Below are 41,942 nucleotides of genomic sequence, written 5' to 3'. Positions count from 1 at the left end.
AGCCGGCCGAGCCGATCGACAAGGACCTCTACGAGCTGGCCCCCGAGGAGCACGCGGGCGTCGCCCAGGTCCCGACCTCGCTCCCGGCCGTCCTGGACCGCCTGGAGGCGGACCACGAGTTCCTGCTCGCCGGCGACGTCTTCACGTCCGACCTGATCGAGACGTGGATCGACTACAAGCGCAACAACGAGATCGCCCCCCTCCAGCTCCGCCCGCACCCGCACGAGTTCGAGCTGTACTTCGACGTGTGATATTGCCCCAGGTCAGAGTGGGTTTCCGCTCCCCTGGGCCGTGTGCCGTCGGCCGTGTTCTTCCCACTCCGGGAGGGGCACGGCCGGCGGCCTTTTGCGCTCAGGATCTGGGAGACACGCCCTTACCGAACACCGAGTCGATGGCCCGGCGCGCCCGGTCCCTGCTGTTCGGCATCAGGTGTGTGTACGTCCGCAGCGTGAACCCCGGGTCGGAGTGACCGAGGTACTCGGCCAAAGCCTTGATGTTCTCTCCCGAGTCCAGCAGGACCGACGCGTAGTAGTGCCGCAAGGCGTGCATGCCGTGCTCACGCGACGGTTTGAACCGCTCCCCCGGCGCCCGTTCCGGGATGACACCGCCAGCAATCAGGGCGGGCTTCCACAGGTACATGTTGAAGTAGTTCCTGTTCAGCGCCTTACGCTCCCGCGAGTAGAACAGCAATTTCGCTGTGACCGGCGGGCCATCCGGGGTCTTCCACGGCAGAGTGACGTCGATAGGGGGCCGACGGGTGACGTGCGCAGCGAGCGCATCCGACACCACGTCGGGCAGCGGCACGTCTCGCAGCTTGCCGCCCTTGGGCGGGGCGAACACCATCTGCGGACCGACCAGCTTGACCTGCCGTGCGATGTGCAGCACTCCCCCATCGAAGTCGACCTCATCAACGGCCAGCCCGAAGATCTCACCTTGTCGCAAACCGCACCCCGCGCCGAGGTCCACAGTCGTGGCGTACGGCTCCGGGAGTCCGGCGCGAACAGCCACCACTCGATCACGCGTCCACGGCTTGATCTTCCGAGGATCAAGCTTGGGCGCTCGAACGGAACCCGCACGGCAGGGATTGCGGGAGATGATGCCGTCGTCCACGGCCGCGCCGAACACGGCAGAGACGTCTGCAAACACGGTCCGCTGATATGACGCTGCGATTCCGGAGTCCATGAGGGCCCGCGCCCACGTGCGGATACGGGTCGGCTGGAATGCGGTCATGGAGCGCGAACCGATGTACGGAAAAGCGTGCAGCCGAGACCGCAACTCCATGTTCACGATGGTGGAAGGGTCTGTGGTCTGAGACGCCAGCCACGCCGTGGCGAAGTCTTTGAACGTCACCTTGCCGGCCGACGGGTCGACGTACTGCCCGCGCGTCATGTCCGTCTCGATGGCGCTCAGCCACTTCTCGGCGAGTATCTTCTTACCGTCCGAGAAGCTCTTGGACTTCTCGGTGCCGTCGGGGCCTATGTACCCCTTTGCCGTTGCGGACGTGCGCGGGAAGAGCCCACTGCGGTGCGGCCTGCTGCTTGCTGCCGACGGCCCACAGCGCCAGCAGGGCGAGGAACGGTCCCGGGGACACGAGCGGTTCCCACACCACAGACACGATGGTGATGAGCAGGCCGATGGCCTTGATGACGGCCATGAGCGGGGTGATGACGTCGGTGACGTCTCCTCGTTGGCGATGGCCAGCACGACCCCGAGCGCGACCAGACCGCTTATGCCCATACCGGTGCCGACCAGCGCGCCCTTGGCCGCGTCCACCGGGGAATGGAGCAGGTCCATGCGACGGCGGTGGCGGCCGTCGCGGTAGCACTGCGCCCGCTCCTCCCACTCCATGGCCGCGTCCAATGTTCCCCGCGGCTTCCGCAGCGCGCATGAACCGCTCGTAGCGGGCGGCGGTCTTGCCGTCCCACGTGCGGCGAGCCATGATCCGCGCCCCGCCCACCACGTACAGGCTGTGGCGGGCGACGGCGTGGGCGGCAGTGCGGGTGTTCTCGTGCGTGACGGCGGTCTTCACCGCGCGCCCGGAGCGGACCCACAGCGGGACCGGGGCGGGCGGGGCGGGGTCGGGGACCACGGTCAGCGTGGTCACGGCGGACGGTTCGGCGGGGGTGGTGTCTTTGTGCAGGTGGACGACGGTGTCACCCATGACGGGGAGCACTCCTGACTGCCCCATGCGGGGCGGGGAGATGAGGGGCGCCCCGCCCAGCAATCGAGAGCGGGCGGAGCGGGGTGGTTCAGGCGCCGTGACGGGCGCGGTTCTCCGCGTGGCTGAACGGGGACGGCTCGGTGCGCGGGGCGTCCTCGTACCAGCAGAAAGGGCGGATGCCGTCGGCGGCCCTGAACACGCGGATGGCGGTACCGGGGGCCGCGTGTGGGAGGCCGTAGACGCGTCCACCGTCGAGGGAGGCGAGCATGCGGGCGCCGTGGTGCTCGCAGCCGTCCGCGCCCGCGTTCGCGCGGTCCAGCACGGTCACCACGACGTCACCGCCGCACGGGGTGGGGTCGTCCGGGTGTGCGGCCGGGGAACGGCCTATCACGCGCGGCGTGTTCACCACCACCGGGACGCGCCCTTCTTGGCGGCCTTGGCGGCGGCGTACTCGCGCACGACGCGCTGACGCTCGATGTGCAGCGCGGTGATCTCGGCCGTCAGCCGGGTGACCGCCTGCTCCGAGACGGACTCCAGCCGGGTTTCCTGGCGGGTGGTGCTCTTACCGCGCAGGACCCAGTACGAGCCCCCGGTGAACGCACCGAGGACGGCGCGGCGCTCGCTGCTGTTCAGGGGCCACATCTCGCCCCGGCGGACCGCTTCGAGCTTGCGGTTCGTCTTGCTGATCTCGCGGTCGATGCTGCGGGTGTCGGGCTTGCCCATGGGTGAGGACTCCTCAGACAGTCACGGTGCGGAGCGGGAGGGGTAGGCCACGACGCGCGTCCAGGCGGCGCGCAGGCGCATTTCAGATGCGGAGTGGCCGGCCGTGCGGAAGCGGATGGCCATCTCGCGGTAGGACAGGGCGGGCGTCTCGCTGTGCCGGATCTCTTCGACCAGCGCGTCGAGGGCGGCGTCCGAGAGGGTGTTGCCGTCCCCCGGCGGGAGCGCGGCAACCGGCTCCGAGGGGCCCCACACGGGCAGTTCCCACGCGGGTGTGACGTCGGGCGTGACGCTGGTCAGCGCCCTGCCGGTGTCCTCGACCCGCCGCGCTGTCTCCAGCGTCGGCGAGAGCGGCGGCGGTCTTGGCCTGGACGCGTGCGCCAGCCTGCGTCACTCCCCGATGTCAGCTCGCTCGTGCACGGGTCGCTCAGTGCCAACCTGCCACCCTGACCGCAGGGTGGGCCGAACCTTGCACGGCCGCAGGCCATCATGCTCCGACCGTTGGGGGATGTGGCCCGATGACCGGCGAAGTGGCCTATCTTGTAGCCATGGCCGATGGTGATGTGAAAGCGCAGTTCGACGCGCACGAGGATGTTCTAACACTCGAAGAGCAAGAAGATCTGGCGGCTGCTGAGCACGAAGCCGAGCCAGTTACTTATACCGGCACCGACTTTGACGTCGAAGGTCTTGTTCGTCGATTGAAGCGAGGTGACATTGTAATTCCTACCTTTGGGCACGGCGATGACTCGCTAGAAGTCGCTGGATTCCAGAGGGGCTTCGTGTGGCGTAGGCCTCAAATGGACAGGTTCATTGAGTCTCTGTTGATGGGCTACCCGATTCCCGGGATTATGCTTGTGCAACAAGTTGATCGCAGATATCTGGTCCTTGATGGGCAGCAGAGGTTGCGCACGCTTGGTGCATTTTATGAAGGCATTCATGCTGGTCGCGAATTTTCACTAGATAATGTTGCCGACGTATTCAAGGGCCTTACGTACCGGACGCTCGGACCTGAGCAGCGGCGCCAACTCGATAACACGTTCATTCAGGCAACGATTGTCAAGACCGATGGCAGCGACCAGTCTCTTGAAGCGATCTACCAAGTATTCGAGCGCCTCAACTCTGGCGGAACTCAACTCACGCCCCATGAGATCCGGATTGCTCTCTACCCCGGCGCCCTTGTCGATTTCCTGGAGAATCTAAACAAGAGTTCCGAGTGGCGACAACTCTATGGTGCACGGTCTCTACGCCTTCGGGATCAAGAATTGATCCTTCGCATTTTGGCGCTCTATCAGAATTCGGGGCGATATTTCCGGCCGCAAAAGAAGTTCCTCAATGAGTTCTTGGGGCAGCATCGGAATCTCGAAGGGCTCGATAACCAGAAACTTGCAAAGCTTTTCGTTGAAGCGTCCAAGCTTTTGCTGTCTGGCCCTGGTCGAAGTGCTTTGAGATTCCAAAGTTCGCAGGTAAATGCGGCACTCGCGGAGGCGCTATATGTTGGGCTAATGCGTCGAGTCGATGGCGGATCACTACCTGCCCCGGACGAGGTCACAAGTGCTGTGCGGGCGTTCACGTCCAACAGCGAGACAGCGTCAACCATTTCTGGTTCAACGGCGACAGAAGAGTATGTTAGGAAGCGTCTTGATTTGGCTACCAGGGAATTCTCTCGCATCTAGGGGGCCGCATGTCATCGTGGCCGCCTCGCGAGGTAGTGCGCCTGCGCCAGGATATCGAGCCGTTGGCCGAGTGGGTTAAGAATCCTCCGGGGGAGCGGACAGATGATGAAAAAATCTGGCTCGTAAGGTTTTTTGTAGTGCGGATCTGTGGGTACCTCGAACAGGTAACATTTGAGTGCGCCAGGGCCTACATTGATGGCAAGTCGGGAGGCCCTGTCAGGGTGTTCTCTCAATCATGGATAACCCGCACGAAAAATCCTTCCCCCGACAATATTATTTCTTTGGCAGGGCGGTTTGGTGGGGACTTCGAGGCGCGCCTCAGGGACCTGCTCGACGCAGATGACCAAAGACTTAGCCGTGAACTATCATTTCTGGTTAACCGGAGACATCAGATCGCGCACGGTCAGAGTGAAGGACTCAACCGCAGTAAAGCTGTGGTGCTTTATGAGTGTGCACTTGAGATTGCGGATTGGTTTCTGGACAACCTAAATCCAAATCGACCTTAGTTGTCTAGTTTTGAGCGCATACTGTTTGTCTTCAACGTGGGCGCGTGCTCATCTGCCGGTGAACCGGTGCATGGGCCGTCCTGGCCAACCTGTGGCCAACCAGACGGGTGTCATCCACGTTTTGTCGAAGAACTAGCAGGTCAGGGCGTGTTCCGCCTCGACCGGATGGCCGGTCTTGGAAGCCGTTCCCCTTCTCCTGACATCTTCGGAGGTAGACCATCAGAGCGGATCGTTAGGATCCCAGCGCGCCAGCTGACTCCGCGGCGCCAAGAGTGTGAGCCCTTCCCTCTGAGCCGATTGAGGGGGTCAGGAAGTCGTGCTCTCACACTGGCCGGCTGAACTTGGTGTCGGCTCTGCCTGGAAGCCGAGCACCGCGTCTCCGTCCGCATGCTCCCTGGCTACCTGCTGCAGGAGGCGGCCGAACTTCGAAAGCGGCTCGCTCTCCCTCGGCTGAAGTGCTTCGCTCGTACGGAACCAGACCTGCCCGTGAGAATCCACGAAGTCGACCGCGTCGGCTCTAACTTGGTACGGGCCCTCTGCCGCGGGAAATGTGTAGGATTTCTTTACCCCCGTCTGCCGGTAGCGCACGTTGTTGAGCTCCACGGGGAGGATGGAGCATGGCCGCAGGCTGGGCACGGGAAGATAGAACGCCTTGTATTCTTTATCGTCGTTTTTCGCTTTCCGGATCCCCACGCTGATGACGACGCTGGTGACGGGGTCGGGAGACCGGTTCATGACGCGAACGACCGGTTCGCCGAGGCTGTTGTATTCCACCCACAGCGCGATGCGCTCAGCCTGGCTCTTGGCCTTATCTGCGGCATCTTCCTTCGATTGGGCAAGCTGGTCAGCGGAGACCTCAGCCTGATAGTAGGTCGCGATTCCTGTAAAGGCGAGGGTACCGATTCCCAGGGCGACGCCGGCGATTGCCGCTACTCGATTCCAGTCGAAACGGCGATACCACCGACTCTCGGGCGGAGCCGGACGCGGTCGGACGCGGTCGGGCCGCGGCAGCCGTCGCGCCATGCCAATGCGTCTACTGCGTGGCGAATCACTCACGAGCAAGGGCCCCCTTGGTTCAAGATCGTGCATCAGGAGACGCGCGCCGTCCTTATTTGGATCCCGGCAGGCCTCAAGGGGCCGCTTCGGCTGACAGCGGGGGCAAGCCTGTCGGCGAGCTCTCAGATGAGAGCGACCATCGCATCACGGAGGGCGGGACTAAGGGGGCCGCCGCCGGGTGCGGCGGGGCCGTCTATGGGCCGTCCCACGGTGACCAACGACAACCGATAACGACCAGCAATAACAGCTTCCTCGCAGGTCAGCGCAACGACGGCTTCGAGCCACCGAGGTCATCGAGTCAGGACGTCACTTCTTCGACGTGTGATCGGCCCGTACGGTGCCCCCGTCCCGGTTTTCCGGGGTGGGGGCACCGTCGTATCGTGACAGGTACGGATGTTCGAGTCGCGGTAACGGGGAGCGGGGCACGGCGATGGCTCAACGGGATGACGAGGAGCGGGAGTTCGACCTCCGCTGGGCGGACGGGGCCGAGCACAAGGAGCCGTCCGCGCGGGCCCGCATGCTGGCCGCCCGCTGGAAGGAGAACCCGCCGCAGCCGGTGCCGTTCCGCGGTGACCCCGGGCCGTCCGCGCCCCGCAGATCGTCCTGGCTGTCGACGACGATCGTGCTCGGTGTGGTGGCGGCGGTGATCCTGCTGCTGGGTTATGTGCGGTTCCGGGCGCCGTACTAGGCCGTACTAATACGTCGCTCATGCCTGGCCTCGCCTCTACGATCACGGCATGGACATCGGGGGCGGGGAAGCCGCGGCGGTACGGCTGGCCAGGGGGAATCTGCTGCGGGACGTGGTGGACGGTGACGATCCGGAGGCATGGATCGCGCTGGACGCCGGAGTGCGGCAGGGCAGTTGGGGGGGGCGGCCTGGGAGCTGACCGTCGACGGGCCGGACGTGGCAGAGCTGGTGCGTGGCGGTCGGCCGCTCACCGAGGAGCAGCTCGCGCTCGCCCTGTGCCACCGGGACGGCCGGATCCGGGGCGCCGCGCTCGCGCGGGTCGGCGCGTTTCCCGAACTGCTGCCGCTGGTCGTCGTGCGCTGCACGGACTGGGTGCCCCAGGTGCGCGAGGAAGCCCGGCGTCTGCTGGCGGAGACGCTCGACGCCCGGACCGTCGTAGGGCTGATGCCGCTGATCCTGCGGGTCGGGCGGCGGGAGCGGGGTGACTTCGTCACCGGGCTGGCCCGGGCGCTGCTGCGGGCCGCCCCGGACGGGACCCTCGCGCCGCTGTACACGCACCCCCACCGCGCCGTGCGGCGTTTCGCCCACCGGCTCGCCGTCGAGGAGGGGCTCCTCTCCGCCGCCGAGCTGGCCCGTGCCGCCGCCCGGGACGCCGACGCGGTTGTGCAGTCCCTGTGCGCGGACGCCGCCCTGGCCGCGACGGCCGACGGCGTCGGCGACGACGTACTCGAACCGCTGCTCGGCGCGCGGGGGCCCCGCGCCCGGTCGGCCGGTGTCACCGAGCTGCGGCGGGCCGGGCGCGCCGAGCGGGCGGCGGGGTTCCTGCCCGACCGGTCGGGCATGGTGCGGGCCTGCGCCCGGTACGTCGTACGGCAGCTCGGCGGGGATCCGCGGGCCTGGTACCGGGAGCGGTGCGCGGACCCGGCCGATCCCTCGCTGCCGCCGGGGGCCGTGCTCGGGCTGGCCGAGTGCGGGGAGCGGGCGGACGCCGTGACGTTGTGGCCGCTGCTCGGGCACCCGGCGGCCGGGGTCCGGGCGCGGGCGGTGGCCGGGCTGCGTGTCCTGGACACGGTCGACGTGACACGGCTGTGGCCGCTGCTCGACGACCCGTCGCCCTCGGTGGTGCGCGAGGTCACCGCCGCGCTGCTGCCGTCGGCGGAACGGCTGCCCGCGGACCGGCTGCTCGCCCGGCTCGGCGCCGGGCGGCCCCCGGCGGTGCGGACGGCCGCGCTGCGGCTGCTGGACGCGTACGGCGGGGTGCCGGGGCTGCGGGCCGCCGTCACGCTGCTGGACGATCCGGACGTACGGCTGGCCGAGCGGGCCGAGCGTTCCGTGCGTGGCTGGCGTCCGACGGTGACCGTGCCCGGCGGCGATCCGGAGGTGACCGCGCTGCTGACACGGGCGGCGGACCACCTCGGCGAGGCCGCGCTGCGCCCGCTGCTGTGGGAGGCGGGGGCGCGGGGCTGAGCGGGCCCCCGGGACGGTCTTTGCTGGGACCGGGGGCGCTCTGGGGCCGTTCATGGGGCGGGGGCGGTGCACACTGGCAGTGGGGCCCAGGTCTCGGTGTGGGGTGATGCAGATGCGGAGTCGATTTCGGAGCGACCGGCAGTTGACCGTGCGGATGACGGTCACGATGTTTCTGCTGGGGCTGCTGTACGTGGCGTTCGTCGTCGCGTTGATCGTATTGCTGAAGTCATGGGTGCTGGTCGTCGTGGTCGTGGCGGGGATGCTGGGCGCCCAGTTCTGGTTCTCGGACCGGATCGCGCTGTTCGCGATGCGCGGGCGGGTCGTGGAGCGGGAGGAGTATCCCGAGCTGCACTCCGTGGTGGACCGGCTCAGCGCGATGGCGGACATGCCGAAGCCGGTGGTGGCCGTGTCGGAGATGGACATGCCGAACGCGTTCGCGACCGGGCGCAACGCCGACAACGCCGTGGTGTGCGTGACCACCGGCCTGCTACGGCGGCTGGAACCGGCCGAGCTGGAGGGCGTCCTCGCGCACGAGATGGCGCACGTGGCGCACAAGGACGTCGCGGTGATCACGATCGCGTCGTTCCTCGGGGTGATCGCCGGGCTGATCGTCCGGTTCGCCTTCTACTCGCAGCTCTTCGGCGGCGGGCGCCGGGACCAGAACACCGCGGTGGTCTTCGCGGCCGTGATGGGTGTGTCGGCGGCCGTGTACGCGATCAGCTTCCTGCTGATCCGGGCCCTGTCCCGGTACCGGGAGCTGGCCGCGGACCGGGCGGCCGCACTGCTCACCGGACGGCCCTCGGTGCTCGCCTCCGCGCTGACGAAGGTCTCCGGGGACATCGCCAGGATCCCCACCAAGGATCTGAGGACGGCCCAGGCGTTCAACGCCTTCTACTTCACCCCGGCGCTGGGCGCCGAGCCCGGTCTCGCCCGGCTCTTCTCCACCCACCCGAGCCTTCAGCAGCGCCTCGACCAGCTCGGCAGGATCTCGGCCGAGCTGGGCCGGGCCGCCGAGCCCGGGAAGGCGGGCTGATCATGGGGCTGCTGGACATCCTGCTCGGCCGGACGAAACCGGTCGCGCCCGATCTGGACCGGCTGTTCGCACTCCCCTCGGCGGCGGTGACGCTGGAGGCGGCGACCGGGTTCACCCCGACCGGGCGGGGCGCCGTCTGCTTCGCGACCGTGGAGGGCGCCGCGTTCGAGCAGACGCACCACGAGGTCCAGGCGCTCCTGGACGCCGACACCGACCGCACCGGTCCCCCGGTGCGGCTGCTGCGCGACGAGCACGGCTACTCCTGGCTGGTCTCGCACCGCTCCCCCGACGAGCTGTCCCTGCTGGTCAACGATCTGCACGCGGTGAACAGCGCGATGGAGGTCAACGGCTTCGGACCCCAACTGCTGTGCTCGCTCGCCGGGTTCGCCGACGCCGACGGCCGTGACGCCGACGGCCGTGACACCGGCGGCCGTCCGCTGGCGCTGGTGTACCTCTACAAGCGCGGCACGTTCTATCCGTTCGCGCCGCTGCCCGGGCAGGAGCAGCGGCGCGACAACGCGCTCGAACTCCAGGTGAAGGCGGTCCTGGAGGACGATCTTCGCCTGGAGCCCGATCTGAGCCGGTGGTTCCCGGTGTGGGGCGCGCCCGGCCTGTGAGACCCGGGGTGCGTCCTGGCGGGTCCTACAGACCGCGCTCGCGGCGGTAGCGGCGTTCCCACTTCGCCTGCTGGTCACGGCGGTCGCGGTACGCCTTGTACGACGTCGGCGCGGCGCCGGCGGCGGTCGCGGTGCCGGTGCCGGTGCCCTTGGTGGCGGTGCCGGTGCCCGTGCCCGTGGTGGACGGGCCGCGTCCGTGGCGCACGTACAGGTGGAGCAGGGCCACGGCGGCGAGCCAGTAGAGGGGGTTTCCGAATCCCAGGAGGACCAGGACCACGGTCCCGGTCAAGACGATGGTGCCCATGACATCGAGGGTAGGGACATCGTCACGCAGGGTGCATCCGCTTTTCGGCGCCGGGGCCGGCCGCGGGTGTCAGACGTCGGGCGACGCCGTGACCACCCCCGCCGCTACCGCCGCCCTCAGGGTGCCGTGGTCGGCGGCGTTCTGGTCGGCGTAGGCGAGGGCGAACTCGGCGACGGCCCGGTCGAAGGTGTCCGCGCGCCCGAGGTACCCGGCGAGGGCGAACCGGTCGCCGGAGCGGGCGTGCGCGCGGGCCAGGGCGGTGCCGCACAGCCGGGCGTAGGCGCGCAGGTCGGCGGGGTCCATGCCGTCGACGTCCGCCGCGCCCTGGACGTCCCGGAGCTGGCGCCAGTAGTAGGCGCGCCCCTGCGGCCCGGTCGTCCAGCCCAGGAAGATGTCCCCGGCCGCCTGGAGCAGACGCTGGCCCGCGACGACCCGGTGCCCGGGGTGGGTGTATGGGCCGGTCGGCAGATGCTCCTCCAGGACGGACGTACGGGCCTCCTTGAGCTGGAGGAACAGCGGGTCGTCGGCGTCGCGCCCGGCGAGCAGGACGACGAAGCAGCGCAGGCCGACACTGCCGACGCCGACGACCTTGCGGGCCGCGTCGACGAACCGGTAGCGGTCGAGGAGCAGCCGGCGTTCTTCGGGGAGGGTGGAGCGGTAGTCGCTGAAGATCTTGCGCAGCGCGGCGCTGTCGGAGGCTCCGGCGGCCTGGAGGAGCGGCGGGTCCTGGATGATGCGGTGCCGTCCGTCGACGACCTCCGCGAGCTTGCCGAGCGCCGGGAGGCTGGTGCGGCGGCGGGCCCGGGCGAGGCTCGCCCCGGTGCGGTGCCGGCGGTGCGCGGAGCGGAGCAGCGGGAGCAGGCGTTCGGCGTCGACGCTGTCGTACCAGACCGCCAGTTCGCCGAGCCCCGCGAGTCTGCGGATGGCGGTGCGGTAGGCGGTGACGGCCTCCAGGGCGGCGCGGCGCACCTTGGGTTCCGGGTGGCCGTTCGCGCGGGCGGCTACGGCGACGGAGACGGCGAGCCGTTTGACGTCCCACTCGAAGGGGCCGGGGAAGGTCTCGTCGAAGTTGGTGAGGTCGAAGTGCGGGGTGCGGCGGGTGGTGGAGTGCGCGCCGTAGAGGCCGAAGTTGAGCAGGTGGGCGTCGCCGCAGAGCTGCACGGTCAGCCCGGTGTGCGGGCGGGCGGCCAGGTCGGCGGCCATCACGGCGGCGGAGCCGCGCAGGAAGGCGGACGGCGACGAGGTCATCCGGCCGTACCGGACGGGCAGCAGCTCGGACAGCCGGTCGCGCCCCTGCCGCTCCAGTACGGCGACGGGGTCGGGCCGGTCGACGGACGGCAGCCAGCGTCCGTGCCCGGAGCGGGGCATGCGCCCACGCGCGTCCCGGCCTCGCCGGGCCCGCTCCGCGGGGGTGGTCATCGGGGGTGCCCCTGCACGCGGCGTGCCTGCGTGTGCCGTGCTCGCGTGCGTCGTCCCCGCACGAGTCGTTGCTGTACGAGTCGTTGCTGCACGTGTCCTCCCTCCGTCGCACCGCCTCCTGTTGGCAGTGAAGTGCGCCCGGGGGGTGGTGTGCATGCCGGATACGGCGAACGGGTGACGCGGACGGTCCGCGGGCGGTCCCGTTGTCAGTGGCGTCGGGGAATATCGGAAGGGAGCGCGGGCGAAGGCAGGCAGGGGACGGCGGGTGGAGGCCGGGATGGGTGACACGGTGCGGTACATCGGCGGGGACGAGCGGCGGGCGCGGCTGGGGCTGCGGCACCGGCTGGCCCCGGCGGCGCGGGCCGGGACGCCCGAGGAGGTGGCGGACGCGCTGGTCGCGCTGCACGGCAGCGACCCGGCGGCGGTGTATCTGGCGGTGGGGGCCCGGCTGACGGACGCGGCGGGCACCGTCGCGGAGACCGACCGCGCGCTGTACGGGGACCGCACGCTGGTGCGGATGCACGGCATGCGGCACACCGTCTTCGCGTTCCCGGCCGGGCTGACGGCGGTGGTGCACGCCTCGACCGGGCTGACCGTCGCCGCGCGCGAGCGGGCCTCGCTGGTCAAGGACATGGCGAAGGCGGGCGCGCCGGACGCGGTGTGGCTCAAGGAAACGGAGGAGAGCGCGCTGGCGGCGCTGGGCCGGCTGGGCCAGGCCACGGCGTCCGAGCTGGCGGAGGCGGAGCCGCGGCTGCGGGAGCGGTTCGTGTACGCGGCCGGGAAGCCGTACGAGGGGGTCCACACCGTGGGGACGCGGCTGCTGCGGGTGCTGGGCGTGGAGGGGAAGGTGGTCCGGGGGCGCCCGCTGGGTTCCTGGACGTCGAGCCAGTTCCGCTGGGCCCTGGCCCCGGAGCATCCCGAACTGCCCCCGGCCGAGGCCCAGTCGGAGCTGCTGCGCCGCTGGCTCGCGGCGTGCGGACCGGCCACGGAGGCGGACCTCAAGTGGTGGACGGGGTGGCGGGTCACGGACGTACGGCGGGCGCTGGCGGCGATCGGGGCGCGGGCCGTGTCGCTGGACGAGGGCACGGGGTACGTCCTCGCGGAGGACGCCGATCCGGTGACGGGCCCTCAGGAGCCGTGGGCCGCGCTGCTGCCGGCGCTCGATCCGACGGCGATGGGCTGGCAGGGCCGTGACTGGTATCTGGACCCGGAGCTGCGGCCGGCCCTGTTCGACTACAGCGGCAACATCGGCCCGACGGTGTGGTGGGACGGCCGCATCGTCGGCGGCTGGGCACAGCGCCCGGACGGCGAGATCGTCTGGCGGATCCTGACGGGGGCGGGGACCGGCGGTGCGAACGGCGTCGGCCGGGACGCGGAGGCGGCGATCACGGCGGAGGCGGAACGCCTGACGGCGTGGCTCGGGACGACCCGGGTGACACCACGGTTCCGGACACCGGTGGAGAAGGAGTTGGGCCGGTGAGGTGAGGGTCGGCCAGGCACCCTGGGCCGCACCGCCGGAAGCGGGCCGCACCGCCGGAAGCGGGCCGCACCGCCGGAAGCGGGCCGCACCGCCGGAAGCGGGCCGCACCGCCGGAAGCGGGCCGCACCGCCGGAAGCGGGCCGCACCGCCGGAAGCGGGCCGCACCGCCGGACGGCGCCCCCTGGCGGGGCGGCCGTCCGGCGGGGCGGGTCAGCGGGAGTACCGCATCAGGGCCCGCACCATGTGGCACGTCGTGTCCGACGGCGGGTGGATGCCGATCAGTTCCGCCGTGCTGCGGATCTTCTCGTTGCGGGCCTGGTCGGGCAGGTAGACGCCCAGGTCGAGCAGGGCGATCGCGAGCCGCATCGCCTTGAGGCGGCGGTTGTGCGTGGCGTACCACTCACGCGGCCGGCCGGGCGGCAGCGGCCGCTTGGCGACGGGCACGTACGGCAGGTCGAGCTGGACGGGGTGGTTCGCGGTGGACTGGGTCGGCAGCGGCTTCGAACGGAGTGCGGCAGCGGGCACGGGCATCCTCCTGTCGCGGTCAAGGTCCCGGTCCGGAACGTCCGGCGGAACCCTCGAACACTGCTTCTATTCTACCGTCCCCCACTGACAAAAGCCCCTGGCCACAAGGGCATTCGGCGCCTTCGGACGCTACCGTGGGGCGCATGGAGATCTGGATCAACCCCGCCTGTTCCAAGTGCCGCAGCGCCCTCACCCTTCTCGACGCGGAGGGGGCCGACTACACGGTCCGGCGCTATCTGGAGGACGTGCCGAGCGAGGACGAGATCAGGGCCGTGCTCGGCCGGCTCGGGCTGGAGCCGTGGGACATCACCCGCACCGGCGAGGCCGACGCCAAGGAACTGGGGCTCAAGGAGTGGGCGCGGGACGCCGGTTCGCGCGACCGGTGGATCGCCGCGCTCGCCGCGCACCCCAAGCTCATCCAGCGTCCGATCATCACCGCGGACGACGGCACGGCGGTCGTCGCCCGCACCGACGAGGCCGTACGGGACGCGTTGTCGCGGTAGCCGACCGTCATTCACCGTGGCCAACGGCCTTTCTCCGGCGCCGAGTTGCCGTGTGACGCACGCCACCACAGCCGACTTGTGTGTCCGCTGAGTAACTCGGTTCGGTATCTCGTACATACCGGCGTACGCTCCCTACCGCTCAGGAGGCGCGGATGTCGCGCAGGAGAACCCTCAGCACCAAGAAGAAGCTCGCCCTGCTGGTGAGTGCCGCGACGGTGGCGGGAGGCGGCGCGTTTGTCATGGCGACCACCTCGAACGCCGCGCAGCCGGCGCAGACGGCCGCCGAGTCGAGCGTCTGTCAGGGGCTGGCCACCGCCCTCGGCAACAACGAGAAGTTCATCGAGGGCCAGCGGGCCGCTCCGGACGCCCAGTCGGAGGCGCGGATCGCCAACCGCGAGGCCGTCATCGCGCAGATCAAGGTCCAGCAGAAGGCGTCCGGGTGCGTCGTTGGGGAGTCGGCTCAGGGCTCCCAGGCGGCACAGCCGGAGGCCCCCGCGGGCAACGGCGGCAACGGCGCGGGGGCCGGCAACGCCGGTAACGGCGCCGGTGAGGCCGGTGCGGGCAACGCCGGTGCCGGTGACGCAGGCAACGACGCGGGTGCCGGGAACGCCGGCAACGGTGGCGGTGCCGCCGCCGGCCAGCAGGTCTGCAACGGCTCGACCGTCACGCTCTCCGGCGAGGGCGGCGCCCCGGCGGCCTCCAGCAACCAGTTCCCGGCGGGGACGAAGCTGAAGGTCACCAACCTGGACAACAACAAGTCCACGACCGTCGAGGTGACCTCGGTGTCGGGCAGTTGCGTGCTGCTCAACAACGCCGCCTTCGAGCAGGTCCGCGAGCCCGGCAAGTTCCTGATCCGCCGGGCCGTGATCGAGAAGGTGGGGTGATCGCCGGCCCCGGCGGCCGACGAGAACGATGAGAACAGGGTCCCGCCGCTCGCGGCCACGAGCGGCGGGGCCCGCATGTGCGGGGCGGACACGCTGTCTCGAACCCGGCGGACCACAGCACGACAGGACCGCACAGCCGGGGTCGAGGAGGAACAGACGGCGTGCCCGCCCCGCACCGCTCCCCCGAGGCCCGGGGTCCGAGGTCCGGGCCCCGTATTCCCATCGCATACGAGCCGTCGGCCGCGCCGAGTGTGCTCGCGCGAACGGTGAAGGACCGGCCCCGCCGGTGCCTCCCGGCACCCCTCACACGGTGACGCGCACCACAGAACCACCAGGTAACACGGGGTTCACATTCGAGCAATGACCGGGAAATCGCCTGTTGGCAGTCTGCCGGGCAGACAAGGCGGCGCCCCAGTGCCGCAGCGCCGCAGCACCCGCAAGTGCGTCAGAGACACCCCGAAGGAAGTGGCCCGTGACCTTCAAGGCTGAGTACATCTGGATCGACGGCACCCAGCCGACCGCCAAGCTCCGCTCCAAGACCAAGATCATCACGGGTGAGCCCGTCGGTCTGGACGCGCTGCCGATCTGGGGCTTCGACGGGTCCTCCACGAACCAGGCCGAGGGCCACTCCTCGGACCGTGTCCTCAAGCCGGTCTTCACCTGCCCCGACCCGATCCGCGGCGGCGACGACATCCTCGTCCTGTGCGAGGTCCTCGACATCGACATGACGCCGCACGAGTCCAACACCCGCGCCGCGCTGGCCGAGGTCGAGGCGCGCTACGGCGCCCAGGAGCCGATCTTCGGCATCGAGCAGGAGTACACCTTCTTCCAGGACGGCTACCCGCTGGGCTTCCCCAAGGGCGGCTTCCCGGCCCCGCAGGGCGGCTACTACTGCGGTGTCGGCGCCGACGAGATCTTCGGCCGTGAGGTCGTCGAGGCCCACCTGGAGAACTGCCTGACCGCCGGTCTCGGCATCTCCGGCATCAACGCCGAGGTCATGCCCGGCCAGTGGGAGTTCCAGGTCGGCCCGCTCGCCCCGCTGGAGGTCTCCGACCAGCTCTGGGTGGCCCGCTGGCTGCTCTACCGCACGGCCGAGGAGTTCGGCGTCTCCGCCACTCTCGACCCCAAGCCGGTCAAGGGCGACTGGAACGGCGCCGGCGCGCACACCAACTTCTCCACCAAGGCGATGCGCGAGGGCTACGACGCGATCATCACCGCCGCCGAGTCGCTCGGTGAAGGCTCCAAGCCGCTCGACCACGTCAAGAACTACGGCGCCGGCATCGACGACCGTCTGACGGGCCTGCACGAGACCGCCCCGTGGAACGAGTACTCCTACGGCGTCTCCGACCGCGGTGCCTCGGTCCGTATCCCGTGGCAGGTCGAGAAGGACGGCAAGGGCTACATCGAGGACCGCCGCCCCAACGCCAACGTCGACCCGTACGTGGTCACCCGCCTCCTGGTCGACACCTGCTGCGCCGCCCTGGAGAAGGCCGGCCAGGTCTGACCCGCTCCACACCTCCCCAGGGGGCGTCCGCCGAATCGGCGGGCGCCCCTTCGGCGTTCCTCCGCAAGGATTCGTCCAAGCTGTGAGAGGAGGGTCCTGTCACGGGCGGGTGTCTGCTTCAATAAGGGTATGGCCAGCTTCCAGAAGGACACCGCGACGGGTCGCCACGACCTCGAGCCGTTCTGGCCTTCCCGTCAGCACCACGATTTCGACCGGGTGTGTTGCCGCGTGAGGAACGCGCGGGCCCTCTAAAGCCGTACACCCCGGCCTTCGGCCAGCGCGCACGACGTACGTCCCTCGGCGAGCCCGACCACGAATCGCGGCCGTCGTCCTCTCCGACGAACTTTCTCGCGCGAAAGAGCTGACCTCTCATGGCGACCACCCGTTCTCTCTCCTCCGCTCCCCTGGCATCCGCCCCCGCCCCGACCGCTCCCGCCCGGCACCGACTGCGTGCCGTCGACCGGGACGAGGTCGTGGACGTCGCGGACTTCCTGCCGCCGGGCGCCACCTGGCTGCCCGCACCGCAGCACACCCTGCCCACCCTGCCCGGCCAGCCGCCGATGATCGGCTACCTGGTGCTGGTCCCCGCCGACCAGCAGCCGCCGTTCCTGCCGGTGGCCGTGCCGGACCGGCCCGGCACGGGCGCGGCCGACCCGCTGGTGCGGATCGACACCGTGCAGCGCACCGCCGCCGTCGACGGCCGTGAACTCGACCTGACCTACCTGGAGTTCGAGCTGCTCGCGCATCTGGTGGCGCACCCCAACCGGGTGCACACCCGCGACCAGCTCGTGACCACCGTGTGGGGCTACGGCCATGTCGGCGACGGCCGTACGGTCGACGTCCATGTCGCCCGGCTGCGCCGCAAGCTGGGCGCGGAGCACCGCCGGACGATCCAGACGGTCCGCCGGGTCGGCTACAAGTACACCCCGCCGACCGGGCGCTGACCCCCAGGACGGCCCCCGGCTCTGCCCTGGGCAGAGCACGGTTCCCTTCCGCGGCCCGGCCGGGCAGAGTCACCGGCATGAGACTTCTGGTGCTGGGCGGTACGGAGTTCGTGGGACGGGCCGTCGTCGAGGCGGCCCTCGGGCGTGGCTGGGACGTCACGGTCCTCAACCGGGGACGGCACGCACCCGTCCCCGGAACCCGGACCCTGATCGGCGACCGGACCGCGCCCGAGGGCATCGACCTGCCTCCGGGGGCCGAGTGGGACGCGGTCGTGGACACCTGGTCGTCCGCGCCCCGCGCGGTGCACGAGGCGGCGCGGCTGCTGCGGGGCCGCGCCCGCCGGTACGTGTACGTGTCGAGCTGCTCGGTGTACGCCTGGGCCCCGCCCGCCGGGTACACCGAGGACGCGCCCCTGGTCGAGGGCGCGGCGCCGGACGCCGACGCGACCGACTACGCCCGCGACAAGCGGGGCGGCGAACTGGCCGCCGTCGACGTGTTCGGCGCGGAGCACTCCGTGCTCGTACGGGCCGGGCTGATCCTCGGCCCGTACGAGAACGTCGGCCGGCTGCCCTGGTGGCTGAACCGGATCGCCCGCGGCGGCCCGGTGCTCGCCCCCGGCCCGCGCGACCTGCCCCTCCAGTACATCGACGCCCGTGACCTCGCCGAGTGGATCCTCGGCGCGGTGGAGCGCGAGGTGAGCGGGCCGTTCAATCTGATCAGCCCCCAAGGGCACGCCACCATGGGCGAGTTGCTGGAGGCGTGCGTGCGGGCCACCGGCGCGGACACGGCCGCCGGGGCCGAACTGCGCTGGACCGAGCCGAAGATCGTCCTGGACGCGGGCATCGAGCCGTGGACCCAGCTCCCGGCCTGGGTGCCGCCGGGCAGCGATCTGCACGACGCGCTGCACTCGGCCGACGTGTCGCGGGCCGTGGCGGCGGGGCTGTCCTGCCGTCCGGTCGAGGAGACCGTCGCCGACACCTGGCGCTGGCTGGAGTCCCTCGGCGGGGTCGCCCCGCAGCGCCCGGACCGTACGGTCAAGGGGCTGGACCCGCAGGTGGAGGCGCGGGTGCTGGCCGCCACCCACGGCGTCGGCGGCGGGTCCGGGGGTGTATCTGACACCACCCCCTGACCGGGGGGTTCGGGCCAGTGCCCGGCCGCCGCCGGTCGGCCAGACTGACGGCATGAACACCGAGACGACCGACACGACCGGGCCGGGGACCATCGAGGACGGCGGCGGTTCACGGACCCGGGCCGTCGTGCTCGCCGCCGTACGGGGGCTGGTGCTGGCGCTGGTCGTCCTGCCGTTCGCCGTACTGGGCCTCGTACTGACCCTGCTCTCCCTGGCGTTGATCCCGCTCGGGATCGGGCTCGTCACCACCCCGGCCGTGCTCGCCCTGGTGCGCACCCTCGCCGCCACCCGCCGGCGGCTCGCCGAGGAGTGGTGCGGGGTGCGGATACCGGTGGTGTACCGGCCTCCGACGCCGGGCGCCCGGCCCTGGAGGCGCACCGTCGAGCTGCTCCGCGACCCGCAGACCTGGCGGGACGTGCGCTGGCTGCCGGTGGACATGACGGCGGGGTTCGTGACCGCGCTGCTGCCGGCCGTGCTGCTGCTCTACCCGGTGGAGGGGTTCGCGGTGGCGGCCGGGCTGTGGCGGGAACTGGCCGGCGACGGGACGTACTGGTACGGCTTCGTGCCGGTCAGCGACCAGCCGACCGCGCTGGGCGCCGGTGCGACCGCCGCGGTGCTGCTGGTCGCCGCCTACCGGCTCACCCCGGCGCTGCTGCTCCTCCACTTCCGCCTCACCCGCGCCCTGTTGGCCTCGCCCGAAGGTGAACTCGCCGAGCGCGTACGGGTACTGACGGAGACGCGGCGGGACGCCGTGGACACCTCGGCCGCCGAACTGCGCCGTATCGAAAGGGATCTGCACGACGGTGCGCAGGCCCGGCTGGTGGCGATGGGCATGGATCTCGGCACGGTCGAGGCGCTGGTCGACAAGGACCCGGAGCGCGCCAAGCTGCTGCTCGCGCAGACCCGCCGGGCCTCCGCCGAGGCGCTCGCCGAACTGCGGGACCTGGTGCGCGGGATCCACCCCCCGGTGCTGGCCGAACGCGGCCTGGGCGACGCGGTCCGGGCGCTGGCGCTGCGGCTGCCGGTGCCGGCCGAGGTCGCGGTGGATCTGCCGGGCCGGGCCGAGGCCCCCGTGGAGTCGGCCGCCTACTTCGCGGTGAGCGAGATCCTCACCAACGCGGTCAAGCACTCCGGCGCCGGCCGGATCTGGGCCGATCTGCACCACACGGACGGGCTGCTGCGGATCTCGGTCACCGACGACGGCCGGGGCGGCGCGGCGGTCGGGGCCGGCTCGGGGCTGGCCGGGATCGAACGGCGGCTGGGTACATTCGACGGCGTCCTGGCCGTCAGCTCCCCGGTGGGCGGCCCCACCATGGTGACCATGGAGATTCCTTGCGTGTTGTCCTAGCCGAAGACCTGTTCCTGCTGCGGGACGGGCTGGTGCGGCTCCTGGAGGCGTACGACTTCGAGATCGCCGCCGCCGTGGAGAGCGGGCCCGAGCTGGAGCGGGCGCTCGCCGAACTGGAGCCGGACGTCGCCGTGGTGGACGTCCGGCTCCCGCCCACGCACACCGACGAGGGCCTCCAGTGCGCGCTGAAGGCCCGCCGCGCCCGGCCCGGCCTGCCGGTGCTGGTCCTCTCCCAGCACGTCGAGCAGTTGTACGCACGGGAGTTGCTGGCCGACGGCAGCGGCGGCGTCGGCTATCTGCTGAAGGACCGGGTGTTCGACGCGGAGCAGTTCGTGGACGCCGTACGGCGGGTCGCGGCGGGCGGGACGGCGATGGACCCCCAGGTGATCCAGCAGTTGCTGGCGCGGCGCTCCGGCGACGAACAGAGCCCTGTGAGCCGCCTCACACCGCGGGAGCGGGAGGTGCTCGAACTGATGGCGCAAGGCCGGTCGAACACCGCGATCGCCGGCAAACTGGTCGTCACCGAGCGGGCCGTCGCCAAACACACCGCGAATATTTTCGTGAAGCTGGGTTTGGAGGTCTCCGACGACGACAACCGCAGGGTACTGGCGGTGCTGGCCTATCTGGACCGCGATCGGTGACCGCCCCAACTCACGTGAAGTGTGGGGATGTTGGGGTTGTTTTGTCGTACGGGTCTCTCATCAATTCCTGAGTCCGCTGAACGCCTGTGACGCGACGTACGTATGGGAGGGGGCAGCTTCACTCCTGTCGGGCGCCTCGATGCTGCCCCGCAAGGAAGTCAGAGGAGTTCCATGGGACGCAACACACGTAAACGCCGTTCGTCGATGGCCACCAAGGCCGTGGCAGCATCGGCGGCCCTAGCGCTCGGTGGGGGCGGGCTGATCTGGGCGAACTTCTACGCCTCGGCGCACGAGTCGAGGTCGGGACAGAACGCGACGAAGGCCGCCTCGGCGGGCTGGGTCGCCACCATCTCCTGCCCGGACGTGGGGCAGAAGCTGACCAATGTGCCGAGGCAGGCCCGCGACGAGGTCGGGGGTGAACTGGCCAATCTCGACAGCCAGATCACCGAGGCGTACCAGCGTCTCGCCACCACCCGGGACGCCCAGGCCAGGGATGCGAGCTTCGTCCAGAACAGCATCCTCGTGCCGCTCCAGCAGCGGCGGAAGGTCATCTTCGACCGCATCAGGCTGGAGGTCGGCCGGGCCGGTGGCACCACGCCCCAGAACCTGGACTCCCTGATCAACTGCACCGCCACCCCGGCCAACCAGACCAACGCGGGCGGCCAGAACAACAACAACGGCGGCCAGCAGAACAACGGCGGTCAGCAGAACAACAATGGCGGCCAGAACAACGGTGGCCAGCAGAACAACAACGGCGGCCAGCAGCAGAACGGCGGCCAGCAGGGCGGCGGCCAGAACAACGGCGGTCAGAACAACGGCGGCCAGCAGGGCGGCGGCGGTCAGGGCGGCAACGGCCCCGTAGCGGCGGACTTCGTGGACATCACCAAGGTCCAGGGCAATGCCCAGCTCGGCGTCGGCGCCAACGGTCTCGCGGCCAACGGCAACGGCGGTTCGCGCGGCACCTTCACCACGAAGTGCGGCACCAACGGCAACGACAACCACAACACGGACAACGTGATCGTGGCCCCCGGTGTCACCAACGGTGCCCACCACCTGCACGACTACGTCGGCAACCAGAACAACGACGCGTTCGCCAGCGACCAGGAGCTGGCCGGGGCCCAGACCTCGTGCCAGAACCAGGGCGACAAGTCGTCGTACTTCTGGCCGGTGCTGCGTCTCCAGAACGGCACGCAGGACTTCGACCAGAACAACGACGGCGGCGGCAAGGAGGGCAACGTCGGCAAGATCCTCCAGCCGGCGCAGGCCCAGCTCAAGTTCGTCGGCAACAAGCGCGGCCCCGTCGTCGCGATGCCGACCGCGCTGCGCATCATCACCGGTGACGCCAAGGCGTTCGTCAACGGCAACGCCAACGCCAACGTGAACTGGAGCTGCACCGGCTTCGAGAACAAGGTGCAGCTCAAGGACAAGTACCCGATCTGCCCGCGCGGCAGCCAGGTGGTGCGCACGACCAACTTCCAGAGCTGCTGGGACGGTCAGAACATCGACAGCGCCAACCACCGTACGCACGTGGCGTTCGTCCAGGCGGACGGCACCTGCGCCAACGGCTTCAAGGCGATCCCCCAGCTCCAGGTCCGGCTGGTCTACAACGTCCCGGCCCCCAGGATCCAGAACGGCACGGTCGTGAACCCCTACGCGGTCGACTCGTTCCCGGAGAACCTGCACAAGCCGATCACCGACCACAACGACTTCATCAACTTCTTCTCCACGAACACGATGAACAAGCTGGTCAACTGCATCAACTCCGGCAGGCGCTGCCAGTGACGGCCTGACCGGCCCCACGAAAGGAGGCCGGCGGTGAGGATTCCTCACCGCCGGCCTCTTCGTCGTCAAGACACCGTGGAGACCCCGGGGGGGCCGCTCAGTGCCCCGAGTGCGTGGCGCCCCCGGCCGAGCCGCCCGCCCCGTGTCCCGAGTGGTCGATGCCCTCCTCGATGTCGCCGCCGAGCGTCTCGCGCAGCGCCGTCACCGTGCTGGTCTCGCCGACGGCCACCCACTTGCGGCCGACCAGGTAGTGGCCGCCGTAGTCCTTGGCGCCGTTGATCCACTCGCGCTGGCCGCGGTCGGTGGCGAAGGTCGCCAGGATGAACTTGCCGTCCGCGTTCTTGCAGATGGCCTGGCGGATCTCGTCCGCGTCGGTCTGCATGTTCGGGGTGCACTTCACCTCGGCGGCCAGGTGCTCCAGGCTGCCGGTCGCCGTCTCGGGCACCGCTTTCTGCTTCGAACCCCCGTCGGAGCCGCCGCAACCGGTCAGCGCCAGCGCCGCCACGGCGGCCGCCGCCACGAGCATCGGTCGGGTCACCTTCATCTGTCCTCCCTGCGAGAGCCTCGTCCTGGATACGGCTCCCGGGCGCGGTCCGCTCAAAATACCGGTGCCCCCGCCCGCGCACCCGTGCGAAGGTGGCCCGGTGAACGACGACTGGGAAGACCGCGTGACCGCCGCCTGGGCGAGCTACGAGACGTATCCGCGGGAGCGGGCGGCCGACTTCCGGGCCGTCGTCGACGCGCTCGTCGCCGAACTCCCGCCGGACAGCCCGCTGGGCCCCTTCGAGCGGGCCTGCGCCTGGGACTCCACCGGCCACTCCGACCGGGCCGTCCCGCTGTACCGGGAGGCCCTGGACCGGGGCCTCGCCGGGTACCGGGGCCGGCGGGCGCGGATCCAGCTCGCCAGCTCGCTGCGCAACACCGGCCGGGCCGAGGAGGGCGTCGCCCTGCTCACCCCGGAGCTGGACGGCCCGTCCGACGAACTCGACGACGCCGTACGCGCCGTCCTGGCGCTGTGCCTGTCCAGCCTGGGCCGGGACCGCGAGGGGCTGGCGCTGGTGCTCGGCGCGCTGGCGCCGCATCTGCCGCGCTATCAGCGGTCGATGGCCAACTACGCCCGCGCGCTGACCCACCCGGCGGGGTGATTCACCCGGCCGGCGGGTGACCATCCACCGTCCGGCTCGTTGCGCTGGACGTGCAGCCACAGGATGTCGCCCAGCGCCCGCGCCCCGCCCACGGTCCCGCCGCCGGCCGGATCGTCGACGTCGAGCAGGCCGAGGCCGCGCTCGTCGAGCACTACCCGCGCCTCGTCCGCCTCGCCTACCTGGTGCTTCCGCCCGGGCTCGGCCGGGGCCGCCGCGTCCTGACCGCACACGCCCTCGCCCAGCGCGCCCTGCCCCGCGGCCGCGCCTCCGCCCCGGTCATCCCGGCCCAGTCCACCGGCCGCGACGGCGACCCCGGGTACGCCTACGTCCGTCTCCAGGTGGTCCGTTCGGCGCTGGAGGCGGGCCGCCCGCTGCGGCCCACGGCCTGGCCCAAGCGGGCCCAACTGCCGCCGCTGCTCCCCCAGGTGTGGGGTCTGCGGCTGTTCCCGCGGCCGGGCGGCGCCGAGGAACTCGCCCTGGACCAGCGCCTGTCCGCCCTGGCCGGACCGGCCCGGGCCGCCTATGTGCTGCGCGGCCTGGAGAAGCTGTCCGACGGCGAGATCCGCAAGGTGCTGACCGAGGCCGGCGTCAAGAACGCCGGCGCCGCGCTGAACGAGGCCGATTCGGTCCCGGCCGCCCGGTATCCGCTCCTCGACTCCCCCGAGTTCGACGCCTGCACGCTCCAGGCCCGGCCCACCGATCTGATGCGCCGCCGCCGGCACATCAGGGCCGCGCTCGCCGCCGCGGCCGCGCTCGCCGTGTGCGGCGCCCTGGTCGCGCTGCCCGGCGACGGCTGGGGTCCCGACGGCGCGGCGGCCCCGGCGTACGCGCAGAACCCGGCCGCCGAGGCCGCGCTGGACCCCGCCCGGCTGATCAAGGTCTCGCCCTCCGCCTGGAAGACCTCCGCCCGGCTCGACTTCTCCGTCTGGCCCGCCCGCGGCGCCCTCACCCGCGACAGCGCGCTGCTGCGCCGCGCCCTCGCCGTCTGGGCCCGTCCGGGCGGGACGGTCCGGGTCTCCGCGACCCCCGACACCCCGTCCGGCGGCCCCGCGGGCCCGCCCCATCTGCTGTACGCGGGCGAGGTCGACACCGCGCGCGTGGTGATCCTCTACGACGGTCTGCGCATCGCCCGCTACGCCGAGCCGAAGGACGGCACGGCCGGGGCGGCGCTGGACTTCGCCCGGGTCGACGGCGCGACCCGCGCCGAGTCGGGGGCGCTGGTCCTGGGCCGGGCCGACGGCAACGTCCGCTATCTCACCGCGCCCTGGGTCACCTCGGCCGGTGAGCGGGACCTGTCCAAGCCGGGCGCCGGGGTGATGGACCTGACGCTGACCGACGGCATCACCTCGCCGCTGGCCAGCCCCGCCACCCGCACCGGCACCTGCACGACGTGGAACGTCCTCCAGGTCACCGACGCCGACGGCAGCCAGCTCCTGACCGACCTCGGGGAACTCGTCCCGGCCCGGCTCACCACCGGCAAGCCGTCCTCCACGAAGCGCGCGACGGGCGCCGAGGCGCTGAACACCTGGGCGCCGTTCGCCTGTTCGCTGGCCGATGTGCGCGGGCAGGGCGTGCGGACGGTCAACGCCTGGGCGTACGCGCGGCAGTCGCTGCCCGACGGCAGCGGGGCGGCCTCCTGGGTGTGCACCCGGGCGGAGACCTGGCGGGGCGACGGCAGCAGGGTGCTGGCCCAGTTCCGTACGCCGGGCGGGCTGTTCGGGGCGGCCGTGGCGAAGGCCGGGGACGTGCCGGCCTGCGGTCCGCGCGCTCCGCATGTGCTCGCCGGGGTGCTGTGGAAGTCGCAGGGCGGCACCTGGTACCTGCTGGCCGCCGGTGACCGCGGGACCCGGTCGGTGCGGGCGAGCGGCGGGGTGAGCGGCTCGGCGGACGGCAGTCTGCTGACCGTGAAGGCCGAGCAGGGCGCCGAGGCGAGCCTGAAGGGGACCCTGGCGGACGGTACCGAGATCGACGGTCTCGGCTGATCCGTGCACAGGGCTTCACCACGGGCTTACCCATCAGTACATTGACAGCATGTCTAACAAGCAGGACCGGATACCGCTCAAGGCCCGCAAGGTGTCCTTCTCCTGGGACGGCACCCCGCTGCACTGGGTCCCCGGTGATCCGTTCACCACGCACACCATCAACGTGCTGCATCTGCTGCTGCCGGCCGGCGAGCGCTGGTTCGTGCACGTCTACCGGCAGGTGCTGCCGTTCGTCCGGGACGAGCGGCTGCGCGAGGACGTCATCGGGTTCATCGGCCAGGAGGCCATGCACTCCCAGGCCCATGACGAGGTGCTACCGCACCTCAAGGAGCAGGGGCTCGATCCGACGCCGTACACCGCGCAGGTCGACTGGCTCTTCGAGAAGCTGCTCGGTGACCGCACGCTGCCGCCGGGGCGGGCGCGGCGCTGGTGGCTGAAGGAGCGGGTGGCGCTGATCGCGGCCATCGAGCACTACACCGCCTTCCTGGGCGACTGGGTGCTCAACGCCGGTGAGCTGGACCGCCGGGGCGCCGATCCGACCATGCTGGACCTGCTGCGCTGGCACGGCGCGGAGGAGGTCGAGCACCGCTCGGTCGCCTTCGACCTGTTCATGCATCTCGACGGCGACTACCGGCGCCGGGTGCGCACCTGGGCCGTCGCGTTCGGGGCGCTGCTCTTCCTGTGGCAGCGCGGGGCGCGCTTCTTCATGGCGAACGACCCCACGCTGGTCGACGGCAAGGCGCGCTTCCGTGACTTCTACCTCCGGGGCCGGCGGGGCACGCTGCCCGCGACCGGCGCGCTGCTGAAGTCCGTCCCGCGCTATCTGAGCCGGGACTACCACCCCTCGCAGGAGGGTTCCACGGAGCAGGCGGTGGCGTATCTGGCGTCCTCGCCCGCCGCGCTGGCCGCCGAGGTGGCCGAGAAGGAGGCCCGGTGATGCCGAAGCCGATGACCGTGGTGGCCGTCGCCGGTGCGGCCTGGCTGGTGCGGCGGGCGCTGCGGCGCCGGATCGAGGGCTCGCCGCTGTGGCCGCTGCCGGCGCTGGAGGAGCCGGTGTCCGGGCGGCCCCGTTCGCGGGCGCTGCGGCTGCGGGTGGCGGCGCGCGAGACGCCGGCCGACGGGGTCGTACGGCTGCGGCTCGAAGGGCGGGATCTGCCGCGCTGGGAGCCAGGGGCGCACATCGACGTGGTGCTGCCGTCGGGGCTGGTGCGGCAGTACTCGCTGTGCGGGGATCCGGCGGACTCCGGGTCGTACACGATCGCGGCCCGGCTGGTGGCGGACGGGCGGGGCGGTTCGCGGGAGGTGCACGAGGAGGTGCGGGAGGGCACGGAGGTCGAGGTGCGCGGACCGCGGAACCGGTTCCCGCTGGTCGCCGCGCCGTCGTATCTGTTCGTCGCGGGCGGCATCGGGATCACGCCGATCCTGCCGATGCTGCGGGCGCTGCCCGAGGGCGCCGACTGGCGGCTGGTGTACGCCGGGCGGACGCGCGCCTCGATGCCGTTCCTGGCGGAGGTCGAGGCGCTCGGCGGGGAGCGGGTGACCGTGGTGGAGGGGCGGCCGGACTCCGGCGCGCTGCCTGGGGAGCTGCCCGAGGGGACGGCGGTGTACTGCTGCGGTCCCGAGGGGCTGATGGCGGCGGTGGCCGAGCGGTTCCCGGCCGTGCGGATCGAGCGGTTCGGGGCGCGGGCGGCGGCCGGTGGCGCCTTCGAGGTCGAACTGCGGCGTACCGGGCGGGTGGTGACGGTCCCGGCGGACTCGTCGGTGCTGTCGGCGGTCCGTGCCGAGCTGCCGGGCACCCTCTACTCCTGCGAGCAGGGTTTCTGCGGGACCTGTCAGCAGCGGGTCATCGAGGGCGAAGTGGACCACCGCGACGAGCTGTTGACGGACGACGAACGGGCCGACTCGATGCTCATCTGTGTGTCGCGGGCACACACCGAGCGGCTGGTGCTCGACATGTGAACGCCCCTGGCCGGTCCGGGCCGATCGCGGCCTGAATCGATCGGTAAGGTGTTCGTATGACAACCGGGGTTCGCCGCAGAATGGGAGTCGAGGAGCGGCGGCAGCAGTTGATCGGCGTCGCCCTCGAACTGTTCGCCCAGCGCTCGCCCGACGAGGTCTCCATCGACGAGATAGCGGCGGCCGCCGGTATCTCGCGGCCCCTCGTCTACCACTACTTCCCCGGCAAGATCAGCCTGTACGAGGCCGCGTTGAAACGCGCCTCGGAGGACCTCGCGAGCCGGTTCGTGGAGCCGCACGAAGGGCCGCTGGGCGCCCGGCTGCTGCGGGTTATGAGCCGCTACTTCGACTTCGTCGAGGGGCACGGCCCCGGCTTCTCCGCGCTGATGCGCGGCGGGCCGGCCGTCTCGGTCGGCGGGGTCGACTCGATGAGCCATGTCTCGACCACCAACGCCCTCATCGACTCGGTGCGTCAGGCCGCCTACGAGCAGATCCTGTCCCACCTCGGGATCGCCGACCCGCCGGCCCGGCTCGATCTGGTGGTGCGCTCGTGGATCTCGCTCGCCGAGTCGACGGCGCTGATCTGGCTGGACGGGCGGCGCATCCCGCGCGAGGAGCTGGAGGCGCAGCTCGTGCGGGACTTCGCCGCGCTGATGGCGGTGAGCGCCGCCTACGACACCGAGACCCGGGCGCTGCTGCGGCCCGTGCTCGACGGTGAGCCGGCCGGCGGGCCGTTCGGGGACCTGGCGGCCCGGCTCATCGCGCTGGTGTCCTGATCAGCGCTCGAACTTGCGGTAGGACGGGTCGAGATCACGGATCTCGGCGGAGGCGTGCAGCACGGTCCCGTCGTCCTCCACCTGTGTGCGCAGCAGTTCCAGGACGGCGTCGACGAGCTTCTCCTTGGTCTCGTCGCTGCGGCCGGCGAGCAGTCCGACGGTGACGTGCACGATCGCGTGCCGGCCCTCCTCGGGGTCCTCGTAGCCGTACGCCGTGAGGTCGGCCGCGCGGAACAGGGTCTTGCAGGCTTCCGGCTTGGCGGCCGCGATCTCGACGACGGCGGTGTGCAGCGCCCGTGCGAAGGCGACCCGGTCGAGGGCGGCGCCCAGCCCGGCCGAGTGGTCGACGGTGATCTGCGGCATGGGGAACTCCTGTCGGGGGTGGTCCGGGGACTTCACCTTAGGCACGCTCGCCACCGGCAGGGAAAACAGGTGAAGGGGGCGGCCCCGAACGGGACCGCCCCCTTCATCGTCCGGCCCCTGTCAGGAGGTCCGGGAGAACACCGCGACCGTACGGGCCGGCACGTCGAAGGTGCCCGACGCCCGCTCGTAGGAGGCGGACTTGACGGTGGCGTCCGTGCCCGCCGCCTGCACCGGGTGCAGTCGGTAGCCGGTGCCGGCCGCGGCGGCCACGCGCTGGCGCTGCGCGTCGGGCGTCGCGTTGAACACGACGACCAGGTCACCGAGGCGCATGGTGATCACGCCGGGGGTCTCGTCCTTGCCCGACAGCGGGAAGGAGAGCGCCGACTGCACCCGCGCGGCCGTGCCGAGCGAGAACGCCGACTCCGTCGTACGGATCCTGAGCAGATCCTGGTAGGCGGCGGAGGCCCCGGTGATCTGCGGGCAGCCCACCTTCACGGTGGTCAGCAAGGGCTTGGCGTACGGCCACTTGTCGGCGTTGTCGGCGGCCGGCGGGAGACCGGCGCCGAAGCCGTTGCCGGCCGCGCAGTTCCAGTGGATGGCGTTGAACCAGTCGCCGCTGTCGTAGGAGTTGCGGTCCAGCGACTTGGAGCGCAGCAGGTCGCTGCCCGCCTGGGAGAGCGCCGGGCCCTGCGAGAGGGCGGCCGTGGCCATCGCGAGGACCTGCATCCGCGCCCGGTCGGCGGCCGAGGTGTCCTTCGGCAGCTTGAAGGCGAGGGCGTCGAACAGGGCCTCGTTGTCGTGCGCGTCGGCGTAGGCGAGGGCGTCGCCCGGGACCGCCGCGTATCCGGCGGGCTGGCCGTTGTAGTCGACCTGGGCGCCGGTGACCTCCTTGCCGTCGGTGTCGGTGAAGCGGTAGCCGGCCAGGTTGCCGGAGAGTCCGACCTTGATGAGGTCCTGGTAGTGCAGCAGCCGGGACTTCTGCTCGGCCGGAGTGCCGTTCTCCGTCGAGGTGTTGGGGTCGGTGTAGAGGCCGGAGGCGAAGCCCTGGACGCCGGGGTCGGAGTCGAAGGGGCCGCCGCCGCGGACCGCGTCACGGGCGCGGTCGGAGAAGGTGGCGACGCCGGTGCCGGCCATGTTCTTCTGGGTGGCCTGCGTGAAGCGGGCGTCGTCGGCGACCTCGCCGAAGTTCCAGCCCTCGCCGTACAGGATGATCTTCTTGCCGTCCACGCCGTCCTTGGCCACGGTCAGCGCGTCCAGGGCCTTGCGGACCGCCACGATGTTGGCCTTGGGGTGGTGGCCCATCAGGTCGAAGCGGAAGCCGTCGACCTTGTACTCCTTGGCCCAGGTGACGACCGAGTCGACGACCAGCTTGCCCATCATCGCGTTCTCGGTCGCGGTGTTGGCGCAGCAAGTGCTGTTGGCGACCGAGCCGTCGGCCAGGAGCCGCTGGTAGTAGCCGGGGACGATCCGGTCCAGGACGCTGGTGTCGGCCTGGCCGGCGGCCGCCGTGTGGTTGTAGACGACGTCCATGACGACCCGCAGGCCGTCGTTGTTCAGCGCCTTGACCATCTGGCGGAACTCGACCGTGCGGCGGGTGCCGTTCGGGTCGGTGGCGTAGGAGCCCTCCGGGACCGTGTAGTGGTACGGGTCGTAGCCCCAGTTGTAGGCGTCCTTGGCGGCGGCCGCCGCCACGCACTCCTGCTGCTTGTCGGAGTCGGCCGGGTAGGAGGCGAGGTCGCAGTCGGGGGTCGTCCGGTCGGCCTCGCGCTCGGGGATGGTGGCGATGTCGAAGACCGGCAGCAGGTGCACGTAGGAGGTGCCGGCCTTGGCCAGGTCCCGCAGATGGGTGGAGCCGGCGCTCTTCTTGTCGGTGAACGCCAGGTAGGTGCCCCGGTCGCCCTTCGGGGTGGTCGGGTCGGCGACCGAGAAGTCCCGGACGTGCAGCTCCTGGATCTGGGCGTCCTTGAGCGGCACGGCCTTGGGCTTGGTGTACGACGTCCAGCCCTTCGGGGCCAGCGACCTGTCGGCGAGGTCGACGACGAGGCTGCGCTCGGAGTCGGTGGTCAGGGCGACCGAGTAGGGGTCGGTGACCTTGTTGGTGACGACCTTGCGGACGCTGGGCGCCCAGACCGTGACGACGTACCGGTAGGACTTGCCCTTCCAGGAGGCGGGGCCGGTGACGGACCAGACGCCGGTGGCGTCGTCGCGCTTCATCCGCACCGTGAGGCCGCCCAGCTCCAGGGCGACGTTCTGCGCGGTCGGCGCCCAGACGGACAGCGTGGGACGGCCCTTGCTGAACGTGGGCCCGAGGTCCGCCTTGGCGGCGCGGGCGTACAGGTCGTCCAGGACGCCGGCGATCTGGACGCCGGTCGCCGCGAGGACGGCGCCGTTGGCGGCGCGCTGGGAGGCGACGAGCTGGCCGCCGAGCGCCTCGCGGACGCGGTCGCGGTCCCGCGGGTCGACGGACCAGGCGGTGTAGCCCTTCAGGTGCGGGAACTTCGCCTTCTGGGCGTCACTGAGCGTGGTCTTGGACAGGCGCAGCCAGCGCTGGTCCTTGCCGGTGAGCGCGCCGTTGTCGACGGCGATCGAGCCGGCCTTGCTGTAGACGAGCTGGGTGGAGGCGGCGGCGTCGGAGCCGTTCCAGGCGACGGTGTTCCGGTCGATCCAGACCGCCTTGGAGGTGGTCAGGTCGAGGGCGGCGGCGGAGCCGGCGGGCTGCGGCAGCAGGTACTTCTCCTGGCCGCCGAGCATCCACACCTCGTTGCCGTCGGCCCGCAGGTCCAGCGACTGGTCGCTCGGGAGGTCCTTCTCGTCGCCCTTGTGGACGATGTAGCTGAGGCTGGTGGCGCCCTCGGCGAGCGGCACCTCGAAGACGGCGCCGTAGGCGTCGGTCCGCACGGGCTTCAGCGGGCTGGACCAGTCGGTGGGCTGGGCGGCGCCGGTCCAGGTGTGCAGGCCCCAGCCGTCGTAGTCGCCGTCGGCGCGGTGGTAGTGCAGGACGGCCTTGGTCTTGTCCTGCGCGGGATAGTCGGGCCGCTCGGTGCGGACGTCGGCCTCGCCCTGCTCGATCCAGATCTCGCCGGTGCGGGTCACGTCGATCGCGCGGTCGGCGGAGACGTCCTTGTTGCCGTCCTTGTCGATGACGAGGAAGCCGACGGAGGAGGCGCCGGGCTTGAGCTTGACGTAGGCGAAGGCGCCGTAGGCGTCCCGGCCGGTGAAGGGGTGGCTGTCCGGCCAGTTCGTGGCCTCGCCGTCGGCGATGTCGCCCCAGGCGTACAGGCCCCAGTCGTCGTAGTCGCCGTCGGTGCGCTGGTAGTGGACGACCGCGTAGTCGCGCGAGGAGGCGGTGGGGACCTCCTCGGCGGGCGGGGTGCCGGTGGTGGACGAGGCGAGGGCGCTCGCGGTGCGGCCGGCGGAGTCGATCACGACCGCCTTGTAGCGCAGAGCGGTGCCGGCCGGTACGTCCTCGCCGACGGTCTGGGTGACCTTGTAGGGGGCGTGGTCGGCGGAGCCGAGCGTCTTCCACGTGCCGTTGCCGACCTGCGCGGCGAAGACCACGCGGTTGAGGCCGCCGCCGGAGACGTCGGCGCCGATCTCGACGGTGCCGGTGGCGCCGGCGGCCGGGGCCTTGAGAGCGATCGCCGGCTTGGTGGCGGGCTTGGCGGGCTTGGCGGCGGCCTTGAGGACGACGGAGGAGCCGGCCGGGACGGTGACGGTGAGCTTCTTGTCGGCGCCGCTCTTCAGGGAGGCGTCGGTGCCGTAGATGCCCCGGTAGGTCAGGCCGGCCGAACCGGCCGCGAAGGTCGCGGTCTTGGCGGTGCCGGCGTTGTTGAAGGCGACGACGTACTCGGTGCCGGTCTTCGCGTCGGTGCGGGACACGGCGTAGATGCCGGCGCCGTCGGCCGCGTAGCGCTCGGTCTGGATGCCGTCGGCGAGCGCCGGGTTGGCCTTGCGGAGCCCCGCCAGGGCGCTGATCTGCCGGTAGAGCGGGGCGCTCGTGTCGTAGGCGTCGCGGGCGTGGGTGCGGTCGGTGCCGATCTGGTCGTCGTCGAGGTAGTCGGCGGTGCGGGAGGCGAACAGGGTCTGGCGGGCGTCCTTGTCGCCGCCGGAGCCGGTGAAGCCCTGCTCGTCGCCGTAGTAGACGACCGGGTTGCCGCGGTTGAGGAACATCAGCTCGTTGGCGAGCTTGTCCTTGGCGAGGAGTTCGGCGTCGGTGGCCTTCGGGTTGTCCTGGTTCAGGAAGTACCCGATGCGGCCCATGTCGTGGTTGCCGAGGAAGGTGACCTGCTCGTACGCGTTGGCCTTGTCGGTCGTGTACTTGTAGTCGTCGCCGAAGACCCGGGACAGCGTCTGGGCGCTGCCGCCCTGGGAGGCGTACTGGCGGGCCGCCTCCTGGAAGGGGAAGTCGAGGGTGGCGTCGAGGCGGCCCTGGGTGACGTACGGGGAGGTGACGGCGGTGTCGGCGGAGTAGACCTCGCCGAACATGAAGAAGTCGTCACGGCCCCGCTTCGCCGCGTAGGCGTCGAGGGCGGTGGCCCACTGGGTCCAGAACGCCATGTCGACGTGCTTGACGGTGTCGATGCGGAAGCCGTCGATGTCGAAGTCGCGCACCCAGCGCTGGTAGATCTTCTCCATCCCGGTGACGACCTCGGGACGCTCGGTCCACAGGTCGTCCAGGCCGGAGAAGTCGCCCTGCTCGCTGCTCTCGCCGGCGAAGGTGGAGTCGCCGCGGTTGTGGTACATCGTCGGGTCGTTGAGCCAGGAGGGCACCTTGGACCGCGCGGTGGTCGTGGGCGTGCGCGGGAAGGAGTCGGTGTCGACGGCGGGGAAGCGCTTCGCGCCGGCCGCGTAGTCGGCGTCGTCGAAGGGCTCGCCGTTCTTGGTCAGATAGGGGAAGGCGCCCTTGGAGAGGTAGTCGTAGGACTTCTCCTGGTAGTCGACGACGTCGGCGGTGTGGTTGGTGATGACGTCGAAGAAGACCTTCATGCCCTTGGCGTGGGCCTTGGAGATGAGGGTCTCCAGGTCCTTGTTGGTGCCGAAGTGCGGGTCGACCTGGGTGAAGTCGGTGATCCAGTAGCCGTGGTAGCCGGCCGACGCGTTGTCGCCCGTGCCCTGGACCGGCCGGTTCTTGAAGATCGGGGCCATCCAGATGGCGGTGGTGCCCAGGCCCTTGATGTAGTCGAGGCGCTGGGTCAGACCCTTGAGGTCGCCGCCCTGGTAGAAGCCCTTGTCGGTGGGGTCGTAGCCGGTGCTGAGCCGGGAGCCGGTCAGGCCGCCGCGGTCGTTGCGCCGGTCGCCGTTGGCGAAACGGTCCGGCAGGACGAAGTAGAACTGCTCGCGGGTGGCGTCGTGCCGGGCGGGCGCGGCGGCCAGCTTGGCGTCCGACGGCGCCGGTGGCGGCGCGGCGGCGTCCGCGGCCAGGGGCTGGACGAGGGCCGCGGCGAGCGCGGCGACGGTGACGGTCGCGACCCGTCCGGCATGAGCGCTGCGGCGGCGCGTCGAGGGCGCCGCCCATCTCGGTATCACAGGCGTGAACTCCTTGCGATTACGGCTCTTCTGGGTCCGACCCCTGCGCCGCGGCGTGGCCTGATCGGCTTCGTTGCCGGGCGCCCCGCGCGACCGTATCGCTAACGAAAGCTTTACAGCAAGAGGCTTGAAACCGACGGAAAGAACTTTCACCCGAGTCCTTGACGCCCTGTTCTCAACTCCCCCACTCTCACGGGTAGTTGAAGGCCGAACACTGCACCTCTCCCGCACTGCAAACGTTTCGGAGCCGCACATGAGAACTCAACGACCTCCGGGTGCCGTCCGCCGTACGGCCGGCGCCGTGGCAGCCGCCGCGCTGGCCCTCGCCGGGGCGATCGCCCTGCCCGCCGCCCCGGCCCGCGCGGACGCCACGGCCTCGGGCGATGTGATCGCCAACCTCTGGGAGTACAACTGGAACTCGGTCGCCGCCGAGTGCGAGGACGTCCTCGGTCCGAACGGCTACGGCGCGGTCTGGGTCGCCCCGCCGTCCGAGTCGCTCAAGCAGTCCAATTTCTACTGGTGGGACGTCTACCAGCCCTACTCGTACGCGCTGAACGGCCGGTTCGGGACCGCCGCCCAGTTCGCGGACATGATCGGCGCCTGCCACGGCGCGGGCGTCAAGGTCTACACCGACGCGGTGATCAACCACACCGCCGCCCAGACCGGAACCGGATACGCCGGCACGACGCTGACCAACAAGTACGACACCCCGGACTGGGACCCCGGGGACTACCACACCTCGGCGCAGTGCAACGACTCCGACCTGATCATCGACGACTGGTCGAATCTGTCCGAGATCCAGAACTGCGAGCTGCTGGGCCTGCCCGACCTCAAGACCGAGGACGACCACGTCCGCTCCGGCATCGCGGCCTATCTCAACGCGCAGATCGCCCTGGGTGTCGACGGCTTCCGGGTCGACGCGGCCAAGCACATGCCGGTCGCCGACCTGAACGCGATCCGCGCGAAGCTGCGCACCACCACTTCGGGCGCGGAGCCGTACGTCTTCCAGGAGGTGTACCCGGGCGCGACCCCGGCCGCCTCCGACTACTACGCCTCCGGTGACGTGCTGGACTTCACCTACGCGAGCCGGCTGAAGTCCGCCTTCCAGGGCAATGTCTCGGACCTCGCGTCCCTGCCCTCCTCCGGGGTGCTGACCCCGGAGAACTCGGTGTCCTTCGTGACCAACCACGACACCGAGCGCAACGGTCTGCACCTGAGCTACAAGGACGGGGACGCCTACCGGCTCGCCAACCTCTTCCAGCTCGCCTACAAGTGGTCGACGCCGACCGTGTACTCCGGCTTCGAGTTCTCCTCCTCCGACCAGGCGCCGCCGCACTCCGGCGGCTTCGTCACGGACACCACCTGCGGCTCCGGCTGGTACTGCCTCCAGCGCGACACCGCCGTCACCGGCCTGGTGAAGTGGCACAACGCGGTCGGCTCGGCCGCGGTCACCAACTGGTCGACCAAGTCGTCCCAGGTCATCGGCTTCGGCCGGGGCACCGGCGGCTACTTCGCGCTCAACAACGGCTCCGCCGCGGCGACCTACACCTTCGCCACCGGGATGGCCGACGGCGTCTACGCCAATGTCGTCGACAACGGCGCCACCACGGTCACGGTGTCCGGCGGCAACGCCACCCTCACCCTCCCGGCGAAGGGCGCGATCGCCTTCTACGACGGCGCGTTCACCCCGTGCGACACCTCCTGCGAGAACCCGGACGACGGGACCTCCACGGTGACGGCGACCTTCCAGGCGTACGCCCCGACCTCGTCCGGCACCAGCGTCCACGTCGTCGGCTCGATCGCCGCACTGGGCGGCTGGGACACCTCCAAGGCCGTCCCGCTGTCGTCCTCGGGCTACCCGCTCTGGTCGGGGACGGCGAGCGTCCCGGTCGGCACGGCCTTCGAGTACAAGTTCATCAAGAAGGACTCCGCGGGGAACGTGACCTGGGAGTCCGGCGCCAACCGGACCGCCACCAGCGGCACATCGGCGCTCACCCTGCTGGGCTCGTGGAACGTGGCGAACGCGACCGACGTGACCTTCAACGCCAACGCGACCACCGACTGGGGCACGAACGTCTACGTCGTCGGCTCGATCCCGTCCCTCGGCTCCTGGAACCCGGCCGACGCGATCCCCCTCTCCTCGGCGGCCTACCCCGTCTGGAGCAGGACGGTGATCGTCCCGAAGAACACGTCGTTCGAGTACAAGTACGTCAAGAAGAACGCGTCCGGCACCGTGACCTGGGAGTCCGGCACGAACCGCACGTACACGACGGGCGGTTCGTCCGGCTACACCGCGAACGACACCTGGAAGTAGCGCAGATGGCCGTTCAGCAGCTCGGCTTGCCCGCGTAGATCGCCAGGGCCGTGTTCGCGGCGAGGGTGGCGGTGAACTGTCCGCCGGAGTTCACCGTCACCGTCGTGTTGTTCTGGACGTTGCAGTACGTGCCCGCCGGGAGCGAGGTCTGGTAGGTGCGGTTCAGGGAGGACGTCTCGTGGTTGATCGCGACGTAGCCCTTGGTGCCGCGGCCGAAGGCGATCGCGTCGCCCCCGTTGTCCCACCAGTTCGTCACCGCCTGGCCCCGGGTCGCGTTGCGGAAGCCGACCATGCGCATGATCTCGGGCCAGGCGTGCTGGCACTTCCAGCCGTTCTGCCAACAGGCGCTCACCGCACCGCCGTTGGGCGGGCCCGCGTCGATGTCGGACCACTCGTAACCCGAGTTGACGTCCGGGGCGCCGTAGGGGTGGGCCAGCATGAAGACGTTGGCCAGCGTGTAGTTGGCGCCGTCCTTGTAGGTGAGGGTGGAGCCGTTGCGCTCGGTGTCGTGGTTGTCGACGAAGACACCGGCGACCGAGCCGCTCATGTACCCCCAGCCCTCGCCGTAGTTCTTCAGGTAGGCGAGGTTCTCGTTGTTGAAGACCCGCTTGAGGTCGTAGGCGTACCGGAACTCCTGCACATCGCCGTTGCCCGTGTACTCGGTGGGCTGCACGGCCTCGCCCGCGCCGTAGATGGCCTCCTGCTTCCAGTACACGCCCGGACTGGTCAGCCGTGACTTGATGTTGGCGAGGTCGGCCGTGTCGATGTGCTTGGCCGCGTCGATCCGGAAGCCGTCGACGCCCAGGGTCAGCAGGTCGTTCATGTACCCGGCGATGGTCTTGCGGACGTAGTCCTCGCCGGTGTCCAGGTCGGCCAGGCCGACGAGTTCGCAGTGCTGGACGTTCCAGCGGTCGGCGTAGTTGCTGATCTGCGCCGTGCAGTCGTCGAAGTCGTAGGACGAGTACAGGCCGGGGTAGGTGTACTTCGTGTACGACGAGCCGCCGGTCCCGGTGCCGTTGCCGGCCGCCATGTGGTTGATGACCGTGTCGACGACGACCTTCACCCCGGCCGTGTGGCAGGTGTTGACCATGTTCTGGAAGGCGGCGCGGTCGCCGAGCCGTCCGGCGATCTTGTAGCTGACGGGCTGGTAGGAGGTCCACCACTGCCCGCCCTGTATGTGCTCGGCCGGTGGGGAGACCTGGACGTATCCGTAGCCGGCCGGGCCGAGGGTGTTGGTGCACTCTCGGGCGACCGAGGCGAAGTTCCACTCGAAGAGGACGGCGGTGACGTCCTTGGTGCCGGGCGGGGAGGCGTACGAGACACCGGGCGCCATCAGGACGGCCGTCGTGGCGGAGAGCGCGACGGCGCCCGAAACGATTCTCTTGCGTGCCATGTGTGGGGTTTCCTTCGTCGTTGAAGGCTCTTGCTGAAATCTTTCAGAAACCTTGCGGTGGCGCGATGTTAAGGGCGCGTGACCGGAAACGGCACCGTGAGGTTGTGAAGGATTCGCAAGAAGTTACCCCGGGCGTGCAGAAGGGGCCGCCGTTCCCCCAAGAACGGCGACCCCTCGTGACGGTCGGTCAGGCCGTGGTGAACCAGACCGTGGTGTCGGCCGGAAGCTTCGCCTCGCCGTCCACCTCCGCGATCTCACCGCTGGCGAGCAGGACCCGGCCGTACGCGGGGATCCGGGCCGACTCGCCGGAGGTGTTCGCGACGCACACGAACTCGCCGCGCCGGAAGGCGAGGACGCCCTCGGGGGCCTTCAGCCACTCGACCGCGTCGCCCGCGCCCAGGTCGGGCTGGGAGCGGCGCAGCCGCAGCGCCGCGCGGTACAGCTCCAGGGTCGAGCCCTCGACGCCGTCCTGTGCTTCTACGCTCAGTTCGGCCCAGCTCGCCGGCTGCGGCAGCCAGCTTCCGCCGTCGCCGAAGCCGTACGACGAGCCCTCGCGGGTCCACGGGATCGGCACCCGGCAGCCGTCGCGGAAGCCGTCCTGGCCGGCGCCGCGGAAGTACGCCGGGTCCTGGCGCACCTCGTCGGGCAGGTCGACGACGTCCGGCAGACCGAGTTCCTCGCCCTGGTAGACGTAGGCCGAGCCGGGCAGGGCGAGCATCAGCAGGGTGGCGGCGCGGGCCCGGCGCAGGCCGAGGTCGCGGTCGCCGGCGGTGCGGATCTGGGTGCCGAGGCCGGCCGGGTTGGCGAAGCGGGTGGCGTGCCGGGTGACGTCGTGGTTGGACAGCACCCAGGTCGCGGGCGCGTTCACCGGGCGCATCGCCTCCAGGGTGCGGTCGACGACCGTGCGCAGCTCCTTGGCGTCCCACGCGGTGCCCAGGTACTGAAAGTTGAACGCCTGGTGCAGCTCGTCGGGGCGGACGTAGTTGGCGGTGCGCTCGACGGTGGGGGTCCACGCCTCGGCGACGAAAATGCGCCCGCCCGTCTCCCGCCCCCGCCCTTCTGCGGAAGGCCCTTCGGGCCCCCTTGCATCGGAGTACTCGTCGAGGATGAGCCGCCACTGGCGGTAGATGTCGTGGACGCCGTCCTGGTCGAAGAACGGCATGACATCGTTGCCCAGCAGTTTGAGCTGTTCGTGGGAGCCGAGGTCGGGCAGACCGTGCTCCTTGACCAGGCCGTGGGCCACGTCGATGCGGAAGCCGTCGACGCCCATGTCCAGCCAGAAGCGCAGGATGGAGCGGAACTCGTCGCCGACCGCGGGGTGTTCCCAGTTGAAGTCGGGCTGCTCGGGGGCGAAGAGGTGCAGGTACCACTCGCCGGGGGTGCCGTCGGGCTCGGTGACCCGGGTCCAGGCGGGGCCGCCGAAGATGGACTCCCAGTCGTTGGGCGGGAGTTCGCCGTCGTCGCCCTTGCCGGGGCGGAAGTGGTAGCGCTCCCGGAGCGGCGAGCCGGGGCCGTCGGCGAGCGCCCGCTTGAACCACTCGTGCTGGTCCGAGGAGTGGTTGGGGACGAGGTCGACGATGATGCGCAGGCCCAGTTCGCGGGCGTCGCGGATCAGGGCGTCGGCGTCCAGCAGGTTGCCGAACATGGGGTCGACGGCCCGGTAGTCGGCGACGTCGTAGCCGGCGTCGGCCTGCGGGGAGGCGTAGAAGGGGCTGAGCCACACGGCGTCCACGCCCAGGTCCCGCAGGTAGGGGAGTCTGGAGCGCACGCCTTCCAGGTCGCCCATGCCGTCGCCGTTGCTGTCGGCGAAGCTGCGCGGATAGACCTGGTAGATCACCGCGTCCCGCCACCAGTCGCGCCGCTTGGCGACGGTGGCGACGGCCGACGCGGAGGTGGGGGTCGGGGCCGGGGCTGCGGAGTGCTGCTGGCTCATGGCGTCCTTGATACGTGACGAGGTGGTGTTCGGGGGCTGTCGGGTGGGGCCGGGCTCGGAGGGTCCGGAAGGGGTGACGAGGCGGCCGCGGGCCGGCGGGGTCGGATGGACCCGCGGCCGCCACCCGCGCGGTCAGGCGCGCGGGAGTCGTGTCACCGGAGCACCGGGGTCACCCCTTGGTGCCGCCGGCGGTGAGTCCGGTGACCAGGTTCTTCTGCACGAGGTAGAAGAACGCCGAGACCGGTATGGCGATGAGCACCGCCGTGGCGGCCATCAGGTTGCGCTGGGCGTCGTGCTCGCTGACGAAGCTCTGGAGGCCGACGGCGAGCGTGTACTTCTGGTCGTCCAGCAGGAACGTGGTGGCGAAGGCGACCTCACCGAAGGCGGTGATGAAGCTGTAGAACGCGGCGACCGCGAGGCCCGGTTTGGCGAGCGGCAGGATCAGCCGCGCGAAGGTGCCGAAGGGGGTGAGGCCGTCGACGCGTCCGGCCTCGTCGATCTCGAACGGGATGGTGTCGAAGTAGCCCTTGAGCAGCCAGGCGCAGTACGGCACCGCGGTCGAGCAGTAGACGAGGATCAGGCCGAAGTAGGTGTCGATGAGCTGGAGCTCCGACAGGATCTGGTACATCGGCACGATGAGGACGGCGATCGGGAACATCTGGGTGACCAGCAGCACCCACATGAACTTCCGGTAGCCCGGGAAGCGCATACGGGAGACCGCGTAGCCGGTGGTCGCGGCGATCAGCACGCCGATGACGGTGGTGCCCAGCGAGACGATCAGCGAACTCTTCAGCCAGTCGAAGAAGTTCGTGTTCTGGAGGACGAACGCGTAGTTGTCGAACGTCATCTTGGACCAGATGCGTCCGGGGTGGAGGTAGTCGTCCTTGTCGGGGCCGAGGGAGAGGAAGACCAGCCAGGCGATCGGGAACAGCGCGATCAGGCTGGCGACGGTCAGCAGGCCGTGGGAGGCGAGGGCGCCCAGCAGGCCGCGCCTGCCCCGCCCCCGGTTCTTGCGGGGGCCGGCGGCGACGGGACCGGTCACTGCGGCGGAGGACTCGACGGTGCTCGTGGTCATGGGAACTCCTGCCTCAGATCGCGAGCTGCTGCTCGTTGCGGTTCAGCCAGCGGCGGTAGAACGAGGTGAAGACGATCAGGATGGCCAGCAGCAGGATGCCGTAGGCCGCCGACTGGGCGAAGTCACGCGGTTGCTGTCCGAAGCCGAGGTAGTACGCCCAGGTGACCAGGATCTGGGCATCGGGGGCGGTGTCGCCGAACAGCAGGAAGATGATGGCGAACTGGTTGAAGGTCCAGATGATGCCGAGCAGCACGACGGTGGAGCTGACGGACCGCAGACCGGGCAGGGTGACGAAGCGGAACCGCTGCCAGGCGTTGGCGCCGTCCATCTCGGCGGCCTCGTAGAGCGAGGAGTCGATGGACTGGAGGCCGCCCAGGAGCGAGACCATCATGAACGGCACACCGCACCAGGTGTTGACCATGATCGCCGCGAACCGCTGCCAGAAGGTGTCCTCCAGCCACAGCGGTGTCGGCAGGTGCAGGGTCTCCAGCACGGAGTTGATCATGCCGCCGTCGGCGAGCATGAACCGCCAGCCGAAGACGGTGACGAAGGTGGGGACCGCCCAGGGCAGGACCAGGATCAGCCGGTAGAAGGTGCGGCCGCGCAGCTTCTGGTTGAGCAGCAGGGCGAGGCCGAGGCCGATGGTGTAGTGCAGGGCCACACAGGCGACGGTCCAGACGATCGTCCAGACGAAGTGCGACCAGAAGCGGTCGTAGGCGGTCTCCCCGAAGAGGATGTCCGCGTAGTTGTCGAGACCGATGAACTTGTAGGTGGCCTCGATCTCGTTGACGCCGATCGTGCGCGCGGTGTTGAGGCTGTTGGCGTCGGTGAGCGTGAGGTAGAAGCCGTAGGCCAGGGGGTACAGCACGAGGACGCCGAGCACGACGATCACCGGGGCGATCATCGCGTACGCGTACCAGTGCTTGTGGTAGCCGTGCTTCAGGCGCTGCCCCAGCCCGGGCCGGGGCGCGCGGTCACCGCGGCGCTTGCCGGTCGCGCGGTCGATGGCGACTGTCATGGTTCGACACCTTCTGGAAGATCAGGGAGACCGAGGGTGGGCTGAGGGGGTACAGCGGGGTGGCCGTCGGATCTCA

The 41,942-nt window shown here is 70.5% G+C and carries 37 protein-coding genes and 2 pseudogenes; 23 read left to right on the top strand and 16 right to left on the bottom strand.

Annotation, left to right across the window (positions count from 1 at the left end; all coding sequences use genetic code 11):
• Positions 1 to 251, top strand: a pseudogene (locus G6W55_RS18765) (glutamine synthetase); the annotation flags it as partial.
• Between the two features lie 100 nt (positions 252 to 351).
• Here G6W55_RS18765 and G6W55_RS18760 read toward each other — a convergent pair.
• From G6W55_RS18760 to G6W55_RS18740, 5 genes and pseudogenes are all read right to left on the bottom strand, one after another.
• On the bottom strand, positions 352 to 1,389 hold the full coding sequence (locus tag G6W55_RS18760; RefSeq protein ID WP_254876327.1) for a site-specific integrase: 1,038 nt from the start codon (positions 1,387 to 1,389) through the stop codon (positions 352 to 354).
• Between the two features lie 43 nt (positions 1,390 to 1,432).
• A complete protein-coding gene (locus tag G6W55_RS39590) occupies positions 1,433 to 1,654 on the bottom strand; it encodes a hypothetical protein (protein WP_375372458.1) in 222 nt (73 codons plus the stop codon).
• A 595-nt stretch (positions 1,655 to 2,249) separates the two neighbouring features.
• Positions 2,250 to 2,573 carry a hypothetical protein gene (locus G6W55_RS18750; RefSeq protein ID WP_175521998.1) on the bottom strand — a complete coding sequence of 108 codons (324 nt, stop codon included), beginning with the start codon at positions 2,571 to 2,573 and terminating at the stop codon, positions 2,250 to 2,252.
• A complete protein-coding gene (locus G6W55_RS18745; RefSeq protein WP_175521997.1) occupies positions 2,564 to 2,884 on the bottom strand; it encodes a hypothetical protein in 321 nt (106 codons plus the stop codon). Before G6W55_RS18745 ends, G6W55_RS18750 begins: the two co-directional genes overlap by 10 nt.
• Positions 2,885 to 2,905: 21 nt before the next feature.
• Positions 2,906 to 3,275 (bottom strand): annotated as a pseudogene (locus G6W55_RS18740) (protein spdB); the annotation flags it as partial.
• 124 nt (positions 3,276 to 3,399) lie between these two features.
• Here G6W55_RS18740 and G6W55_RS18735 point away from each other — a divergent pair.
• Both G6W55_RS18735 and G6W55_RS39585 read left to right on the top strand, forming a co-directional pair.
• The gene (locus G6W55_RS18735) at positions 3,400 to 4,554 is read left to right on the top strand and encodes a DUF262 domain-containing protein (RefSeq protein WP_175521996.1); all 1,155 of its coding nucleotides are present in this window, start codon (positions 3,400 to 3,402) and stop codon (positions 4,552 to 4,554) included.
• Between the two features lie 8 nt (positions 4,555 to 4,562).
• A complete protein-coding gene (locus G6W55_RS39585; RefSeq protein WP_175521995.1) occupies positions 4,563 to 5,060 on the top strand; it encodes a HEPN domain-containing protein in 498 nt (165 codons plus the stop codon).
• Positions 5,061 to 5,366: 306 nt separating this feature from the next.
• Here the strand turns inward: G6W55_RS39585 and G6W55_RS18725 are convergent, their stop codons facing one another.
• Entirely contained in the window at positions 5,367 to 6,083 is a 717-nt protein-coding gene (locus G6W55_RS18725) for a hypothetical protein (protein ID WP_175521994.1), read from the bottom strand.
• Positions 6,084 to 6,546: 463 nt separating this feature from the next.
• Here G6W55_RS18725 and G6W55_RS18720 point away from each other — a divergent pair, with 463 nt between their 5' ends.
• The 5 genes from G6W55_RS18720 to G6W55_RS18700 all read left to right on the top strand — a co-directional run bounded on the left by G6W55_RS18720 (position 6,547) and on the right by G6W55_RS18700 (position 9,921).
• The gene (locus G6W55_RS18720; RefSeq protein WP_175521993.1) at positions 6,547 to 6,804 is read left to right on the top strand and encodes a hypothetical protein; all 258 of its coding nucleotides are present in this window, start codon (positions 6,547 to 6,549) and stop codon (positions 6,802 to 6,804) included.
• A gap of 49 nt (positions 6,805 to 6,853) precedes the next feature.
• Positions 6,854 to 7,003 carry a hypothetical protein gene (locus G6W55_RS18715; protein WP_175521992.1) on the top strand — a complete coding sequence of 50 codons (150 nt, stop codon included), beginning with the start codon at positions 6,854 to 6,856 and terminating at the stop codon, positions 7,001 to 7,003.
• A gap of 17 nt (positions 7,004 to 7,020) precedes the next feature.
• Positions 7,021 to 8,271 (top strand): hypothetical protein, encoded by a 1,251-nt coding sequence (locus G6W55_RS18710; protein WP_175521991.1) that lies wholly within the window; start codon positions 7,021 to 7,023, stop codon positions 8,269 to 8,271.
• A gap of 112 nt (positions 8,272 to 8,383) precedes the next feature.
• Complete coding sequence (gene htpX, locus G6W55_RS18705; protein WP_175521990.1) at positions 8,384 to 9,304, top strand: zinc metalloprotease HtpX; 921 nt, start codon at positions 8,384 to 8,386, stop codon at positions 9,302 to 9,304.
• A 2-nt stretch (positions 9,305 to 9,306) separates the two neighbouring features.
• Complete coding sequence (locus G6W55_RS18700) at positions 9,307 to 9,921, top strand: hypothetical protein (protein ID WP_175521989.1); 615 nt, start codon at positions 9,307 to 9,309, stop codon at positions 9,919 to 9,921.
• A 25-nt stretch (positions 9,922 to 9,946) separates the two neighbouring features.
• Here G6W55_RS18700 and G6W55_RS18695 read toward each other — a convergent pair whose 3' ends face one another.
• The gene (locus G6W55_RS18695; RefSeq protein ID WP_175521988.1) at positions 9,947 to 10,225 is read right to left on the bottom strand and encodes a hypothetical protein; all 279 of its coding nucleotides are present in this window, start codon (positions 10,223 to 10,225) and stop codon (positions 9,947 to 9,949) included.
• Positions 10,226 to 10,294: 69 nt separating this feature from the next.
• Positions 10,295 to 11,644 (bottom strand): DUF2252 domain-containing protein, encoded by a 1,350-nt coding sequence (locus G6W55_RS18690; RefSeq protein ID WP_175521987.1) that lies wholly within the window; start codon positions 11,642 to 11,644, stop codon positions 10,295 to 10,297.
• Positions 11,645 to 11,921: 277 nt separating this feature from the next.
• On the opposite strand from G6W55_RS18690, the gene G6W55_RS18685 reads away from it, so the two are divergent.
• Complete coding sequence (locus tag G6W55_RS18685; RefSeq protein WP_175521986.1) at positions 11,922 to 13,124, top strand: winged helix DNA-binding domain-containing protein; 1,203 nt, start codon at positions 11,922 to 11,924, stop codon at positions 13,122 to 13,124.
• Positions 13,125 to 13,334: 210 nt separating this feature from the next.
• Here the strand turns inward: G6W55_RS18685 and G6W55_RS18680 are convergent, their stop codons facing one another.
• Positions 13,335 to 13,649, bottom strand: coding sequence for a hypothetical protein (locus G6W55_RS18680; protein WP_078636907.1), 315 nt, complete (start codon positions 13,647 to 13,649; stop codon positions 13,335 to 13,337).
• A gap of 143 nt (positions 13,650 to 13,792) precedes the next feature.
• Here G6W55_RS18680 and G6W55_RS18675 point away from each other — a divergent pair, with 143 nt between their 5' ends.
• From G6W55_RS18675 to G6W55_RS18640, 8 genes are all read left to right on the top strand, one after another.
• A complete protein-coding gene (locus tag G6W55_RS18675; RefSeq protein WP_175521985.1) occupies positions 13,793 to 14,152 on the top strand; it encodes an arsenate reductase family protein in 360 nt (119 codons plus the stop codon).
• Positions 14,153 to 14,304: 152 nt separating this feature from the next.
• Positions 14,305 to 15,036 (top strand): hypothetical protein, encoded by a 732-nt coding sequence (locus G6W55_RS18670; protein WP_175521984.1) that lies wholly within the window; start codon positions 14,305 to 14,307, stop codon positions 15,034 to 15,036.
• Between the two features lie 472 nt (positions 15,037 to 15,508).
• Positions 15,509 to 16,540 (top strand): glutamine synthetase, encoded by a 1,032-nt coding sequence (glnII, locus tag G6W55_RS18665; protein ID WP_175521983.1) that lies wholly within the window; start codon positions 15,509 to 15,511, stop codon positions 16,538 to 16,540.
• 371 nt (positions 16,541 to 16,911) lie between these two features.
• Positions 16,912 to 17,484, top strand: a complete 573-nt coding sequence (locus G6W55_RS18660; RefSeq protein WP_175521982.1) for a winged helix-turn-helix domain-containing protein — start codon at positions 16,912 to 16,914, stop codon at positions 17,482 to 17,484.
• Between the two features lie 77 nt (positions 17,485 to 17,561).
• Positions 17,562 to 18,614, top strand: a complete 1,053-nt coding sequence (locus tag G6W55_RS18655; protein WP_175521981.1) for an NAD-dependent epimerase/dehydratase family protein — start codon at positions 17,562 to 17,564, stop codon at positions 18,612 to 18,614.
• Positions 18,615 to 18,666: 52 nt separating this feature from the next.
• Positions 18,667 to 19,962, top strand: a complete 1,296-nt coding sequence (locus G6W55_RS18650) for a sensor histidine kinase (RefSeq protein ID WP_175521980.1) — start codon at positions 18,667 to 18,669, stop codon at positions 19,960 to 19,962.
• Complete coding sequence (locus G6W55_RS18645) at positions 19,947 to 20,603, top strand: response regulator transcription factor (protein ID WP_030794386.1); 657 nt, start codon at positions 19,947 to 19,949, stop codon at positions 20,601 to 20,603. The genes G6W55_RS18650 and G6W55_RS18645 overlap by 16 nt, the downstream gene beginning before the upstream one ends.
• Before the next feature lie 171 nt (positions 20,604 to 20,774).
• A complete protein-coding gene (locus G6W55_RS18640) occupies positions 20,775 to 22,385 on the top strand; it encodes a DUF1996 domain-containing protein (RefSeq protein ID WP_175521979.1) in 1,611 nt (536 codons plus the stop codon).
• A gap of 97 nt (positions 22,386 to 22,482) precedes the next feature.
• Here the strand turns inward: G6W55_RS18640 and G6W55_RS18635 are convergent, their stop codons facing one another.
• Positions 22,483 to 22,929 (bottom strand): hypothetical protein, encoded by a 447-nt coding sequence (locus G6W55_RS18635; protein ID WP_175521978.1) that lies wholly within the window; start codon positions 22,927 to 22,929, stop codon positions 22,483 to 22,485.
• A 100-nt stretch (positions 22,930 to 23,029) separates the two neighbouring features.
• Here G6W55_RS18635 and G6W55_RS18630 point away from each other — a divergent pair, with 100 nt between their 5' ends.
• The 5 genes from G6W55_RS18630 to G6W55_RS18610 are packed head-to-tail and all read left to right on the top strand — an operon-like array spanning position 23,030 to position 28,244.
• Positions 23,030 to 23,530, top strand: a complete 501-nt coding sequence (locus G6W55_RS18630) for a tetratricopeptide repeat protein (protein WP_175521977.1) — start codon at positions 23,030 to 23,032, stop codon at positions 23,528 to 23,530.
• 50 nt (positions 23,531 to 23,580) lie between these two features.
• Positions 23,581 to 25,512: a hypothetical protein gene (locus G6W55_RS18625; RefSeq protein ID WP_175521976.1), complete on the top strand. Its 1,932-nt coding sequence runs from the start codon at positions 23,581 to 23,583 to the stop codon at positions 25,510 to 25,512.
• A 49-nt stretch (positions 25,513 to 25,561) separates the two neighbouring features.
• Positions 25,562 to 26,449 (top strand): metal-dependent hydrolase, encoded by an 888-nt coding sequence (locus tag G6W55_RS18620; RefSeq protein WP_175521975.1) that lies wholly within the window; start codon positions 25,562 to 25,564, stop codon positions 26,447 to 26,449.
• Positions 26,449 to 27,471 (top strand): PDR/VanB family oxidoreductase, encoded by a 1,023-nt coding sequence (locus G6W55_RS18615; protein WP_175521974.1) that lies wholly within the window; start codon positions 26,449 to 26,451, stop codon positions 27,469 to 27,471. The genes G6W55_RS18620 and G6W55_RS18615 overlap by 1 nt, the downstream gene beginning before the upstream one ends.
• A 56-nt stretch (positions 27,472 to 27,527) precedes the next feature.
• On the top strand, positions 27,528 to 28,244 hold the full coding sequence (locus G6W55_RS18610) for a TetR/AcrR family transcriptional regulator (RefSeq protein WP_175521973.1): 717 nt from the start codon (positions 27,528 to 27,530) through the stop codon (positions 28,242 to 28,244).
• Here G6W55_RS18610 and G6W55_RS18605 read toward each other — a convergent pair whose 3' ends face one another.
• Both G6W55_RS18605 and pulA read right to left on the bottom strand, forming a co-directional pair.
• Positions 28,245 to 28,607 carry a 5-carboxymethyl-2-hydroxymuconate Delta-isomerase gene (locus G6W55_RS18605; RefSeq protein WP_175521972.1) on the bottom strand — a complete coding sequence of 121 codons (363 nt, stop codon included), beginning with the start codon at positions 28,605 to 28,607 and terminating at the stop codon, positions 28,245 to 28,247. It lies immediately after the preceding gene.
• Positions 28,608 to 28,727: 120 nt separating this feature from the next.
• Positions 28,728 to 34,133 (bottom strand): pullulanase-type alpha-1,6-glucosidase, encoded by a 5,406-nt coding sequence (gene pulA, locus G6W55_RS18600; RefSeq protein WP_175521971.1) that lies wholly within the window; start codon positions 34,131 to 34,133, stop codon positions 28,728 to 28,730.
• 253 nt (positions 34,134 to 34,386) lie between these two features.
• Between pulA and G6W55_RS18595 the strand changes: the two genes are divergently transcribed.
• Positions 34,387 to 36,447: a carbohydrate-binding module family 20 domain-containing protein gene (locus G6W55_RS18595; protein ID WP_175521970.1), complete on the top strand. Its 2,061-nt coding sequence runs from the start codon at positions 34,387 to 34,389 to the stop codon at positions 36,445 to 36,447.
• Positions 36,448 to 36,460: 13 nt separating this feature from the next.
• On the opposite strand, the gene G6W55_RS18590 is transcribed toward G6W55_RS18595, so the two are convergent.
• From G6W55_RS18590 to G6W55_RS18575, 4 genes are all read right to left on the bottom strand, one after another.
• Positions 36,461 to 37,840, bottom strand: coding sequence for an alpha-amylase family protein (locus G6W55_RS18590; RefSeq protein ID WP_175521969.1), 1,380 nt, complete (start codon positions 37,838 to 37,840; stop codon positions 36,461 to 36,463).
• 187 nt (positions 37,841 to 38,027) lie between these two features.
• Entirely contained in the window at positions 38,028 to 39,773 is a 1,746-nt protein-coding gene (locus tag G6W55_RS18585; RefSeq protein ID WP_175521968.1) for a glycoside hydrolase family 13 protein, read from the bottom strand.
• A 169-nt stretch (positions 39,774 to 39,942) separates the two neighbouring features.
• A complete protein-coding gene (locus G6W55_RS18580; protein WP_175521967.1) occupies positions 39,943 to 40,848 on the bottom strand; it encodes a sugar ABC transporter permease in 906 nt (301 codons plus the stop codon).
• A gap of 13 nt (positions 40,849 to 40,861) precedes the next feature.
• Positions 40,862 to 41,866 (bottom strand): carbohydrate ABC transporter permease, encoded by a 1,005-nt coding sequence (locus tag G6W55_RS18575; RefSeq protein WP_175521966.1) that lies wholly within the window; start codon positions 41,864 to 41,866, stop codon positions 40,862 to 40,864.
• Positions 41,867 to 41,942: the final 76 nt, after the last annotated feature.

This window comes from Streptomyces sp. CAI-85 (genome assembly GCF_013363615.1).
GTDB lineage: Bacteria > Actinomycetota > Actinomycetes > Streptomycetales > Streptomycetaceae > Streptomyces > Streptomyces antibioticus_B.
Note: the sequence above shows the minus strand (reverse complement) of the source record. Positions and strands in the feature narration are given on the sequence as shown.

What these genes read in the sequence shown, in the direction of transcription:
- G6W55_RS18605 (WP_175521972.1), bottom strand. Translation starts at nt 28,607, where the DNA reads ATGCCGCAGATCACCGTCGACCACTCGGCCGGGCTGGGCGCCGCCCTC.
- G6W55_RS18715 (WP_175521992.1), top strand. Translation starts at nt 6,854, where the DNA reads ATGGACATCGGGGGCGGGGAAGCCGCGGCGGTACGGCTGGCCAGGGGG.
- G6W55_RS18685 (WP_175521986.1), top strand. Translation starts at nt 11,922, where the DNA reads ATGGGTGACACGGTGCGGTACATCGGCGGGGACGAGCGGCGGGCGCGG.
- G6W55_RS18640 (WP_175521979.1), top strand. Translation starts at nt 20,775, where the DNA reads ATGGGACGCAACACACGTAAACGCCGTTCGTCGATGGCCACCAAGGCC.
- G6W55_RS18650 (WP_175521980.1), top strand. Translation starts at nt 18,667, where the DNA reads ATGAACACCGAGACGACCGACACGACCGGGCCGGGGACCATCGAGGAC.
- G6W55_RS18675 (WP_175521985.1), top strand. Translation starts at nt 13,793, where the DNA reads ATGGAGATCTGGATCAACCCCGCCTGTTCCAAGTGCCGCAGCGCCCTC.
- G6W55_RS18725 (WP_175521994.1), bottom strand. Translation starts at nt 6,083, where the DNA reads ATGGCGCGACGGCTGCCGCGGCCCGACCGCGTCCGACCGCGTCCGGCT.
- G6W55_RS18635 (WP_175521978.1), bottom strand. Translation starts at nt 22,929, where the DNA reads ATGAAGGTGACCCGACCGATGCTCGTGGCGGCGGCCGCCGTGGCGGCG.
- G6W55_RS18580 (WP_175521967.1), bottom strand. Translation starts at nt 40,848, where the DNA reads ATGACCACGAGCACCGTCGAGTCCTCCGCCGCAGTGACCGGTCCCGTC.
- G6W55_RS18615 (WP_175521974.1), top strand. Translation starts at nt 26,449, where the DNA reads ATGCCGAAGCCGATGACCGTGGTGGCCGTCGCCGGTGCGGCCTGGCTG.
- G6W55_RS18595 (WP_175521970.1), top strand. Translation starts at nt 34,387, where the DNA reads ATGAGAACTCAACGACCTCCGGGTGCCGTCCGCCGTACGGCCGGCGCC.
- G6W55_RS18670 (WP_175521984.1), top strand. Translation starts at nt 14,305, where the DNA reads ATGTCGCGCAGGAGAACCCTCAGCACCAAGAAGAAGCTCGCCCTGCTG.
- G6W55_RS18590 (WP_175521969.1), bottom strand. Translation starts at nt 37,840, where the DNA reads ATGGCACGCAAGAGAATCGTTTCGGGCGCCGTCGCGCTCTCCGCCACG.
- G6W55_RS18720 (WP_175521993.1), top strand. Translation starts at nt 6,547, where the DNA reads ATGGCTCAACGGGATGACGAGGAGCGGGAGTTCGACCTCCGCTGGGCG.
- G6W55_RS18660 (WP_175521982.1), top strand. Translation starts at nt 16,912, where the DNA reads ATGGCGACCACCCGTTCTCTCTCCTCCGCTCCCCTGGCATCCGCCCCC.
- G6W55_RS18655 (WP_175521981.1), top strand. Translation starts at nt 17,562, where the DNA reads ATGAGACTTCTGGTGCTGGGCGGTACGGAGTTCGTGGGACGGGCCGTC.
- htpX (WP_175521990.1), top strand. Translation starts at nt 8,384, where the DNA reads ATGCGGAGTCGATTTCGGAGCGACCGGCAGTTGACCGTGCGGATGACG.
- G6W55_RS18690 (WP_175521987.1), bottom strand. Translation starts at nt 11,644, where the DNA reads ATGACCACCCCCGCGGAGCGGGCCCGGCGAGGCCGGGACGCGCGTGGG.
- G6W55_RS18700 (WP_175521989.1), top strand. Translation starts at nt 9,307, where the DNA reads ATGGGGCTGCTGGACATCCTGCTCGGCCGGACGAAACCGGTCGCGCCC.
- G6W55_RS18735 (WP_175521996.1), top strand. Translation starts at nt 3,400, where the DNA reads ATGACCGGCGAAGTGGCCTATCTTGTAGCCATGGCCGATGGTGATGTG.
- G6W55_RS18575 (WP_175521966.1), bottom strand. Translation starts at nt 41,866, where the DNA reads ATGACAGTCGCCATCGACCGCGCGACCGGCAAGCGCCGCGGTGACCGC.
- G6W55_RS18610 (WP_175521973.1), top strand. Translation starts at nt 27,528, where the DNA reads ATGACAACCGGGGTTCGCCGCAGAATGGGAGTCGAGGAGCGGCGGCAG.
- G6W55_RS18695 (WP_175521988.1), bottom strand. Translation starts at nt 10,225, where the DNA reads ATGGGCACCATCGTCTTGACCGGGACCGTGGTCCTGGTCCTCCTGGGA.
- G6W55_RS39590 (WP_375372458.1), bottom strand. Translation starts at nt 1,654, where the DNA reads ATGGCCGTCATCAAGGCCATCGGCCTGCTCATCACCATCGTGTCTGTG.
- G6W55_RS18620 (WP_175521975.1), top strand. Translation starts at nt 25,562, where the DNA reads ATGTCTAACAAGCAGGACCGGATACCGCTCAAGGCCCGCAAGGTGTCC.
- G6W55_RS18760 (WP_254876327.1), bottom strand. Translation starts at nt 1,389, where the DNA reads ATGACGCGCGGGCAGTACGTCGACCCGTCGGCCGGCAAGGTGACGTTC.
- G6W55_RS18585 (WP_175521968.1), bottom strand. Translation starts at nt 39,773, where the DNA reads ATGAGCCAGCAGCACTCCGCAGCCCCGGCCCCGACCCCCACCTCCGCG.
- G6W55_RS18745 (WP_175521997.1), bottom strand. Translation starts at nt 2,884, where the DNA reads ATGGGCAAGCCCGACACCCGCAGCATCGACCGCGAGATCAGCAAGACG.
- G6W55_RS39585 (WP_175521995.1), top strand. Translation starts at nt 4,563, where the DNA reads ATGTCATCGTGGCCGCCTCGCGAGGTAGTGCGCCTGCGCCAGGATATC.